Below are 46,404 nucleotides of genomic sequence, written 5' to 3'. Positions count from 1 at the left end.
TGCCGCCTGTGACTTCGAGGACGAGCTTCCCGACCTCGGCGGGCTCCCGCGCTACCGCTGAGCTCCCGTCGATCCACAAGTCTTGACTATTGCTCCATCAGTTCGGCTCGGCGGCTCCCCAAAATGGTTTTGCACCAGGGCAGTTGGGGGCCGATTTGTCCTGCCGCGGGAGCTACCGTGGTGCGCACGCCCCCAGAAAGGGGCTGCCCTGGGCGGTGGGCCAACACCACCCAGGGCGCAGGGCCAATCCAGAGAGGTTGCCACCAATGCCAGATCAGCCCTCCCGAGGGCGCGCGAAGCGTGCCCCGAGGAACCCCCAACGTAGCAGCGCGATGTCCCGGCCGGTGCGATTGCATATGCCGGTTCTGCGAGAGGTCGGCTTGGCCGCTGTGGCGGCGCTGCCGGTGCTCCTGACCGCGGCTCTCCTGCGCGGCCGTGCCGCCGTGGACCCGGAGCGGGTCTACCTCGTGGTGGCGTTGATGCACTACGTCCAGCGCATCGTGGCCAACGCCCGCCGTTCGCACCGGCGCTAGCCACCTCCATTGCCGGCCGCGCCCCCTTCGCGCCTGGCGACCGCAGCTCGCCCCGCCAGGACCACGGCGGGGCGAGCCCGTCGTCAGCCGAACCGGCAACGAGACACCTGCACGTGGGCACCTGCGAGTTGACGAGGACTTCCTTTGGCAGCCGATCAAGGGGCAGCGAGAGAACCTGCCGCAGGCCGAGGCAAGACGTACCGCAGCGGCTTCGCCGCCTTCGTTCTGATGCAGACGGACGGGTGCCACCGCTACGCGCGGGCTCGGCTGCTCGACCCCGGCCTGAGCCGCGAGGCCGTCGAGGCGACCCTGTGGTTGACCGAGCGACGCTGGGGTGTGGTGCTGCAACGGCGCAATCCCGCGGCGTACGCCTGGCGCATCCTGCGCGCCACGGTGACTGCTGCGTGCTTCGATGCGTCCAACCCGGCGTCCGACCACCTGCACCGTACTCTGCCGGCCGACAACGCCGACGCGGCGCTGCTCGACCACCTGGGCCTGCCGGTCGAGCAGGCTGCCGCCCTCATGGGGATCGAGCCGCCCCAAGCCCGGGCTGATCTGCTGATGGCCCAGCGGCTCCTGCGAGTTGACGCCCCCGAGGTCTATCGCGCCTGCCCCTAGTCCGGCTCAGCGTCTGGTCGGCCGGCGCGCCAGCCAGATCTCGCCTCCACGTTCGCCACCCGTGCGCCAGCCCGCGCCACTTCACCCGTCTGTGTAGTGGTGCGCCTTGTGCTGCACCCCTACCATGAGGTGGATCATCTGCCCTGGAGGAGCCCAGGGTCGGCCGAACACTCCAGGGGCGCCCGTGGACGAAGATCCGGTACAGGACAAGATCGATCTTTCAGTACCAAGTGCCGCCAGGATGTACGACTTTCTCCTAGGCGGCACTAACAATTTCCTCTCGGATCGGCTCGCCGTCGAGGACCTATTGCGCACCCAGGGCCTCGGCAAAGTCGGCGGCTGTCCGTTTCGTGATCACGTGAGGCTGAGGTAGGCGAGGGGCCGTTCGGGGCGGCGCGCGTTGCGTCGCAGGGCGGCGGCGATGTTCTTGACGCCGGTCAGGCGGAGGGCGCCGATGGCCAGGTTGCGGAAGCTGGCCATCGCTCGTGGTGCGTTGCCGGTCCGCAGCTGGGAGGCGTCCTCGGCGAAGGTCGTGTCTCTCACGTGATGCAAGGCTTCCACGGTCCAGTGGCCACGAACGAGTCGGGCGATCTCGGAGGGACTGGCCTGCTCGGTGGTCAGGCTGGTGACCGCGTACACGGTCTTGATCGTGGTCTTGCCGCCCTTGCGGTCGGTGCGGCGGCGCTTGATCTGGATGGCCTGGCGGGCGCCGGGGAAGAGCAGGTTGTTGACGGTGGCGACCTTGATCCGGCGGATCTCGCCGCGGCCGTGGCCCTTGTCCGTGGTGCGGCCCTGGAGTGGGATGTCCTTCCAGGGCAGGGACTTCAGCTGCGCGCGCAGTCGCTTGCGGTTGCCCTTGACGATCACGATGTAGTGGGCGTCACGCCCGAGGAGGTAGGCGGCGTGGTCGGTCTGGGTGTGGAGGGCGTCGCTGGTGACCACGACGCCGGCGAGGCCGGCGACGGTGTCCAGCAGCGGGCGGAAGGAGGTGATCTCGCCGGTCTTCTCCCCGACGTCCACTTGAGCCAGGACCAGGCCGGTGGTGTGGTCCACGGCGGCGAGCAGGTGGATCTTGCGTCCTTTCGCCCTGGCGGCTCCGCGGAGGGTCTTTCCGTCGACCGCCAGGCCGCGCGGCCGGCCGTCGGCGGGCCGCCGCCGATCGGAGAGCCAGCGGCCGAGGGCCCGGTCCAGCGCGTCGCCGTCGATCCTGGCCAGCAGCCGCCGGACCGTCGCTTCCGCAGGCAGGGACCGCCTGGGGAACAGTGGGTCGAGCCGCACGCCGACGCGTTCCAGCACGTGGGGCGGGGCGTCGGCGATCCACTCGCCGACCGCCAGTAGCGAGGTCGCGCCGGCAAGCACCGCACACGCGGCCAGGGCGAGGACGACGACCAGTGGGTGGCGGACCCCACGCGGTTTGCGTGGATCGGGCACCTGAGCGAGGCGCTCCAACAGTCCGGGCATCTCTTCCGGAGCGATCTCGGGATGCTCGCCGAGTTGGTCAAGGGCAGCTGGGATCAGCGATGATGCGTCGGCAGGCACGGTCTTCCCGGTGGATCACGGAACGTAGAGAACTCCATGATCTTGGGCAGCCGTGCCTGTCCCGTTGGCGGCCCGGCCACGAGGCGCCGGCCTGATCACGGACGGCTGACCACGACCAGGCCGGACAACACGCATTCAGCGGATAGCCCAGACACACCGTCAGAAGGCTGGCATGCTGGATGACAGCAAAACGCTGATCATGGAGAGCCGATGCCGTCAGAACCCACCCATAGCGACAAGGCTCGCTGCGCTTACGTAGGTGTCGTTGGCCCTGGCGTTGCCACAGCCGCCGAATATGAGTCCGCAATGGAGGTCGGGGCCCTCCTTGCCCAGCGCGGCGCCGTGGTCATCTGCGGCGGCCTCGGCGGAGTCATGGAAGCCGCAGCAAAAGGATCGAGAGCCCAGGGGGGAATCGTTCTAGGAATTCTCCCTGGCCGCGAGCGCGGAGCTGGCAACTCCTATTTGTCTATCGAGCTGACCACTGGCCTCGGCGAGTTGCGAAACGGCCTTCTAGTCAATCTCTGCGATGTCGTGATCGCAGTGGGGGGCAGCTGGGGGACACTTAGTGAAGTAGCTCTCGCCATGCGAATGGGGAAACCTACATTCACCCTTGACGGCTGGAGCATCAAGGCCAATCAAGATGAAGGCGAATCAACGCAAGTCGGCCGAGCTGCTACGGCGCTTGAAGCCGTGGAGATCGCACTTCAAGCACATGCCACCATGTCCACGTCAGAGGATATGTGATGTCGAGCCAGTCCGAATCCCCAAGCAACTCAGCGGAGCAATTATCGCACTTGTGGCAAGCCTACGACCTATCGCAGCGCCACTACGACTCGGATCTTCAGCTTTTTTCAAGCCGCATGAACCTCTTCCTACTGGTCCAGAGCGCACTAGTGGCCGTTGCTGCCAGCAGCAGATCTAGCCAATCCACACTAGGACGAAGCTCGCTGGCCGTCTTCGGCATTATGCTCTGCATAAGTTGGCTGTTAGTGGCAGTGAGCTCCTATCAATGGATCAAGACTTGGCGCGCGCACATGATCGGACTTGGAAGCAAGCTTGAAGAACTAATCGGAGTGCCGCTCTCTAGCGCTCTTTTCGTTCAGCCGCGACGCCGGGAAATCGCCGCCTCGAGACTCGGCCTCGACCGCGCGTTGGAATCACTCTCGTGGTATATCCGGCCAACACTGGTGATCTGCTTCCTCCCTGTCTTGTTTCTTTTTGGGTGGATCTACATCGGCTGGTGGCCTTAACTCCGGTCCGACGCCGGGACTGCAGTGGCCCGCTACACTCCCGTCACCACGTCCTGGGCGGCGGCTCCACCCTGTGTTGCGGACTGATCTAGCGGACACCACTCCAAGAAGATCGCGACCCCAGCATGTGAGAATCCGTGCTTCCCGAGCATTGAATCTCCAGAGCGCTCCAGCGCGAGGTTATCGCCGCCGACCCGCGCCCGAAAATCAAGATCCTGGAGAGCTTCACCGAATATAGTGAGCTTAATGGCCAGCACAGGATTGCTCAGAATGAGCGGCTGATCTCCAACGGCTCGATGATAAGTTATGCCCACGACCTCAGTCTCACAAAACCCGCCAGGTTCAATATTTGGCAGATTCCTGGCGCCGAAAATATTGTCGCGCAGAACAATACTGCCGTCATTTTTTCTCACCACAAACGGCGCCAGCTGTGCGGTATTCCAGCGCTCCACTTCCCTTCGACTAAGCCGGTCATCCGCCGCCGGATTGTCGACGGTAACTTCAAGCAACTGCAGTTCGCTCGGTGGCGCTCCTTCGATGGCATGGCCAAGCCATGGCGGAGAGGCGCTCCAAGAGGAGCTGGAGATGTTGTGCTTCTTGCTGTTAGTCGTACATACCGCCTTTAGCACCTTCCCCGGATCATGCCAGCTCAGCTCTATTCTCAGTTCAACACTCGAACTCATTCTGTCAATAGAGCCAATAGCATCACGCATTTGCTCTACATATTCCTGTGGAGAGTTGTGGCCCCACAGGGTCTTCATTACGAGCCCGGCAATATCTTTAACTAGAGCGGTCTTAAGGATGCCGTCGACGCAATATCCGAGAATTCCCGCAATTAGCAGAGCCTCTCCAATAGACCCCAGCAGCCGCCCATGCCACTCTTCGCCAGAATGAAGCCACACATTTACCAGTAGAATTAGAAGTAAGCCAACAATTGCAGATTCGGCCAGTAGCGCTCTCGGTGAGAGTAGATCCTTAATCCTATGATTTCCTGATTTTCTAGGCATTGCCGCCTCCCGAAAGTTCGGGCTGCTTCGCACTACTTCAAGCGTCCGCCTCAACCGAAAGTTCAGCAACTGCGAGCGAAAGGGCCAAATCCGTATGCTGAGCATCGCAACGACCTGTCGGGCCAGGCTCCGTATGGCGGGGCAGACGGGGCTTCGGCGTAGTCGGCTGGTGTCCGTTTCGTGATCATGTGAGCCGAGGAGCGCGAGGGGCGGCGTGGGTCCCGGCCGTTGCGGCGAAGGCCGGCGGCGATGTCGGTGACGCCGCCAAGTCGCAGTGCTCCGGTGGCGAGGTTGCGCCAGCTGGCCATCGCCCGGGGCGCGTTGCCGGTCCGCAGCTGGGAAGCATCCTCGGCGAACGTCGTATCTCTCACGTGGTGCAGGGCTTTGACCTTCCAGTGGTCGCGGATCAACTGCGCGAGCTGGGCGGGCGTGGCCTGTTCGGCGGGCGGCTCGTGACCACGTAGACGGTCTTGATGCGGGTCTTGCCCGTCTTGCGGTCGGTGCGGCGGCGCTTGAGCTGGACGGCTTGCCGGGCGCCGGGGGAAGAGCAGAGCAGGTGGGATCGGCGATGATGCGTCGGCAGGTACTGTCCTCCACTCGGATCACGGGGCGTCGAGAACTCCATGATCTTGGAAGCCGTGCCTGCCATATTTGCAGGGACCTCACCGAGCTGACAGACCATCACGAATCGGACGGCCTGCGACTATGCCGAAGCCTTGATTGCGCACCGCCCCGAGTTCTCGGGAGCTGGCCGTCAACAACCGCGCCTTCCTACGCCGGGTCGTCAAGCACATCGCGACTCATTACGAGATCCGCCAGTTCATTGACCACGGGTCAGGCCTGCCGACGCAGGACAACGTCCACCAAGTCGCCCAGCGGGTCGATCGCCACACCAAGGTGGTCTACGTCGACAACGACCCAGTGGTGCTGAGCCAGGGCCGGGCGTTACTGGATGAGAACGATGACGTCGCCATCGTCGCCGCCGACATGACCAACCCGGAGGCGATCCGGTCCCACCCCAAGGTGGACGGCTTCATCGACTTCACCCAGCCGGTGGCCGCCCTGTTCGTGTCGGTGCTGCATTGCGTGCCGGATCCTGAGCCGGCCCGCCTGCTGCGCGAGACGATCAAGCACCTGGCGTCCGGCAGCGTGGTTGTCATCTGCCAACTCGTGAGCGAGGACAGAGCCGTTCGCGACGGCGTGACTCGCCTCATGGCCGAGCAGACGAACAACAACTGGGGTCGAGTGCGGACCGAGGCGGAGGTCCGCACCTACTTCGACGGACTCGAGATCCAGCCACCCGGGCTCCTGGACGTCACCGATTGGCGACCTGACTCGGAGGTTCTGCCCCGCCAACGGACGCGGGAGTGGATCGAGTTCGGCGGCCTGGCCCTGGTCCCGTAACCAGACCAAGGGCCAGGCACGTGCATCAGAGCTGCTTCTAGAAGTGTTCCTTGGCTTCGAGCAGCAACTCACGGCTCTCCTGGCGCTCGGTGCCCATCGCCATGAGCTGCCACAGGAGCTCCTTGTACTCCTCCATCTCGGACACCTTGTGGGCCTCGCCCGGCGCCGGCCGCTCATCCGCGGTTGGGGTGCAGTAGTCCGCGCCCCGCAGCCGCTCGTTGTAGACGAGCTCGGGCAGCCCAGACCGACCGAAGTCGAGGTGGGTCAGCGAGGACACGGAGGAGGCGAAGGTGTGGTCGAGGGTGATGATCCGGACGCCGAAGCCGCGCGTGTCGGTCAGGTCGACCAGCCGCTGCAGCTGGTCGACCATGACCCGCGGCGAGCCAACCCGGCGGTAGAGCGTGCTGTACCCCAGGTAGAAGACTGAGCGCGGCGGCGCCACCAGGAATCGCTCCTGCCGCTCCTGGCGTAGGAGGAGGTATCGGTCCAACCGGTGGGCCTAGTGGCTCGGCAGCTCCCCTCGAAAGATCGCGCGCGCGTAGTCCTGGGTCTGGATCAGCCCCGGAACGATCTTGGCCTCGTAGGTGATCAGCTTGATGGCCGCCGACTCCAATGCCATCAGCCGCTCGACCCAACTGCTGAGCACGTCGCGGTAGGAGTGCAACCAGTTCGGCTGGGCCGCATGGCGAGCCAGCTCCTCAACCACCTCGGCAATCTGGGGCTCGGCCTTGTAGAACCGCAGCAGGGCCCGGCCGACTGAGCTTGGCCTGGCACAGCCGGTTGTCGATCCCCTCGACAACCTTCTTCAGCGTCCTGGCGCCACGGAGCGCCTTTAGCTGCAAGCCGAGGAGCAAGCCAGCGGCTGTGGGGTTCTGCTCCGGATCGGCGCCCGGCCTGCGAAATGCGATGAGATTATCGGCGTCAAACTGATCACCGCATTCTGGCGTCACACGGCCCTCCCACAGAAGACGAAACATGGCAAGTCTTCCACACCGGAGGGCCGCGTGTTGCCCATGTCAAATTATCGAACTAGACGGTCACAGTGAGATCAGATGATCGAATTCACCGGCACGGGCACCTGCCAGGAAAGCCCGCATCTCGGCGCTGGTGAAGATCAGTGCCGGACCCGTCGGGTCGGTGCTGTTGCGCATCGCAACGCCCCCGTTCACCAGCGCACCGAGCTCAACGCACTGACCGTTGAGGTTACTCGCGTTCGCCTTGACCCATGCCGTGGGAACGCTGTCCGCCGGCACGCCGTTCCTGTACTTGTTCATGCCAATCTCGCCTTCCACTCGTACGAAGAGGAGCTTTTCGGACTCACATGCCAACCCGCCTGAAGTCGCAGGTCGGTGGCCTTCTGCAATTACAGCTGCAATTGCAGGAGGCCAGGACGTGAATGGTACCTACCAAAAATCGAACAGCGCGTGCGGCCATATGGGTGATTACATAAGGCAGATTGGATTACCAGCAGCAACGTTTCTGGTCACCGGGGGCGCGCCACCCCAATCCGCTCCTCCAGGCCCCGGCGACCGAACCATGATCCGGCTGCGGCTGGCGGTCGAGCCGCCGCGAGGTCACGGTCCGGTGCGATCCACGCAAGGCGACGGGTTGACCCGCGCCGAGAGGCCCACGCGAAGCGGATCCGCGCGCCTTGAGGTTCAGGACTGCCGCTATCCTGCCCGCCCCGCCCTCCCTCGGCTCGGGTATCACTCTGAGTAGCCGTCACTCACGGTAAGCCTTGACACCGGAGTGACCGAAGCGCCTACTGAAAGAACGACAGAGCGGCATGCCGTCCAGAGGGGCGGATATGAACAGCAAAGTTCGGCTGCGGGGCCGGATCGAGGCCCTGTTGGCAGTGGTGAGTGGAATCGTCTTCGTGGTCACGCTGGCCTGGCCCGACTGGATCGAGTCGGTCTTCGGCGTCGATCCGGACCAGCACAGCGGCGCCCTCGAATGGGTCATCGTCGCGCTCGCGTTCTGCGCCACGGCCGGCTTCGCGCTGCTGGCCCGGATCGAGTGGCGCCGGCCCCGCGGCCTGCGCACCGAATAGTCTGGCAGCGAACAGTCCGGCAGCGCAGGTGATTGGGGGGCGGATGGTGGAACTCCCGCGCGGGGCGGCCGACGAGCACGGCCGCCGGGCCGTGGTGCACGACCGCGACGGCACGTTGATCGCCCTGCGCCTGACGGACGGTACGGTGCTGTGGCGCCGCGGCCGGGACCTGCGGCCCCTCGCGGTACTGGACCGGGTCGTGGTGGCCCTGCGGGTCACCGAGAGTCCGGCCCCGGCGGCCGTGGTGGTGGCGCTCGATGCCGGGGACGGCAGCGAACACTGGACCTCGCCGCCGCTCCGGCTGCCGGACTGGGCCCGGCCCGAGCTCGACGACACGTCCGCGTTCACACTGACCACCGAGGCCGCCGGCCCGGACCGGCTGGTCCTGCAATGGACCGCGCGCACGGCCTACTCCGGCGGCGCGCCGCCGGACGAACTGTGGCTGACGGAGTCCGCCCGCGCGGCGCGGGGCACGGCCCGGCTCGACCTCGGCGGCCCGGTGCCGGAACTCACCGACGACGGCCCCACCGCCGAACCGCCCACCGCCCCCGAGCCGGCCGTCCAGACCGCCTTGGCCGCCCAGACCGTCCAGGCCCCGCTCGCACCCGACGTGCTGCGGGCCACCCGGATCGGCGACCTGCGGATGGAACTCGCGCTCGGCCCCGGCACCGGTGCCATCCTGCTCCGTGCCGTGGACGTCCGCACCGGTTCGGCGAACTGGGAGGTGCAGCTGGACGCGACGAGCCCCCGCCTCCCCCCGCCGCTTCCGCCGTGAACACGGCCGCGCACGGCTCACCCCTCAGGAGCACATCATGACCATCTCGGACGAAGAGCTGGCCCAGGCCAAGGAAATCAGCGTCGAGCAGGTCCAGTACCTGTGCAGCAACCGGGGCACCACCAACGACACGCTCAGCCGGCTGCCACGTGAGGCGCTGATCCGCGCCCTGATCCGGGTCGACTACCCCGACCTGCCCGCCGCCCGCGCCGAGTTCCGGCTCCAGCAGGCGCTCGGCGACTTCGGCGCCCTGCCGCCGCCGCACGCGCTGGGCCGGGCTCAGGAGCAGCTGCGCGCCCTGATGGAGCGCGAAGCGCCGGCGGAGCAGACGGCCGGCGTCCCGACCGGCACGCGGACCGGCGAACCCGCAGAGCCCGCGGCGCCGGGCGAACCCCAACCGACCGCCGGCCTGTCCCGGGCCGGCTGGGAGTGGCTGGGCCCCGGGAACATCGGCGGCCGCACCCGTGGCATCGTCGTGCACCCCAAGCAGCCGGACCGGATGTGGGCCGTGAGCGCGGGCGGTGGCGTTTGGCACACGGAGAACGGCGGTCAGCGGTGGGATCCGGTCGACGACTTCCTCGACAACCTGTCATGCTCCTGCATCGCGATGGACCCAAGCAACTCGTCGACGATCTACGTCGGCACCGGGGAGAGCTTCGGGAACGCCGACGCCATCCGCGGCAACGGCCTGTTCCGCACCACGGACGGCGTCACCTGGGCGTCAATCCCCGCCACCCGCATCCCGGGGCTGCGCGGCGTGAACCGGATCGCGGTCTCCGCCGACGGCCACGTGGTCCTCGCGGCCGGACCGGCCGGGATCTTCCGCAGCACCGACGCGGCAAGGGCCCAGTGGGACGTGGTGCTGCCCCGCAAGGTCGGGTACGTCGGATTTAACCCCACCGACAGCGCCAAGGCGGTCGCGGGCACGCTGGACGGCGAGGCCCTGTTCAGCGGCGACGGCGGTGCCACCTGGACCGCCTCGACGCACACCACCTGGTCGGGCCGGGTGGAGCTGGCGTACGCCGCCAAGGACCCCGAGATCGTCTACGCCTCGGTGGAGATGAAGGACCAGGCCGAGCCGGGCGAGAAGCGCGGCACCGGCCGGATCTGGCGGTCACGCGACGGCGGCCGGACGTACCAGGCCCGCGAAACCCTCGCACTCGACGGCCGCCGGGCCAAGTACCTGGGCCCCCAGGGCTGGTACGGAAACACGATCTGGGCGGGCGACCCGGAGGACGAGGACCTGCTGATCCTCGGCGGCGTCAACCTGTGGCGCAGCGACAACGGCGGCGACAAGCTCAGGGAGATCAGCACCTGGCAGAGCCCGGACTCGGCGCACGCCGACCAGCACGCGATCGTCTCGCACCCCGACTACGGCGCCGACAACCGCATCCTCTTCTTCGGCAACGACGGCGGCGTGTTCCGGGGTGACCTCGATCTGGTCGGCAGCGACCCGCCGGGCGATCCCTTCGTGGCCGGCTGGACCGAACTGGACAACAACTACGGCGTCACCCAGTTCTTCGGCGGCGCCGGCAACAGCACCTCCGGCACGATCGTCGGCGGCGCCCAGGACAACGGCTCGCTCCGCTTCACCCCCGCGAACGGCACCGAGCAGTGGTCGAAGTTCTTCGGCGGTGACGGGGGCACGTGCGCTGCGGACCCGGACGACGAGAACTTCTTCTACGGCGAGTACGTCTTCCTGGCCATCCACCGCAGCACGGACGGGGCGTCCACCAACGGCGAGCTGACCGGCAGCAACTACATCCACGGCCAGTTCTTCAACCCCGCACTGGGCCCCAGGGGAGCCTGGGACTGGAAGCCGCCGCCGTTCCGCATCGAGGACGCCAAGAACGGGCCGACCGCCCGCACGGCCCTGTTCATCGCCCCGTTCGTCATCGACCCGAACGACTCCGACCGCCTCTACGCTGGCGGCCAGTCACTGTGGCGGACCGACGACGCCAAGGCGCCGAACACCCCCACCTCCGGCCCGAGATGGCTGGAGATCAAGCCCCCGGCTGACGGGAACGCCCTGATCAGCGCACTGGCGGCGACCCCGGGCGCCCCCGGCACGGCCTGGGTGGGCCACACCGACGGCAAGGTCTTCCGCAGCACCGACGCCGACGCCACCGCGGCCGCGCCCGCCTGGCAACAGGTGGGCGCCACCGAACCGGCCCTGTTGCAGCCGCAGCGCCTCTGCACCTGCATCACCGTCCACCCGGCGCACCGGGACACCGTCTACGTCTGCTTCGGCGGCTTCGAGCGCGACAACCTCTGGGTCACCGAGGACGCCGGCGCGCACTGGCGCAGCCTCGCCGGCGCGCTACCGCATGCCCCGATCCGCGCGCTCGCCGTGCACCCGGCGCACGAGCGGTTCCTGTACTGCGGCACCGAGGTCGGCCTTTTCGCCAGCGCGGACGCGGGTGCCACCTGGTCGCCCACTAACGAGGGCCCGGCCAACTGCTCGGTTGAGGACCTGTTCTGGATGAAGGACGGCGGTGCGGACGTGCTGGTCTGCGTGACGCACGGCCGGGGCATGTTCCGCATCAAGCTGTAGCCGGAGGCGAGGGCCTGGCCACGGGACGAGAGAGCTGTGCGTGGACCGACTACCCCGGCCTGATCACGGCCGTGGACAGCTGGCCCACCGGTCATGGTGCATGCCCTCCACTTAGCAACCGAAAATCCTGCGCTGGGGTTGACTCACGTGATTGGGTTAAGGATCGCTGTCGCTTCTGTATCGGCCGTGGCCCTCGGATTGTTCACCAATGCAGCATCCGAGGGAGGAGCGAATCGCTGGATTTGGATCACGGCAGCCATTTGCGCGGCGCTTGTGGCTGCTGCCATCGGAACACCTCACTTGATTAACCGACTTCGATGGCGCCAGCCTGTCGGGATATCCTCATTCCCTGCGCGCATCACCGAGAACAGTCGCATAGCCACATGGTGGGCATTAGCCTATCCAATCAGCAATGAAGATATCGTGCGCCTAAATTACACCATTTTCAATATAGAAGACTGGGGTCGCCGCTTTAAGGAATTCGATCATTGGATATATGCCCATGGTGGCGGCGATGTGGGCAGAAGCGAGCGGTACATCGTCTTCCAGGGCCTCGACACCCCGGTGACAATCATCGGTATGTGGGCACGTGTGCGCGAAAGGGCAGAAGTGCTCAGCGGAACCTTCGTTTCGGTCGGGCTGGGTGGAGGCGGGGAGCTGCTCCGCATAGAACTGGATCTGGACGAGAGACACCCGTCTGCGGCGTACTTTGGCAATCACGCCATCACGATATCTTCTGGCGAAACCGTGCCATTGGTTCTGAAGGCGACGGCGACCCAGAGCTGCGTCACCTGGGACTTGGTCATAGATGCGATTGTTGAACGAAAGAGAAAGCAGTTTATCCTGACGTCAGAGAAGGGACTACTCAGGACAACTGGCCTTCCGTGCCATAAGCCCATTTTCTGCGATTGCCTCGACCACCCCTTCGAGACGGAGGTGCAAATAAATGGCCTCCTGCTCGTACGCAAGTAAGGTCAAAGCACGAAGCAGTTGCCGCATGGTTGGCTGCGGCAGCAGGTCATCCAGGGACACCACGGCTATCAGTACGTCCAGGACGTCCCGGTACCCCGATACTCCTCCACCGGGATCGGATGGACACCATGCCGCATGCGGTCGGTGTAGAGCAGGCCGCCAAGGTGGTCGATCTCGTGGGCAATGAGGCGGGCCAGGCCGAACTCGTAGGTGACGGTGGTGACGGTGCCGTCCAGCGCAGTGGCGGTGACCTCCATCCGCAGCGGTCGGGGGACCATGCCGCGCACGTCGAAGAAGCTGAGGCAGCCCTCGTACTGCTCATCCATCTCATCGGAGACAGCCGTCACCTTGGGGTTGAGCAGGATGATCGGCTCAGCGCCGGCGGTCGGCGGCAGCACGATGGCGGCGGCTCGCGGGATGCCGATCTGCGGGGCGGCGGTACCCGTGCCCTTGGCGAAGGAGTGGACGCGGCCAATCCGGTCAATGGCGCCGAACAGCTCGTCGATCACGGCCTGAGCGGCCACAGCCTCAGCCGGCAGGTCGAACGGCTCGGCCGGCCGGTGGAGGACGGGAGTGCCCTGCTGGATGACGCCGAGGGACTGCATCTGCTGGCTGGGCCGCACCAGGGTCACCTGATCTCCTTGGTCTGCTGCGGGGTGGTGCGGGAAGGGGGTGGCGTCCGCCGGCATTGAGATCACGCGATGCTGTTCTCTCGTCCCCGCTCAGCCCCCATGTTTAGGAGCACGTCGCGGTGCTGCCACGCCAGCTGAAGGAGCGCTGCTCCAGCTGGCTGCATCGGCTCGCGGGCGGTCAAGCGCTCCACCTGTTCAGCCGTGAACGGAATCCCCACCGCGTGCCCGGTGCCGTCTTCCAGCTGCACGCGGTGGCCTTCGTCGTTGGTGGAGACGATCCGCGCGAAGGTCTCGTCGAACAGTTCGGCGTCGAACACCGCGACGGTCAGCATGTCGGTGACGAGCGTGAGCGGGTCCATGCCCAACCCCAGCCAGTACACCCGGAGCGTTCCGGCCGCTCGGGCCGCGCTCAGGGCCTGGTTGAACGGCCAGGCGTCGTAGTCAATGGGGCGGGTGTCGCTGCCGTAGTCTTCGCTGCTGCCGAGCAGTTCCTCGCTGAGCTCGCGGACGATGGCCCGCCACAGGTCGAAGTCGTTGGCCTCGTTCCACGGCGCGTCGTGGGAGGCCTGGAACATACCCACCGGCATGACCTGGAAGAGGCCGCCGCCGCTCGCGACCTTCGCTGGATCGCGCCAGTGCAGGACGAACTCCGCCGAGCCGGTCTGCCGGTCGTAGCGGATGGCGAGCGTGCTGACGGCGGCCATGACCGGCCGCCGGCCGAGGTCAGTGGGGTCGCCGATGGCGGCCCGGAACGGCGTAGTGCTCAGGTCGGTCATCGGTTGGTCAGGCGCGGCCAGGGCAGCGGCAGCGTACTCGTGAGCCGCGGCCTCGCAGACGTTGATGACGTCGAAGTAGTGGCCGCGGCCAAAGGTGAGCGTCGGCTCGGTGGCGTCCTCCGCTACCTCCAGCAGCCGGTAGCAGCCGCGGTTCTCGAACAGCCGCGGCTTGGCCAGGTCGCGGACCGCGTCGGCGTAGAAGGTGTACGGGGCGCCGTCGGCCCGCCGGGCGCGGGTGGCGTCCAGCTCGGCACCGCTGCCGTCGATGGGAGCCACTGGGGTCTGTTCCTGCCACCGCAACCGGACCTGCTCCAACGGCACGGGCGCGTCGGGAATCCAGTGCTTGCGTGCCAGCACCCGCCCGCCGGGGGCGAATTCATGGAGGGCCCGGCCAGCCATAGCCGTCTGGGTCAGCTCGAACCGGCTGCGGTTCAAGTAGTCCCGGACCTGCCGCCACTGGGCCTGGCTCGCCTCCGGCGTGGTGGCCTGCTCCGGCTGACGTGTGGTGGACACTGCGCTCCTTGAAGTTGTGGCAGCTTGCCAGCGACCAGCCTACGAGCCGAGCAACAGGTCGCGGTGCTTCCAGGCCAGAGCCAAGCATGCCGCGCCCGGAGGCGCCATGGGTTCGTTCGCGAGGAACTGGCTGATGTTCTGCTTGGTGAACGGGATGCCAGCGGTGGTGTCTTGACCATTCCAGCGGGTGACGGTCACGCCTTCGGCGTTGGTCTGCACCACCTCGCCAAACAGCTCATCGAAGACGTCGTCGGCGATGACGATGGCGCTCGGGATCGTCGCGGCCAGGGTGAGGGCGTCGCAGCCGACGCCGAAGCAGTAGGCCCGCAAGCGCCCCGCGGCGCGGGCCCGTTGCAGCGCCCGGTACAACGGCCAGCGCTCGTAGTCCAGCGGCCGGCTGCTGGAGCCGTCGTACTCCGGCGCGCCCAGCAGCTCCTCGTTGAGCTCGCGGACGATGTTGCGCCACAGGTCGAAGTCGGGGCCAGCAGGGTCACCCATGACAGTGCTGGGCTGGAACTCCCCTGCGGGGATGGTGTCGTACAGACCGCCGGCGGTCGCGACCTTGCCAGGGTCGCGCCAGTGCAGCAGGAAAGTGGCCTCGCCGGACGGCCGGAGGCGCAGGAGCAGCGTGGTGATGGCCGGCACCACGGCCCGCAGCTCCAGGTCGAACGGGTCGTTGACCAGCCGCCGCAGCGGGAGCGCGCCCCAGCTCACTCCCCGGGTGTTGCGCTCAGCGGCAGCCGCAGCCGCGAACTCGTGCCCGATGGCTTCGGAGACGTCGAGCTTGTCGAAGTAAGTCGCCAACCCGAATGACAGCTCCCCCCGGCCGTCTGCGGACCAGTTGACGCCGGTCAGCCGGTAGCTGGGGCGGTTCTCGAACAGGGACGGCGCATCGATGTAGCGCACGGCCTGGGTGTAGCGATCGAAGTGACGGCCCGGGGCGCGCAGCGGCAGGGTCTGACGAGCCTCAGGCTCGCTGCCGTCGACCAGCGAGAGTTTCGGGCTTCCCGTCCACGTCAGCCGGACGCGGTCGAGTAGCACCGGCTCGGGTGGGCACCACCGGGTGGTTGTCAGCAGCGACGCGCCCGCCAGACGAGCGTCAACCGAGTAGAGCTGGCTCGCGGCGGCGGCCAGCTGCGCGCGGTGGGTGTTGAGATACCGGCGGGTAGCTCGCCAGGCGTCTTGGCTGCTCTGGACGTCGGGCGAGTCGGGCCGCAGCTCGCCATTGGTCGGCGGCTCCTCCGACCGCGGCGGCGGCACAGCCCCCGGCAGGCTGAACCACAGCCACTCGGGTGGCATCCCAAGAACCCGGGCGTAGTGGACCAAGTTGACCAGGTCCGTCACCGGCGGCCCGGTCTCAATACGGCTGATCTGCGCCTGGGTTAGTCCCAGCCACTGACCGAGCAGGCTCTGCGGGACGCCCCGCGGACCGTGGCGGGCCGTGTGGTCTGGATGGGAGCGGTAGCTGCGGAGAACGCGCCCCATATGGCGGGCCGCGAAGGCTGCCCTGAGTGCTTCGGTCGCCCAGAACTCGGCTGTCGCTACCGGCGGTTGAGGAGCTGGGGCTGACCCGCCTAGTGACTGGCAAGGCGAGCATCGCAGCCCTGGGTGATCGGCCGCGAGCCGCGCTCCGCACCGGTCGCACTGCCGCACGGTTGCTCTGTTCGCCGTCGCCATTGTCGGCCGCCCGATCCCGCAGTCTTGATCCCAGATCGCTCCTGACCAGCAGTATATGGATCGTTGCGGACCGTGTCCGTCGATCTATACATGCCGTGTATGTGAGGCACCCCATCCCGGCATGGCTCTGGCTGGGTGCCGCGGCCACAGTGGTTGTTCCGCTCACCCCGTCTCGCCAGAAGCGAGCTCTGTCGCGATGCCGAGATGAGTCCAACCCCTCCTGCCGCCCAGGGAGGCACTTCCCGTGCCCAACGAAAACCATCCTGCTTTTAGTCAGTTGGCGCTGGCTGACACCCCCAACGCCGTGTCCTGGGCTCGGCGACACACTGTCGATGTCCTGCGCCACTGGCGAGTTCTAACCAGCTTCATCGACACAGCTCAGCTGGTGGTGTCGGAGTTGACCACCAATGCTTTGCGTCGTCTCGGGCCGGCTGAACAGGCCACGTCGTACTCGGCGCTGACGCCGGTCAGCACGATCACGTTGACGCTGCGTCTGGATGGTCACCGGCTCCTGCTGCTGGTGCACGACTACCAACCCGAGGTGCCCGTGCTCAAGGAAGTCGGCCTGGACGCTGAGAACGGCCGCGGTGTCTTCCTGATTGCCCACATGAGTGCCCGCTGGGGCTTCTACGTTCCGGCGACGGCGTCCGGCAAGGTCGTCTGGTCGGAGCTGCTGTTGGAGGCTTCGACCGCTCAGCCGCCGGCCCCCGCTGCGGGGCTCCAGCGTTCGCCGTTCGAGAAGGATCCGGCCTCGTCGCTCCTGGCGGCCAAGACGCTCGTCGGACTGCGGGGACTGTAGATGACGCTGGCATCCGCACTGACTGCGCATCACGAGTCGCTCGCACCAGCCCAGCTGGCATCACTGCTACGGGCTCCGGCCGCCAGGCGTAGCTACCTCTGCCAGTGCGAGCTCGTCCTGGTCCGTGGCGGGCAGCTGGCTCAAGGGGTGCCGCTGCGCCATCTCGCGGAGTCGCCCGGTCAGGCCATGCGCTGGCTGCGTCGAGCGGTTCGGCGGCTGGCCCCGACACTGGACGAACACACCGAGCGGCTCGCCACTGAGTGGTTGGCCGACGCGGCCAGCTACCACGCGGCCGTCCTTGGCCTGCTCCACGGCGAGGCGATCTTGCTGGCGTTGCCCTCGGACGGCCTGCGCCTCCAGATCGAGGCCCGACCGGTGATCACCCTGACCACCGTGGCGGCCCCGGCCGCTTCCTGATCTTCCCAACCACCACCTCCCGGACGGGCTCTTTCGCCCGCCAGGTGAGCCGTCATGCCCGCATCTCACACCAGAGAGAAACGAGGCTCGAATGACTACCACCACTGCGCGACCCGTACCGCAGGTCGACCGGCTGGCTGAAGCGATCCAGCTGGCGCTGCCCGAAGCCCCAGCCGCCGTGGTTGCTGGCGCTGCCCGGCTCCTCATCGCGCCGCCCCGGCTGCGGCGGCACCTCGAACACCACCTGGCCGGTCAGATCGACCGCATCCGGGTGACCGGCACCTTGGACCGACGGCTGGTGCTCATCGAGCGGCCGGACGCGAAGTGGGTGGTGGCCGACCTGTCGGGTCAGCCGCACGACGCGCGGCACTGGCCGAGCTGGACGGGCGACCACCTCGACCTTGAGACGCCGGGCTCCTGGCTGTCGCTGGCCGTCATGGACGACTACGCCGCCCACCGCTTCAGCCGGCCGCAGCTGCTGCTGGCGGCGCTGTACCACCCGGAGTACTTCCCCCTGCCGCGGTTCCCGCTCGGCATCTCCGACGTGGCCCGAGCCGGCCGCTCAACCCTCATGGGCGAGGTAACGCTGGCCGACATGCAGCTCGGCGTCACCGTGGCCGATCTGGTCAAGGCCGTCGCTCAGAACGCCCCCGACATCCTGGGCATCTCGGCCACCTTCGGTCAGCACGACCTCATGACCGAGTTACTGGACGCCGCCTACGGCTTGGCTGAGCCGCCGCTGGTGGTGGCCGGCGGCAGCCTGACCGCCCGCAACGAAGCGCTGTTGCTGGAGCAGTACCCCGATCTGCTCAACGCCCGGGGCGCTGGTGAGGCCACCATCCAAGACGTGCTAGCCCACTGGCACGGTGATATCCCGCGCCAGGCCATCCGCGGCATTGGCTACAACGGGGCGGCTCGTGGCGCCGGCACCTTGGCCATCGGCCGGCGGCGGACGGCCAAGCCGGTGTCCAGCTCCCAGGACGACATCTTCCCCGAGCTGGACCTGCTGCCCGACACCTTTGAGCACCACGGCGTCGGCCAGGTGGAAGGCTCGCGCGGCTGCACCAACTACTGCTCGTTCTGCCCGCGCGGCCACAAGGGCCAGTGGTTCGGCGGCCACCCCGAAGCCTTTCCCTGGCTGCTGGACGAGATGGGCCGGGTCTACGACCACTACCCCCAGATCTCGCGGACGCTCTACCTAGATGATCAATTCCAAGGGGTCGTTGGACGGTCGTAGGCAGTTTCGCTTCGTCGGATCGGTCTGCGAGAGTTTGGCCATGAGTGACGTTGTTATCCGTCGGGCCGAGTCCGATGACGCGACCGCGCTGGCAGCCATGCGCTGGCGGTTCAAGGTGGAGGACGGCGGAGATGAAGTCCCGCAGAACGAAGAGGAGTTCACCGCCGAGTGCGAGCAGTGGCTGCGTTCCCGGATGGTCGGGCCGTGGCGTGCCTGGGTTGCGGAAGTGGGCGGTCGGCCCTGTGGTCACGTGTTCGTGTGTCTTGTGGAGAAGGTCCCCAGTCCCTACCCGGGTTCCGACGCCCTGGGCTACGTGACGAACTTCTACGTCGCCCCTGAACAGCGCAATCGCGGTCTGGGCAGGGCCCTGCTCGACGAGGCCACCGGCTATGCGCGCGTTCGCGGCCTGGATACGTTGATCGTGTGGCCGTCCGAGCGCAGTGCGCCGCTGTACCGGCGCTGCGGATTCGACGGACCGGACGAGCTCCTCGAACAGCCTGTCGCGCCCAGCTGAGCGAAGTTCTCGCACTGACAGCGCGGACGATGCGAGGGCGCCCAAGGTCAGTCTGTGACGAACGACCTGGACACCCTCGCGACCGCACTCTATGTGAAGACCGACGACCTGCTGAAGGACTCGCCGCAATTCGCCCCGCAGCGTCCGGCCGTGGGCATCGTGCCGCAGCTCAGCGACGCCGAGCTGGTAACGCTGGCGATGATGCAGGCGATGCTCGGTTTCACCTCCGAGGCCCGCTGGCTGCGCCACGCCGGCGCCCACCTGCGCCACCTCTTTCCGTACCTGCCCCAGCAGCCCGGCTACAACAAGCGGCTGCGCAAGGCTGCCGACCTGATCCGCCGGCTCACCCGGGCACTGGCCCGCGACACCACACTGTGGAGCGACGACGTGTGGGTGGCGGACTCCACGCCCGTCGAGTGCGGCCGCTCCCGCGAGACCGTCAAACGCTCCCACCTCGCCGGATGGGCCCAGTACGGATACTGCGCCAGCCACTCGCGCTACTTCTGGGGACTGCGGCTGCACCTGGTCTGCACCCTGCACGGCCTTCCGATCGCGTTCGCACTCACCGGGGCCAAGGCAGACGAGCGCGAGACCCTCCTCGACCTGCTCGCCGTCGAACCCCGCCTCACCGCCGAACACCCGGGACAGACACTGATCGGAGACAAGAACTACTTCGGCCGAGAGTTCGAACAGCGGCTCGCCGACCTGGACATCCGCCTCCTGCGACCGGCCCGCAAGGGCGAGCCACAGCGAGCCGGATCACAGCTGTTCAAACCACTGCGCCAGGTCATCGAGTCGGTCAACGAGACCTTCAAGGGCCAGCTCGACCTCGAACGACACCGAGGCCGCACCCCCAACGGTGTAACCGTCCGAGTCCTGCAACGCATCCTCGCGCTCACCGCCGCGATCTGGCACAACGACCGCACCGGCCAGCCGACCATGCGCACGCTCACTGCCTACGACCACTAAGCCCCTTGGAATTGATCATCTAGGCGGCCAAGGCTTTCACCGATAGTTGGCCATTTGGGAGGTGGCTGGCGGAGAGCGGTTGCGATTCGTCGTTAGCTGCAGGTGGAGTGGTAGGGGAGCATGGAGAGGTGTTGCTGCCACTGTTGGCGGGTCAGGGTGTCGGTGTTCGTGCAGATTTGTTTGACGGACTGGTCCGCTCCCAGTGGCCACAGCCGCACCGTGTTGTCGTAACCGCCGGTGGCGACGGTTTGGCCGTCTGGGGTGAACGCCAGTGAGGAGAGTACGGCGGTGCTGATGGCGAGGGGTTGACCGATCGCGGCAGGGTGGGCCGGGTCTGTGACGTTCCACAGGCGCACACTGGTTCCGGCTGTGGCGAGGGTGTGCCCGTCGGGGCTGAAGGCAACCGCTTGGACGGGGCTGGTGTAGCCGCTGAGTGGTTGGCCGAGGGGGGTGGGCTGGGCATGGTCGGAGACGTTCCACAGCCGGATCGTGCCGTCGGTGACGCCTGTGGAGGTGGTGGTGACAAGGGTCCGGCCGTCCGGGCTGAACAACAGCGAACCGGAGCCCCCGTTGAGGGGCGGTCCGGATCGGGTCGGACGGTCCGGATCGGTCACGTCCCACAACTGCGTCGTGTCGTTGACGTAGCGGCCGGAGACAGCGAGGGTCCGCCCGTCGGGGCTGAACGCGATCGTGCCGCCCACACTCACGGCGCCGGTCGGCAGCTGGCCGCGCAGGCGGACACCGGTCAGGTCCGACACGTCCCACAGCCTCACACTGTTGTCGCCGCCGCTGATGCCGGTTGAGGTGGAGGTGGCGAGAATGCGTCCGTCGGGGCTGAACGCCACCGTGCTGACGCCGGCGGAGAAGTTCGTGATCCGGGCGGCAACGGCGGGACGGGCGGGTTCTGCCAGATTCCAGAGGGTCACGCGCTTGTCGCCGTAGGCACTGGTGGCGAGAGCGCGTCCGTCGGTGCTGAGGGCCATGGATGTGATGGTGCTGTCGGAGTCCTGGATCCGGCCGAGAGGGGTGGGGCGGGCCGGGTCCGTGGTGTTCCACAGCCGTACGGTGAGGTCGGTGGAAGCGGTGGCGAGGAGGTGCCCGCCTGCGCCGAACAGCGTTTCTGTGACGACGTCGGTGTGGCTGGTCAGCACGGCGGTGGGCAGGTGCCACAGTCGTATGGTGTGGTCGTCGGAGGCGGTGGCGATGGTGTGCCCGTCGGGGCCGAACGCCACGGAGCGGATGGCGGCGGTGTGGCCGGCCAGGGGAGGTGCGAGAGACGTGGAGCGTGCAGGGTTCGCGGTGTTCCACAGCCGCATGGTGTGGTCCGCGAAGGTGGTGGCGAGAATGTGTCCGTCCATGCTGAACGCCACTGTGGAGACGGCACTGGCGGAGCCCGTCAGGGGGCTGCCCTGCGCGACGACGTGGGCCGGGTCGCCCACGTTCAGCAGGCGTACGCTGCCGTGATCGGAGGCGGCGAGCGTGCGGCCGTCCGGGCCGAACGCCAGCGAGCTGACACTGGTCCAGATCTTGCCGAGCGGCACCGCGCGGGCGGGGTCCGCGACGTTCCACAGGCGTGCCCCGTCCTCCGCGGAGGAGGTGGCGAGGGTGCGGCTGTCCGGGCTGAACGCCACCGCGTTCACCGCCGAGGTGTGCCGGAGGGGCGGGCCCAGCGGCGCCGGGTGCGCGGGGTCGGTCACGTCCCACAGCTGCTCGTCCTCGACCTCCCTGCTGCCGGTGGCGAGGATGCGTCCGTCAGGGCTGAACTGCAGCGGGCCCATGGGAGTGTTGGCGAGGGGCTGGCCGAGCCCGCGGGGACGAGCCCGGTCCGTCACGTCCCACAACTGCACCGTGTCGACGGCGTTGACGCCGGCGGTCGCGAGAGTGTGTCCGTCAGGGCTGAACCTGACTGCGCTGACCCCGTTGCGGACCCGGACGGGCTCTCCGAGCAGCGCGGGATGCGCGGGGTTCGCCATGTCCCACAAGCGCAGGACGTTCTTGGCGCCGTCGGAGCCCACGGCGGCGAGGGTAAGTCCGTCGGGGCTGAACGTCACCGCATGGACGCTGCCGGGAAAGTCGCTCAGGACGGTGGACAGCGGCTTGTTCGCGTCTTCGAGCAGGCGCGTGTAGTGATCCCCGGTAGGGCTGAGGCGGTATGCCTCGATGTCGATCCTGGCTGCGAGCGAGGGGTCGGTGGCGCGGAGCTGATCCGCTCGGGCTGTCACCTGGCTGACCAGGGCGCTGTGCCGACCTACTTGTGCCAGGTCGCGCTGGTGGAGGGCGTATGCCCCGGCCGTCACGGCGGCGAGGACGAGAGCCGAGACGGCGATGCGGCCGGTACGGAACTGCCGGGCGTACCGATCGGCTTCGCGCAAGGTGGCAGCGAACCTCACATCGCCGGGACGGGGAGCTGCTGCGGAGACTTCGAGCCGGTTCGCCTCGGGCGCCACCAGGCGAAAGCCCTTGCGGCGCACGGCAAGCAGCTTGGCGTCCAGGCCGGCGACCCTGAGCAAGCGGCCGTCCGCGTCGACAGCGCCGGTCACCGCAGTGCGCGGGCGCAGGCCGTAGAAGACATCGCGGAGCCGGCCCGCTCCGGGCCGCCGCAGCAGGGCCTGGAGCCCGAGCGCGAAGGCCACGCCGAGCGAGGGGCCCTCGATCAGGTCCGGAGCCGCGGGTTCGACGGACAGAACGATCCGCCACACCACGCAGCGGCCTTCTCGTCGCGGACCGGCCAGGCGCCAGGCCGAGCCCAGCGCTGCGGCGAACTGCCCGTTCGGGCTGCGCACCCCGTCCATCGTTCGAGGGTCGGGATACAACCCTGCAGGTCCCGGGGGGAACTCGCGCAGTTCCAGAATGCCGGTGACACCCTCAGCGGTCGGGACCTCTGGGCCTGGTTGGGATGAGCGGCCGAAGACCACGGGGACCCGGACGGCGGGGCGCTTGTGAGGTGCGATGCCCGCCATCATGAGCGCGGCGATCACCAGAAGTCCCTCGGCAGCCGACGACGGCCCGCCCGGAGCGGGGGCTTGGCATAGCTGCCGGCTCCGTTGCAGGAGCGCGTCGATTCCGCCGGCGAGACGGGGCGAGAGTTCGGCGAGTCGCTTGCCGGAGGGTTGTGCGGGTCCGGGAGCGGCCACGGAGTACAGCAGTCCGCTGCCCTCCCACGCTCCGAGCAGCCGCAGGAGTGCGCTGTCGTGGTCCCCTGTACCTTCCTTCGGTGCGACGAGCGCCCTGGCCAGGAGGAGGGGGTGATCGGCGCGCACCACCGCTGCGTGTTGTTGGTCCGATGCGGTCGCCCCGAGCCAGGCTCGCAGTTCCTCGCAGCCGTGGCCGGCGAGCCACGCCGGGTCGTCACGAACCGCCTCGCTGCAACAGCTCCACCACAGCGCCGACTCGCCCAGCAGCTCGCGGACTGCGGCCTGCGGGCCGGATGCGCGCTCAAGCACGTTCTCGACCGTTGTCCGAGCCGTGGGTCCGCCACGGGTCCCCGGCCGGCGCCAGCCCGTTCGGCGTGTCGCCGCAGCCTCCGGGATGGCTGCATCCCCTGTACCCGCGCGATGCCTGGGTCCCACTGTCCCGGTCACCGCAGTTCCTGGTCGATGACACGACGCAGACCGGCGTCCGAGATCAGCGCCCGTACCTCGCGCCAGGCGCCACGGGTCGAATCATTGAGCGAGGCGCCGACCGACACCGCGACCGTTGCAGCGTCCCACGCACTGTCCGGAGCGACCGGAACCGGCACGGAGGCCGTCCAGCCCTCCCCGGCGAAGCCCGGGATCCGGACGTACGAGGCGGCGGGGCCGAAACGCCCCTGCACCACGGGCACGAGCAGCACCCGCTCCGGACCGACCAGGCTCGTGTACCTGACCTCCGTCATCAGTGGCGCGGTGCCCTCGATGCCGCGCACGACGAGTTCCAGGCTGTACCCAGGCGCGGAGTCCCCATGGCTGCGCACGAGGAACCGGGCGGTGCCGTCGGGGGACGATGCCTCCAACAGCACGCAGTCGCCTCCCGAAGCGGCCAGGCCGCCGGCCTGCGGAAGCTGTGGGAGAGGAAACCAGCCCGGAGCAAGCAGCCGGGGGCGTGACTGATCGCGCGCAGCCTTGGAAGCCGGAAACGGGTTCCCGGTTGGCTTCTCTGGGAGGACAGGCCCAGCGGTGACCGGTCCGGCGGGCAGGTCCGCGCCGATGAACGAGGCCCAGAACCGCTGTCGCAGCGTGAACCCCTTGCGGGCGCGAGCCCCTACCGGAGGGCAGTGGGTGACCGGGTCGCCGATGAACGAGCGCCAGGAGCGCCGGGCGACCGAGCCGATGGCCATCACGACGCCTCCCTGGGAACGGGAGACGTTCCCCCGTGATCCGCTGGGGTCGGAGGTATGTCCGGAACTGCTCCGCCGGGCTTGCGGAGAGCCTCGGTCGGAGTGGTCGCACGGCCGATCTGGGCCAGCAGCGCTGGGGCGGAGGCTCCCACGGTCACCGCCGCGTAGACACCGGTGACCTCGGTGTGGAGCAGCCACCCGGCCGCGCCTCCCAGCGCCACGCGCACGAGTGCGGCGAGCGAATCCGCGAGTGGATCGACGAACCTGCCGAGTGGTGGGAGCGGGGCGTCTGTCGTCCGCGCCGCATGTCGCGCCTCTTGCCAACTGCGTAGACGTCCGTAGGCGACGACCGCTTCGGCAATCAGACCACCGCCCGCACCGGATGCCACAGCTTCGAGCCACGTCAGCATCAATCCGCCCCCAGCCGACCTCAAGTCACAGTGCCTGACGGGAAGTCAGCGTACGCCTTCAGCATGCTCGCGCCGAGAGCGCAACAGACGGCGCCGGGCGCGCTGGCCTCCGGCGGCTGGACCATCCCGGCCGGCCTAGCCGCGCCGGACCTGGCGCGGCTGCTCGGCACCTACGCGCGGCGGGTCCTGACTCCGCGCGGATCCACCGCCGTCTCCGGCCTGGAGCTCGTCACCGCGCTGCGCCCGCCGACCCGGGCGGTGCGTACCGAAGCTGGCTGGACGTCGGGTGCGGTGGAGGGCTCGCGGCCGAAGGACGCCTTCGACCCGGCGCCCCCGGAGGTCCTGGACGTGCACCCGCTCGCGCAAGGCCGAGAGCCGGGCGGCGAGCTGGTCACCGAGGCGTGGGACTGGCACCGCCAGCTGACCGACGCGGAGAAGGCGGCGCCGTTCGCGGTCGGCCTGGACGTCAACATGGCGTTCCTCGCCGCCGCCGGCCGCCTGGTGCTGCCGCTGTCCGGCCCGGTGCACGAGCTCAACCCCACGTTCGACCCGAAGATCCCCGGGAGCTGGCTGGTCGACCTGTCCGGTGTCGACACCAACCTGCTGCTCCCCTCACCGTTCACGCCGGACGGCTCCCGGCCGACCGGCCCGGCCTGGTACAGCACGGTGAAGGTCGCCTACGCCAAGGAGCTCGGCGCCCGGGTCCAGCCGACGGAGGGCTGGCTGCGGCACGAGGCGGGCCCGTACCTGGACCCGTGGCACAAGCGGCTGCGCCAGGCGTACCTGGACACGATGGCCGCGCTCGGCATCTCGCTGAACATGGCGGACACCGATCCGGTGGCGTTCCTGGACGCCATGGCCAACCTTACGAGTAGCCGCACGATAGGGCTTGGGACGTGCTGGGCTGGGGGTTCGGCTAGGGGGTGGATCAGCAGGCCGGTGCGCGGACGAGGTCGAGTTCCACGCTCGGCCTGCTGCGGGTTGGGCGCTTGGCGCTGCGGTCGGATACCAGGGCGCCGATTGCGGCGATGACCTCGGGAAGGTCGTCGCGCTCGCCGGTCCAGCGTTGCAGCGACCGCCACTGCTTGACCTCTGCGTTGGCGTGCTCGACCATGATCCGCCTTTGGGATTGGCGGCGGCGCGCATGGTCGTAGAGGTTGCGCTCGGACGGCCCGGCGTCCGCCGCCGGCTTCTTCGGCGGGGCGTTAACCTGGCCGGGGAAGTCGCGGGCCAGGCCGGCATAGCCGGAATCGACTTCGGCTTTCACGTTCGGGTGCAGCCGAAGCTGCTCCTCGATGCCCTCGGTGCGTACTGCGGTGGCATCGTGCATCCGGCCTGGGCGGATCGCCCCAAGCCACAACTCCCGACCCTGCTCGTCGCTGATCATCGTGGCCTTCTCGGTGTTCTGCTTCTTCTTGCCCGACACGAACGCCTTGCGACCCGGCCGCCCCGCCTTTGGGCGGCGTACCTGTACCTCAGTACCGTCGATCCGCAGCGTGACCCCCTCGGCCTGGGCGTAGGCGAACACGTCCGCAAGGGTCCTGAGTCTGATCCCGGGCCGATCCGGCACCGCGAAGCCGCGAGCGGCCAGCAACGGGCGCACCTCGCCGACCGCCCCGGTCGATCGTGGAGGGCGAGACTCCGAACAGCGCCGCGAGCACCCTGTGCGACAGCGCCCAGCGCAGCACCACCAAGGTCACCAGCACCCGGTCCACGAAGACCAGCTGGTGATCCGGTCCAGCCCCGGCCGCCCGCAGTCGGCCATGGCCCCGCCGTTCGGCCAGATCAGAGTCTCGGGCCGCGCTCCACGGCCCGGCCAACTCGGTGATCAGCGCGCCCAGGTGTTCCTTCGAGATCCCACACAGGGCCGAATCGGAGCAGGCCGCGCGGGCCCAACGTGACTTCACACGCGAGATGATCCCGCGCGGCCTTTCGCCTTCCGGGACCAGGGCCGCTGCCGGAGTCTGACCACCGATACCCCGATCATTCAGACCCCGGGCCGGTGCGCCCATTCCTGATCGAGGATGCTGAAGACTTCGGAGTCACGCCAGCCGTCCCGGATCCGCGCGGTGTGCCGGTGTCGGCCCTCGCGGGTCATGCCGAGCTTGCCCAGCACCCGGGCCGACGCGACGTTGCGTGGATCGCAGGTCGCATGGATCCGGTGCAGTCCTGTCAGCCCGAACCCTCTGCCGAGAAGTTCCCTGCCGATGGCTGTGCCCACGCCTCGACCCCATACCCGAGGATGGACGAGATAGGAGATCTCGCCCTGACGGTGGGCCAGGCTACGAACCTTCAGCTCGCCGATACCGACGAGTTCACCGTCGAGGCAGGCCGCATACACGAATCTCGCCTGCGGGGACTGCAACCGGGCATCCACCGCGCCTTGGACGAAGTCCCGCGTCTGTTCCTCCGTGTTCGGCCCCCACGCCTGGTAGCGGCAAGCCTCCGGCAGGCTGGCGAAGGCATGGACAGCGTGGAAGTCACCGACAACGAGCTCGCGCATGGTCACCGAGGTTTCGATCACGAGCCGATCCTGTCAGGCCAGCATCGCCAAACACCAGCACACAAGTCGCGGAACTCCCACACGATCAAGATCGAGTCACTATCGTGCGGCAACTCGTTAAGCAGGGTGATCCGGCGGAGCTGGCGGTGCTGACCGCGATCAAGCAGACCGCGAAGGGCACCATCGGCAGATGCGCGAGCGTCCGCGCGGGCACGGCTACAAGCCCGGCGAGCGCTGGGCCGCGCTGGAGCGGCCGACCTGGGACCCGCTGATGCGCGCCCTGGTCATCGACACCGCCACCGTCAACCTGCACCGCAAGCTCCGCAAGATGGCCGGCGACACCGGCCTGTACGCCTTCGCGGTGCTGTCCGACTGCGCCGTCTTCGCCTCGCCCGGCCCCGGCGCCCTGGACATCCTCACCAAGCCGGACGGCACCCTCACCACCTCGCTGCGCCTCGGGGTGTCGCCGGGCCTGGTGAAGTTCGAGGGCTCCCGGCCGATGGCCGAGATCGCCGAGCTCATCGCCGACGACACGAACCCGGCCCGGCACATCAAGACCGGCGGCGTCGTCTCCGCCGACGAGTAGTCCCGTACGGTCCGCCGGCACCCGTCCGGCGGGCCGCCCACCCCTGACCACCAGCAGCGGCCGCCGACCTCGGCGGCCGGGAAGGAGACCAGCGTGAGCCGGGAGATCGACGAGGGCCTGGAGCGGGCCGAGCGCACCAAGCCGATCCCGCAGTCCGTTCCCGCCCGGATGCGGTTCCTGCTCAAGGGCGCCAAGGGCACCACGAAGAAACTCGCCCAGGACCTCGGCGTCAGCCAGCGCACCGTCCAGCGCTGGCTCAAGGGCCAGGGCACCCCGAAGCCCGCGGCCGCCAAGGCCATCGAGCAGAAGGTCCGCACCGCCTGGCAGCCGCGGGTGAAGCAGCGGGTGCGCCGCGACGCCGAGAAGAACGGCTTCATGCTCCACATCCAGGCGACCTTCGGCTACAGCGCGGCCGGCGGCTCCACCGACGACCCGCGCGAGCGCACGATCACGCAGAAGATGCCCGGCTCGGTCGCCCAGCGGCTGTACGCCGCCCGCGACGCCGGAGCCAGCCAGGCCGAGCAGGAACGGATCCTCGCCGAGGGCCTGCGCGAGCACTACTTCAAGGACAACGGCCACCGCGCCCGCAACCTCGACGTCGAGCTCAACGACGTCTCCTGGATGGACCTGGAAGGGCTGTAGACGCCCCCGAACACCCTGCCAAACCCCTCCGTGTCGCCGAAAACGAAGTCCCGGCCGCCCCCAAGCGGCCGGGACTTTCTATTTGCGCGACCCCGCACGCGAATTCACCGACGAAATCCGGAGAACAGAATGAGCGACCACTTCGACCACGCCGACGATGACGGCCTGCCGTCCCTGCCGCTGCCCGTCGTCCCCGACCTGCTGAGCGGCCAGCTGATGATCCCGGCCGCCGCCGTCACCCTCCTGCTGCGCGCCATCGCCGCCGGCTGGAGCGCCTGCCCCTGCGACGACACCGACTGCCGCCGGACCGCGGCGCTCTACGCCGCCTCCTTCACCGGCTACGCCGACCAACTGGACGTCGAGTGCATCGCGGCCACGGGCCGGGAAGCCGACCCCGCCGGCTGACCCGCCACCCAACCCGCCCACCGAGGGCCCGCCTCCCCGCACCGGGGAGCCGGGCCCTCTTCGCATGCCCCGGACCAAGGAGACCGCGATGCCGACGCTGCACTACACCCCCGCCGCCACCCGCACCCTGCACTGCCTGGAACGGGGCCGGCGGGCCGACACGGCGAAGCTGCGCCGGGTACGCCGCGCGCTGGAGCGGCTCGCCGCCGACCCGCGTCACCCCGGCCTGCGCACCCACCGCTACCGCGCCCTGCCCGGCCACGGCCACCGCCGCGTCTGGGACTCCTACATCGAGACCGGCGCCGGCGCCTGGCGGATCTACTGGGCGTGGGGCCCGGCCGACGGCGGCGACCAGGCCAACGGCTGCGAGAACGGCGCGGTGCTCACCGTGCTGCTGATCGGCCCGCACCTGTAACACAGGGAGAGCCCGTCACCGCCGACTACTACTGCTGGCGGGGCAGAGCGATCCGGTCGATCAGCTCCCGCTGGACCACCACACTGCGGCTGATGCTGTCGGCCCACGTTTGACGCCGTACCTGGGTGACCGGGCGGACGAACCCCCCAGGAGGCGGGCAGCGCGTCCAGGACGTGCAGGACGCCGCGCCAGATCGCCCGCGCCGCCCCGATCGGCGCGCCGGTGTCCTCGTCCACCGTCACGATGCCGACCAGCCGCCCGCCCAGGCCCTGCCCGGTTCGCCCGCGCTCGGCCCACTGCATCAGCAGCCACCCGCCACCGACCACCCAGTACCCGCCCGCCAGCGCGCCCCGGATGTCCACGTCCGCGAGCAGCGCGAGCACCTGCAGCGCCGCGAACGCCGGCGACAACGCCGACAACCCGGCCAGATACGCCGTCATCAACCCGCCCACGATCCCACCTCGATTCACGCCGCCGTCGCCCGCTGCGCCCGGGAGGCCAGTGCGGGGATGCCGGCCCTCCTGGCAGGCGCGGCGGCCCGGCCATCCGGGCCGGCGGGGTGTCACCAGGGCGCGGCCGGAGGCGGGGCGGGGCGCAGCATGTGATCGTCCATGACCGGTCAACGCCCCGTCGGCCGGTCGGGGCGGCGTCGGTGATCTGGACGTAGGGGTGAAGGGCTGTTGCACCACACGCCGTTGCGGCCAACGCGGTCTTGACGGTGTGGCGAGCACCCGCTGAACTGCTTGCTTGTGCCGTGGGGCCTTGGAGGCAGGACGAACGGGCGCCGTGGCTGTGCGCCCGTCCTCCGTGCTATCCCAACCCATCCATGCCTGCAGGAGGAGTCCTCTGTGAGTGCGCCAACACCGTCGGGCAATGGGGTTCCGCCGTTACCTGCAACGCCACCGCCGCCTTCAGCGCCGACAGGCCCGACGCTCGTGCCCCGGCGTATGGGAGAGGTCGCGGCTCTCGTCTCCGCGATCACGGCCGTCGCGGGTCTTCTGCTCGGCTTCTTCGGACTGCCGGCCGTGGTGGATTCCCCCACCGCCAAGACCGTGACGGTCACGGAGACCGTCCACGCGACAGCCACCGTCACCGTCACCGCCTCGCCGCCCCCTGCCGCAGCGGTCAGCACTCCGGGCCTGCCCAGTCCCGCGCCGCTGCCGAGCGGTGAGGTCGCGCTGCGAGACCTCACGACGATCGGCATCATCGGCAACAGCGGAATCCAGCTACGGTCCGCAACCATGGGCGGCAAGACCTACTCCAACGCCATGGTTTTCACGTACCCCTGCCAGATCAACTACGAGTACAGCATCAACCAGCGGTACAAGACGCTCACCCTCATTGCAGGGATCGACGACAACGGTGTGGCCCGGCACGGAAAGCTGTCGATCAGCGCCGACGGCAAGGAACGCAAGAACGTCATGCTGGAGATCAACAACCCGCAGCCCGTGACAGTGGACATGTCCGGTGTCGTCATGCTCCAAATCGTGTCCAACTTCGGAGACGAAAGCTGCGACGCCGAGGGGGCCGTGGTCGCACTCGCGGACGCGGTCCTGAGGTCCTGAGCACCCCGGCTGGCAAGGGCTCAGGCGCCCCCCTCGTCCCCCGGGACCGCGGCCGCCTGCTCCTCGTCCCTAGCCTGTCGGGCGCTCAGGATGGCTACGGATCTCTGAGGCCGCCGCGGCGGGAGCGGGCGGCCCGTTGCATCTCGGCTTCGGCAAGGTGCCGGCGGCCGGCGGCGAGGTCCCGGCCGAGGAGCTCACGCTCGACCAGGTCGGCGTGTTCCCCGTGCCCGGCCTGGCGCAGCACCCGGACCGCCTCGGGGAGCATCCAGTCGGCGCCGCCGGTCATCTGATGCACCGCGTACAGGTGGCCGCGGGCCCGCTCGGTGTACTCCAGCGCCTTCGAGAGCATCCCCAGCGCCTCGACGGTCGCGTCGTCCACCCTGACGGTGCTCCCCGTCGGGTCCGCCGACGCCCTGCTGCTCCGACCGCCGCGTCCCGGGCCTGTTCGGTCTGGCGGTGCGCTCCTGGCGCTCGCGCTCGCCCTGCCACGGGAAGCACCAGGAGCAGCAGGAGAAGGAGGCCGCCGCCGCGCTCGAGCGCGTCGGGGGCCGAGCGGCGCGCGGTCCTTCGGGGTGGGCTCCGGCCTTCTCCGCCAAGCTGCTGCACACCTCCTCGCACCTGACCGGTGCGGTCGTGGCCGCCCTGCTGCTCGGCTACTCGGCCGCCGCCCAGCTGATCTCGTCCCGCCGACCTCCGACCGCCTAGTGATCGCCCTCGGCATGACCGGCCTGGCCACCGGCCTCGCCCTGGTCGTCGCCGCCGGGTACACCGGCACGCTGGCCCTGCTGTTCATCGGCAGCGTCCTCGGCGGTGCCTGCCAGGGCGTCGCCTTCCGCTCCCTGTTCACCACCGCCGTCGCCGCGATGAACCCGGAACGCCGGGGCTCCGAACTCTCCACCCTCTGGGTGATCATCTACCTCGGCAGCTCCCTCCCCATCGTCATCGTCGGCGCGATGGTCCAGCAGTACGGCCTCCTTCCCGCCGTCAGCGGCTTCGCCACCCTCGCGGCCGTCCTCTGCGCGGCCCTCGCCGTGACCGTCGCCCGCAGGTCGGGGACCGCCCGCCCCGCCTAGACGGTGCGCCCCGCTGCGCCGCCGTACGCGGCCACCGTCACCAGGCGGCGCAGCCGGGCCGGGGCGGGCAGACCGAGCTCCGCACTCAGCCGGCGCTCGTAGCACTCGACGTCCCGCAGCGCCTCGCCGACGTTGCCCTCGGCCAGGTGGGCCCGGACCAGGCAGGTCCGGCTGCTCTCGCGCAGCGGATCGGCGCGGACGGCGGCGCCGGCGGCGGCCACCGCCTCCGGGATGCGCCCGGCTCCGACGAAGGCGCCGGCTAGGGCCTCCAGGGCGTGGATCCGCAGTCGCCGCCAGTCCTCCGCTTCCACCAGCGCCCAGTCGTCGTACCAGCCCGGCAGCAGGTCCGCCGAGAGGTCCTCGACGGCCGTCAGACCGAGGTCGGAGCGGCCGGGCGCCGCCCCGGGCGTCAGGATCGCGCGGGCGAGCGTCCGGGCGCCGCGGGCGTCCACCTCGACGCGGTCGGCCAGCCGCAGCTCGGCCGGGCCGACCTCCAGCGCCTTTTGGCCCACCGCCGGCAGCCGGGTGAGGGCCGAGCGCAGGCTGGCGTACGCGCAGCGCTCGGCGGCGTCCGGCCACAGGGCGCCGGCGACCAGGGCCCGGGGGACGGCGCCGTGGCAGCACAGCGCCGCGTACGCGAGCAGTCGCTGCGCCCCGGAGGAGACTGCGACCGTGGTGTCGTCGACCGAGAGGTGGAAACCGCCGAGCAGCGTGAGGCGCATCGACCCGGTGCCCGCCGCGCGCGCCCGTGCCGGGCCGAAGCCTCCGAGGTGCCCGGTGCCGTCATCATACCGATCGCCGCAAGCCATCGAACCACCGCTCCTTCGTGCACGGATGAGCCGTCATTCCCCACCTCACCTCCATGCTGCGACGCCCGCTCGGCGCTGTCCTGCCGGTCACACGCCGCCACCGCCCCCGGTCGGCCGGGGGCGGTGACGGCGTGCGGTCCTCGGGTGGACGGGTGGGTCACAACCTGAAGCAGTAGCCGACCGGGATCGAGGCGGTGACCCGGCCGGAAGTCAGGTCGATCGCCCGGGCGGTGGCGTTCTTGGACGCACAGGTGTACGGGTGGCCGGTGTTCAGGCCGAAGCTGCCGCCCGCGAAGCCCGCGAAGCGCTGGGCGGTGACGGTCTGCGCCCACTGCACGGTCCCGGTGGAGTTCAGCCGGATCTCGACGCGCACCGAGCCGCCGATGTTGAAGTGGTCGCCGTTGATCTCCAGGTTGCCGCCGACGTCGTCGGTCCAGATGCGGACCGCCAGCCGCCGGTCGTCGGCCTGGCTGTTGTCGAACTTCGTCTGCGCGCGGGTCTGCGGGGTCACGCAGACGGTGTCACCGACCCAGGCCTCGCGCCAGACGTAGCCCTGGACGCAGAAGCCGTTGGCCAGGGTCCGGAACGGCACCTGGCTGTTGTCGTACGCCGCCTGGGTGCGGGTCGCCGGGGTCACGCAGACGTGGTCCCCGGGCCTGGCGTCGCGCCAGACGTAGCCCTGGCGGCAGGTGTCCGGGCCGAAGTCCTGGGCGTGGGCCGAGGTCGGCATCAGCGCGGCGGTGCCGAGGGTCAGGACCGCCGCCATCGCGGTGGTCATACCGGTGCGTGCCAGCGTCGCCGCCGGCCGGCGCGGAGCACGGCGGGGCTCCCGCCGCTGAAAGGTCAGTCGGGTGGTCATCTCCGTACCTCCCCTGAAGCTGAGGAATGGCTCCGCCCAGGCTGCGACGGCTGCCGTCACCGTGGCGTGACAGCCCGGTGGCGGCACGCGAAAGCCGCCGCCCGGGACGGTGGTCCGTCCTGGGCGGCGGCGGTCGTGGACCGGTCCCGGGCTTGGGGACCGGGTCGGACGCGATGACCGGGTCTCAGACGTTGAAGCCCAGCGCCCGCAGCTGCTCGCGGCCGTCGTCGGTGATCTTGTCGGGGCCCCACGGCGGCATCCAGACCCAGTTGATCCGCAGGTCCTTCACCAGGCCGTCGGTGGCCGTCTTCGCCTGGTCCTCGATGAGGTCGGTCAGCGGGCAGGCCGCCGAGGTGAGCGTCATGTCGATGGTGGCCACGTCGGACTCGTCGATGTGGATGCCGTAGATCAGGCCCAGGTTGACGACGTCGATGCCCAGTTCGGGGTCGACGACGTCCATCAGTGTGAGTTCCTGCCGCTGTCCCGAGGCTTGAATGGCCCTTGGCTAGCGCTTTTCGTGAGTCGGGTGGGAAGTCGTCCGGTTCGTCCGTCGGGGGCGTCGAGCCGGTGTTCCCGGTCGGGTCTTCGTCGACGATGGAGGCTCGACCGGCCCTGACCTGCCGACTTCGTTGGTGTACGGGATTCGCGTGGGTGTCCCGGGAATCCCGTACACCGCCCGCTATGCCCACTCCACGCCGTGTTCGGCGAGCTGTGCGAGCTGGCCCGGGGTGAGTTTCGCCCGGCGGGCTTTCTGGTTGTTGAGCCAGGTGCCAAGCGCGAAGTGCGACACCACCACCTGCTCCTCACCGCCGGGCCCGGCCTCCACGGGCTCCTTGTGCGGGCGGGGGACCCGGGGATGCCGCTCCCGCTCCCGAACCGGGCGAGGGCGGCCAGGCCCTGCTGGAACCGGTCGGTGCGGGAGAGCACCGGCTTCGCCTCGGTCGCGGCCTTCGCGGCCACCAACTCGAGGTCGGCCTCGATGCCGATCGCCAACAGCAGGTCCCGCTGATCGGCCTCCAGACCGGGCCAGCCGGCGCGCTGCGCCTGCACCCAGCGGCCGAGCTGTTCTCCCTCGAACACCGTGTCCAGCGGCAGTACGGTCCAGTCGACGCGCCCGTCGGAGTCCAGCCACCACGACCTGGCCACCGAGTAGGTGCGCTGCCAGGTGATCGGCCACACCGGGTATGTGGCCTCAGTAGAACTGAAACGCAGCGAGTCCTCTCATGGCTTCTGTCCTGCTCTGTTTCACGAAATGAGAGAGCAGATAGGTGTGCTGCAAGAGGGCACTGATCTGGCTATTTGGGCGACGGTATGTCAGTTGGTGCCTCACGTGTGGCATCTCACCTGGAGTGTTTCAAGAGTTGCAACTACGTTCCAAGGCCAATGAGAACGCTATATGGATCTCTGGCTGTTGGGGTTACCGGTCAGCGTACTGGCGAGGGATACGGGCGTCAGAGCGGAACCAGCCCGACGGTCCTGGCCGGGTCTGTGTTGGCGCTGCCGAGAGGGCGTGGCCCTGGGGGTTGTATGCGGTCGGGGCTTGCTCGACCAGGCGGCCGTGCACTGTCGGGCGGGACGGGGCCGGCTTCGGAGCTGTGCTGGGGCCTTGACCCCGGATGTTGCACACGGGGTTATGCGGCTTGGGCGAGTGTAGTTGATGTTGTGTGGAGTGCGGTCTCGTAGGCGATGGGGCTTCGGTGTCCGAGGCGGGAGTGGCGGCGGACGGTGTTGTAGCGGTGCAGCCAGCGGAGAGTTCGAGGCGGGCTTCGCGTTCGCTGGACCAGCCTTTCCGGCCCTGGAGCGTCTCGCGTTTCATCGTCGCGTTGAAGCTCTCGGCGGCGGCGTTGTCCGCGCTGGAGCCGACCGCGCTCATCGACTGGACGGCGCCGGCTCGGCGGCAGGCCTCGGCGAAGGCCCGGCTCGTATATTGCGACCCGTGGTCGGTATGGATCACTGCGCCGGCGAGGCTGCCCCGGGTCCGTTCGGCCGCGGCCAGGGCGTCGAGGACCAGGTCCGTGCGCATGTGGTCCGCGACGGCCCAGCCTGCGAGCCGCCGGGAGGCGAGGTCGACCAAGGTCGCGAGGTAGCAGAACCGGCCGCTGCCCACCGGCAGATAGGTGATGTCGCCGACGTACTTCTGGTTCGGCTCGTCGGCGGTGAACACCCGGCCGACCAGGTCCGGTGCTTTCGTGGCGGCCGGATCGCTCATGGTCGTGCGGTGCTTGCGGCGCAGTCGCAGCCCGGCGATCCGAGCGGCCTTCATCAGCCGGGCGACCTTCTTGTGGTTGATCACCTCACCGCCGTCGCGAAGCTCGGCGGTGATCCTGGGGACGCCGTAGGTGCCGTCCGAGGCGGCATGGACTGCGCGTATCCGCCCGGTAAGTTTCGCGTCCGCGGCCTCCCTGGCCGCCCGAGCGGGAGCGGACCTGCGCCAGTGGTAGAAGCTGGACCGGGCGACGCCCAGGACCTGGCACAACCGCTTGACGCCGTAGCGGCGCTGGTGATCGGCAACGAACTGGCAGCGGTTCACCAGCGCGTCTCCCCGGCGAAATACCGGGCGGCCTTGCGCAGGATGTCCCGCTCCTCCTCCAGCTCGCGGATCCTCTTGCGCGCGGCGGCGAGCTCGGCCTGCACCGGGTCCGTGGCCGGCGCCGACACGACCGCCCCGGACGCCGAGTGAGCGCCGGGACGCCGGCCGTCAGCGGCCCGGATCCAATTGCGCAGCGTCTCGGTGTTCACCCCCAGGTCCTCGGCGACCGACTTGATCGTCGCCCCTGGACGCGACCGGTACAACGCGACCGCGTCCGCCTTGAACTGCGGCGGGTAGTGCTTCATCACCATCTGTGCAGGACTCCTGTCCACCCGGACCATCAAGATCCAAGTGTCTCTCGTGTCCAACATCCGGGGTCAAGGCCCTCTCGGTGATCACCCGGCGCTCGCACAGCAGCAGCTTGCGGTTCTGCTCCGCGCTCAGCGGCAGCGGCACCTGTCCCTCGCAGGCCACCAGCACCGCGTACATCTGGTTCGGGGTCAGCTTCATGCCCGGCAGGAAGGGGCTGCGGAGCCCGTCGTGCGGAGTCTGCTGCCAGCGCAGGGCGATCCACTCGTCCAGAAGGCCCTGCAACTCGTTGATGCTCCACAGTGGCTGCTGCGCGACCAGCTTGCCGCGCTTGGCCAGGCCGGAGCCGGTGTAGCCGGACACGTACTGGCAGAACATCTTCTTGATCGCCGAGAACGTCGACTCGATGACCGCCTTGTCGGTAGGGGTTCGGTCCCCGCCCTGCCCTGCGCGGTCGCTCCCGCCGCCCGCGCGGCAGCGTCCCGGACCCGGCCGGGGAGGCGCAGTGACCGACCCGACCCACACCGACGCCGCCGGCACCACCCCCCGGGTGGACCTGCCCATAACCTTCCGGGCCTTCCAGGAACTCCACGCCGACGCCTACTTCGACTACGCCTACGCCTGCCTCGACGACGCCGCCCTCGCCCAGAACCTCGTCACCGAAGCCTTCGTCGAACTCGGCGCCTGCTGGGACCGCGTCCTGACACACCCCCAGCCCGCCACCCACGCCTGGGCCGCACTGCGCCACCTGGTGGAAGTGGAACGCGAGCACATCGACCGCTTCCGCGCCCTGTCCGGCCGACTGATGTTCTCCATGGCGCTGCGCCTGGAGAAGGAGCCGCTCCTGGACGATCTGACCGCGAGCGTCAACAACCTGGAGGCGGGCATCGCGCTCGGCGAGGCCATCAAGGCACTGACGGGCGCCAAATTCGACGTGATCGTGCTCCGGTTCATCACCGGCCTCAGCGTGGCCCGCACGGCGGTGGCGATGGGCATCGACGAGGGAACGGTCAAATCCCTCACCACCCAGGCCCGCCACAAGCTGGAGGCCCGGCTGCAGTCACGCCGGATCATCAGCCCCGGCACCACCAAGGACGACCAGGAGTGACAGGTGACGACCATCCCCGACCTTGATCGCCTGCTGAAGGCGGCGGGCCCCCTGCCCGCCGACCGCCCGAGGTACGACCTCGAAGCCGGCCAGCGCCTCATCGCCGAGAAACTCGCCGCCCTCGCGGTCGAAGCCAGCGTCCACCGCATGGCCCTGATGAAGCGGCACGCCGATCTGAAGAACGAGTTCTACGAACGCGTCCGCAACGAGACCAGTCAGATCCCGGAGAGCGAGAAGCGCCTGCGGGAGACCGTCGTCAAGCTCAAGCAGACCGTCGCCGACAAGAACGCCGAGATCCTCGAACTCCGTCGGCAGATCACCCAGCTCACCCTCGCCAGCGCCGTACTCACCGAGTGCCTGAACGACATCGGGGATTGGTCCGGTACCCGCGACAATGTCGTGCGTTTCCCGAGCTCCTGAGCGGGGGCCAACGGCTACTGGGTCGGGCCGGGCCTGTCGGCGCTGTCTTGCTGGGCTTTCATGGGTAGCGACAGTTCACCCGACCGAGCTGATCCACTCGAACTCGTGCCCACCAAGCTGGGGACGACAACGGCTGGCCAGGTCACCAAGCCGGAGCCGCTCGGAGTCGGCCGTTGACCGTGTCCCCGGGCTCATTCCCGAAGGTCCTTCGACCAGTCACCCCGAGGGCGATAGGCACGGCTGTCACCGACCTGCTTCGTCCCGCCGGGAACGACGTCCCCGTGGTACGGATACTGCTCGGTCACCGCCGCCAGCAGGAACTCCAGGAAGCCGCCCTCGAACACGTCCCACTCCCACATCGAGTGGAACCTGGCGGCCACCGGCCATCGGTCCGGATCCGGGCCCCGCATCAGCCAGAAGAAGTGGTCGGAATTGTAGTTGTTGCCCCACTTCAGCAGGCCGCCCTCGGCCGGGAACAGCGGATACGGGCACTCCCTGTAGTCCCCGTCCCGGTAGCACTCGGCTAGCCAGGCACAGTATCCGTAGGGCTCCGTCGTGTTGTACAGGAACCCCTCGAAGCCGGACGGCACCGCGGCGTGGGGACTGGGGACTTCCGTTGGTGTGAAAATGTGCAGCTCGTTGCTGATGCTGACCGACCCATACCGGTCGGCGAACGCCCGGTAGTCCGCGGGCAGCTGGAAACCGATCGCCGCGGGTGCGAGCTCCCACGGGACCGGGGTCACGCCGTCCGCGGGCGGCGGTCCGATCACCACGCCGAGTCGATCCAGCATCTCCTCGATGTCCATGCCCACTCCCATCCGTCGCCCGTTCCCGCCGGAGGCTATCCGCCTGCGGTGACACCGCAGGCGGTAGGGCCCAGCCCCGAAGCGACCTGGCACCCGAACAGAGGATCATCCGACCGAGGCAGCAGACTCCTCACGATCACCAAGCTCGATTGAGCAACGGCTTCTGAACACATTGACTTGACAGGGAAGGCGACCTCCCCGGCCACCCGCGCCCGCCAGGCCCAGGCCACCGTCCTGCCGGTCCTGGAACCGCTACGACCGCTGCTCCCGCACGGCGGCCTGGCCAAGGGCACGGTCACCGAGGTCACCGACATGGGCTTGCTCCTGGCGCTCGCCGCCGGGCCGGCGACGGCGGACCGCTACGCCTGGACGGCAGCCATCGGACTCCCGGACCTGGGGCTGGCCGCGGCCGCCGGCTACGGCCTCGACCTACGCCGCCTCCTGGTCACCGACCACCCCGAAGAGCACTTCGCCGAAGTCGTCACCGCGCTCGCCGCCGCCTGCCCCGTCGTCCACTGCCGCCCCGGTCGGCATGCCTCCGCGCGCCCTGGACCGCCTCGCCGCCCACCTGCGCCGCACCGGCACCATCCTCCTCACCCCCGGCCCCTGGCCCGGCGCCCAGCTACGGCTTCAGGTCACCGCGAGCCGATGGTCCGGCCTCGGGGACGGCTGGGGGCAGCTGACCGGCCGGCGGGCGCGGGTGGCGGTCACGGGTCGGGGGTCGGTGGTGCGGGCGCGGTCCGCGGAGCTGTGGCTGCCGGACGCCACTGGCACGGTCGCCCCCGCTGTCTCCGAGGGGATCGCGATGGGGGAGGGGGAGACCGGGACCGCCGTCGCGGTCGGTGCGGGGGAGACCGGGACCGTCGCGGCTGTCGGGTAGGGCCGGGGCGCGGGTGCTGGGCGGGCCGGTGCCCGCGCCGGCATGCCGGATCGGGGCCGGAATCGAGTCCGGGGTTTCTCCGGGCCTGGTGCGGGGCGGATACCGGGAGCGTACGGCGGTCGGCCGCCACCTCGGGGGGTGGCGGCCGACCTGGTGTGGTGCCTCGTGTGGTGTTCCTCGGGAGGCTGGTTGTTACCGGGGGAAGGGGGGCCCGCCGAGCTGGCGGAGCCAGTCGGTGAGGCGGTTCTTCTGGGCTTCGCTGCCGAAGTGCACGACGGCTTGGTGGTACAGGTCGGCGGTGATCTTGCAGTTCGTCCTGGAGCTGCTCTTGACGTCGCAGGAGTGGTTCAGGTCCTTCCCGAAGGCGTCGTCGACGCGGTGCTTGATCTCCCGGCCCTCCTTGCTGTCGCCGAGGTCGCCGTTGACCAGGAGTTCTTCGGCGTTGCGGTAGCCGAAGTCGTGGCGGGCGCAAGGCATGCGGAAGTCGAAGATCGTGCTGCGGTCGGTGAAGGGCAGGACGTCGAGGCCGGGGCTGTTGCAGAAGTCCGAGTCGAAGGAGAACCCGAAGCGCTCCCAGGCCCCCTTGGAGAGGCGGCTGGCGTTGCGGGTGCGGTTCCAGGCGGTGCGGGAGGCGTCGCTGGGCTGGATGAGCGCGTTGTAGCGGTTGATCTTCTCCTCGAGGGTGGCGGCTTGGGTGGTGGGGGCGCCGAGGTTGGTCCAGTCTTGGCCGTGGCCGGTGTACTGGAAGACGGTGCGACGGTCGGGGGAGAGGCCGTAGACACGGTTGGCGGCTTCGGTGAACGTGGCGCCGGGCCCGCCGATCGGGTTCCACTTGCCGTTGCCGTTGTGCTTGTAGAGGTTGCCGGTGGCGAGGTCGGTGGCGAAGAGGGTGTCGCCGCTGTAGAGCTGGCCGCTCGCGCCGCGTACGGGCTTCCACTGCCAGGGGGTGCCGGTGTACTCCATGACGGCGCTCCTGTCGGGGGCGAGGCCGTAGAGGTTGCGGTCGGTGGAGGTGAAGGTGGCGCCGGGGCCGCCGATCTCCGTCCACTTGTTCTTGGAGCGGTTGTACTGGCGGATGTTGCCGGTGACGGGGTTGGTGGCGTAAAGCTCCTTGCCGCCGTAGATCTGGCCGGCCGCGTCGCCGACGCGCTTCCAGGCGGTGGGGTTCTTGGGGGTGCCGGTGTACTCCCAGACGGTGCCCTTGTCGGGGGCGAGGCCGTAGAGGTGGCCGGCGGCGACGACGAAGTTGGCGCCGGGGGTGCCGATCCTGGTCCACCCGCTGTAGTCGGCCGCTTCGTCGAGGGTGGGCCGGTACTGCCAGATGTCCCCGGTGGTGGCGTCGGTGGCGTAGAGGGTGTCGGGTCCGGCGTACAGGTTCTTGACGGGGCCGCGGATCTGCAGCCACTCCGTGCCCAGGCCGGACCACTCGTAGACGGCCGAGTGGTCGGCGGCCAGGGCGTAGACGTTGTTCTTGGTGGCGACGATGTCGGCGATGCCCACCGTCGGGGTGGTCTTCTTCTGGGCGGGCTTGCCGCGGGTGGCGGCGTTGGCGCTCACGCTGATGGTGAGGACGGCGGCGACGATCAGCGCGATCATCCTCAGCAGGCGCACGGCCCTGCCCCGCCCGGGGCGGGGCAGGGGTCCGTCGGTACTGGTCGTGGCGTCGGGGTCGGGGTCGGGGTAGGTCATGTCGTGCTCCTCGGTGCGTGGTTGCGGACGGGACGGATCAGCCGCAGGGCTGCGGCGAAGGCGTGTCGACGGCGGGTCAGGCGAGGCTCCACCAGTGGTCGTCGCCGGGCTCCGGGTGGCAGGGGTAGACGCCCAGACGAAGAGCCGGGGTGGGGTCGGCGTGTCCGGGGATGTCCAGGCACATCGGCGTGGGCGTGTCTGCGGACTTGGCGTTGACGAGCAGGAACGCGGTGCGTTCGGCGTTCCAGCGCTGGAGCCACAGGTGGTTGTCGGCGCTGCTGTAGTCGCAGGGGTAGAGGCCGACCTGCGAGTTGGCCGGGACCCCGTAGTTCGGCGGGTCCACGCACAGCGTGGAGCCGGCCGGACGGAGGGCGAACCCGCTCGCGCCGCCGGTGGCGGGCACGAGGTCGACCTGCTGCAGATGCCCGGCGCCCGCGCCGCACTGCTCCTGGACCACCGGGTGCCCCATGTTCGGCACCCCGCCCGTCGGCACGTCGACGCACAGACCGGTCGCCACGTTCCGCAGTGTCCGGCGCAGCGGCGCGGCCGGAGCCGGAGCCGGAGCCACGGTGGACACAGTGGCGGACGGGGAGGGGGAGGGGCGGGTGCTGTCGCGTGCCGCAGGGGCGGTGGACGGTGCCAGTTCGGGGGCCGGAGGCGCGGACGACTGAGTCGGGGCCGGCAGGGACGGCACCGGTTCGGCCGTCGGGGCGGAGGGCGGTGCGGGTGCGGGTGGGGAGGCCGGTTCGGGGGCCGGTGGCGCGGACGACTGAGTCGGGGCCGGCAGGGGCGGTACCGGGGCCGGCGCGGGCGTGACCGGGACCGGTACGGGCGCCGACGGCGCGGGAGGTACGGGCGGCGGGGGAGCGGGGGTGTCGGTGATCTTCCGGTACCGCAGCGGCACGTACGAACTCGTGAAGTGGTCGGCGATCTTCGCGTCGCCGCGTCGCGCGGTGGCCGCCGAGGTGGGCGTGCGGCCGTTGCTCTCCGAGAAGTACCGGAACGTGTCCTTGGCCTTGTCCGTCCACCCGGCGAACAGGATCGCGTGCCCCTCGGCGCCGCCGATGTCGAGCGCGTCGCCGGGCTTCAGCTGCTCCCAGGTGATCCTGTCGGCGACCGAGAGCAGGCCGGTGGTGTCCAAACTGGCTTTCAGCTGCCAGGCCATGGAGACGAAGCCGGAGCAGTCCTGCCGGTACGGTCCGCCGGTCGCGCTGTCGCTCCACCAGGCCTTTTGGCTGTAACTCACCCGCTGCTCGACCCAGTGCCGGGCGCGGGCCAGGACCTGATCGCGGGTGACCGGGCCGCCGAGGGAGGCGCCCTCGCCGAGGGTGCCCGTCCTGGTCGGTGGCTGGCGCTCGCCGCTGCTGTCCGCGTGGGCCGGCAGCACGTTCAGGCCGGCGGCGAGCGCCAGAGCGGCGAGCGCCGCGCCGTGCCATGGTCTGGTCATTGTGTGGGGTCCTGTCCGTCGTCGGTGAACCCGCTCCCCGGGCTTGCCGGAAGCGGTGGAACACCACGCTGGAACCTGATCTGATTGTCCGTCGGGCCGCATCGGCCGGGCCGCAGGTCAGCGCGCCGCAGGTTGCGAACACCGGCGAACATGCCGGATATCCGAGGGGGAGAGATGGGAAAGGCCGGCCGTCCGCCGGGTCCGCTGCGTGGCCGCACCGAGCAGGCCAACGCCCTTGCGCAGTTCCTGCGCGAGCTGACCGCCGAGAGCACCGTCAGCGACCTTGAGAAGCGCTACAACCTGGCCAGGAGCACCTGGAGCGAGTACCGCTCCGGCCAGAGGATCATTCCGTGGGACCGCCTCAGCAAAGTGGTCGAGCACCGCTTCGCCCAGGACCCCCGTGCCCGGCAGCTCGCCACCGACAAAGCCCGACGCCTGCACGCCGCCGCCACGTCCGCCCAGCCCGTCCCGGCCCAGCCCGTCCCCCCGTCGCCCGCCGCACCCGCCGCCACCTCGGCCCACCGACCAGCACTGGCCGAGGCGGCGGAGGCCGGACAACTGGCGGACAATCCCCTCACCAGCACGGACACCGTCTCCGAACCCAACGTCGAGCCCGACCCGCTGCCCCCCGCCGAACCGACCGCCGCGCTTCCCGACGCCGTCCGGCCCCGGCAGGACCATGCCGAAGCCCCCGAACCCGCAGCGCCGCGCAGGCGTCCCCCGACACCGCCGCCCTCCGGTACCGGCCCCGCGACCACTCCCTCCCTCCCCGCCGACGGGCCCCCCGCTCCGGCCCCCGCCGCCCGCAGGCGAACCGCCGCCGGCCGAGCGTGGTGGACCCGCTGGCGTACCCCGCTCCAGTGGGCCCTGCTGGCCGCCCTGCTCGCCGCAGTCGCCATCGCCAACCAGGACCAGCGCCGCGACGGCCGGCCCGCCGCCGCACCGTCGACGCCCAGCACCGCCGACAGCGCCGGGGCCCGGCCCATGGACGTGCCGCCCGAGTCCCCGACCACCGCCAGCACCCCGGAGCAGCCGGCCACCAGTCCGGCACCCGAGCCGCCGGCTGTCCCCACCATCTCGCCCCCGGCGGTCACCAGTCCGGCACCCGAGCCGGCGACCCCCTTCACCCCCGCCATCTCCCGCACGGCCCCGGCCAGTACCCCCGTGACCCCGAGCCCCCCTCCCGCCCGCACGACCGCCACCCCCACCCAGCCAGCCACCACACCCCCACCGCCCGCGCCCGCCCCGGTCCCGGTGGCGCCCGCCGGCCCGCCCCGCCGCTCGCTGCGCAACCTGGCGACGAATCTGTGCGTCGACGTGCCGACAGGCGGTGTGCCGAACATGGGGCACCCGGTGGTGCAGGAGCGGTGCGGCGCGGCCGGAGAGCACCTGCAGTACTTCGACCTCGTGCCCGGCGCCGGCAACGCGAGCCAGTTCGCCCTCCGCCCGGCCGGCTCCACCCTGTGCGTGGACCCGCCCGAGCACGGGGTCCCGGCTCCCTCGCAGGTCGGCCTCTACCCCTGCGACCTCACCGACGGCGACAACCACCTGTGGCGCCTGCAATGGAACGACGCCAACGGCTTCATGCTCGTCAACGTCAAGTCCGACAGCACGCCCACGCCGATGTGCCTCGACGTCCCCGGCCACGCCGACCTCACCCCCGGCCTGCGCCTGGGCGTCTACCCCTGCCACCCGGACCCCGGCGACGACCAGTGGTGGGCCTTCACCTGACGCCGACCAGCTCCACCCCGCCCCCGGCGCCCGCACTCCCGTGCCCGGTGCCCGAACTGGTCCGGGCTCGGGGAAGGCGGCTGTGGGCAGCTGACGGCCCGGCGGGCGAGGGTGTCGGTCACGGGCCGGGGGCCGGCGGTGCGGGCGCGGTCCGCGGGAGCTGTGGCTGCCGGACGCGGCCGGCGCCGTCGCCGCGGTCCGGTCAGGGCGAGCGAACCCGCGCTGGGCAGGCTCGCCTCGTGGCTGCGCGAGCAGCGCGACGAGGCGAACCTGACCTACCGCCAGCTCGCCGACCGGACGAACTACCACCCGACCACCCTGCAGAGGGCCACCAGCGGACGCTCCCTGCCGAGCTGGAACGTCGTCGAGGCCATCACCCGTGAATGCGGCGGCGACATCAAGGCAGCCCGCAAGAAATGGACCCAGGCCAACTACTGGGCCCACGTCCCCCGCCCGTCCACGGGCCAACGCCGACGCGCGCCCAGACGCCTCAACCCGGAACACGTCGACTCCATCGCCGACCTGCGCCGGGCGATGCACGAGATGCGCCGCAAAGCCGACTGGCCGTCCCTGGAAGAACTGGACCGCCGGGCCAAGGCCGCGGGCGGGCGTCTGCCCTCCAGCACCATGGCCCTGGTCCTCAAAGGCGAGGCCCCCCTCCACAAGGCCGTCTTCACCACCTACATGGCGGCCTGCGGCGTCAAGGAACACCGCCAAGCCCTGTGGGCGGACGCCTGGGAACGGGCGAACAGCGCCCGCACCCGCGTGCCGATGACCGCCAAGTCCTACCAGCGGGAGTTCACCCGCGCGATCAAGAGCTCCACCACCAGCGTCCCGACAGAGACCCTGTTCAAGGTGTGGGTGACGCTCAAGAACAGCATCGTCGCGGACAAGGTCGACGATGCCCACCACCCGGCCGCGGCGGGCCGCGACGGCACCGGAGACACCCCGGCGCTCGTCTGACGAGCCCTGCGGGCGGGACCCGACCACGGTCCCGCCCGCAGCCCGGCGCCGCCCACCCGTCCGTCCACCTCGGGAACGCCCATGCCACCACCCCGAACCCGGACCACCACCCACCCCGCAGCCCACATCGACCTGTGGGCACTCCACGACCTCCACCGCGACAACTACCTGCGCTACGCCGCTCTCCTTCTCACCCTCGCCGACGCGCGCCGAGCGGTGCACGAGGCCTTCGAAGACCTCGCCGACCGCTGGCACGACGTTCTCGCCGCCGCGAGCCCCGCGGCCTGTGCCTGGCAAGATGTCCGCCAACAGGTCTGCGACCTGGCCGGACCCCGCACGCTCGACCCGGTGGCCCACCTCACCGCGGCGCAGCAGGACGTCCTCCTGCTCCACCTGGTCCTCGACCTGCCGCAGAACGAGATCGCGACCTTGGGCTGTCCTTGTTGGGGATCGAGGGGAGGAGCCAACCGGTGGTGTCGCTCGTGGGGTGGGCGGCAGGTGTGGGGCGAGGGGTGCCGCGGTAGTTCATGTGCATCTCGGTCAGGACGCTGACCTTCGCGCACAGCATCCAGGGTTCGAACGGCTTGGTGATGAGGTCGATCGCCCCGGCGTCGTGGCCGCGCAGCAGGTTCTCGGGGTCGGCTCCGATCGTGGTGGCGAAGATGATCGGGATGTTGCGGGTCTGGGCGCGGCGCTTGATGCG

45 protein-coding genes and 4 pseudogenes are annotated in these 46,404 nt (G+C 69.5%); 28 read left to right on the top strand and 21 right to left on the bottom strand.

Annotation, left to right across the window (positions count from 1 at the left end; all coding sequences use genetic code 11):
* Window positions 1–356: 356 nt before the first annotated feature.
* The 3 genes from ACZ6NC_RS38505 to ACZ6NC_RS38495 all read left to right on the top strand — a co-directional run bounded on the left by ACZ6NC_RS38505 (window position 357) and on the right by ACZ6NC_RS38495 (window position 1,524).
* Entirely contained in the window at window positions 357–533 is a 177-nt protein-coding gene (locus ACZ6NC_RS38505; RefSeq protein WP_465738554.1) for a hypothetical protein, read from the top strand.
* A 144-nt stretch (window positions 534–677) separates the two neighbouring features.
* On the top strand, window positions 678–1,151 hold the full coding sequence (locus tag ACZ6NC_RS38500; RefSeq protein WP_465738553.1) for a hypothetical protein: 474 nt from the start codon (window positions 678–680) through the stop codon (window positions 1,149–1,151).
* A 124-nt stretch (window positions 1,152–1,275) separates the two neighbouring features.
* Window positions 1,276–1,524 (top strand): SAM-dependent methyltransferase, encoded by a 249-nt coding sequence (locus tag ACZ6NC_RS38495; protein ID WP_465738552.1) that lies wholly within the window; start codon window positions 1,276–1,278, stop codon window positions 1,522–1,524.
* A gap of 140 nt (window positions 1,525–1,664) precedes the next feature.
* Here the strand turns inward: ACZ6NC_RS38495 and ACZ6NC_RS38490 are convergent.
* Window positions 1,665–2,612 (bottom strand): annotated as a pseudogene (locus ACZ6NC_RS38490) (ISAs1 family transposase); the annotation flags it as partial.
* A 288-nt stretch (window positions 2,613–2,900) separates the two neighbouring features.
* Here ACZ6NC_RS38490 and ACZ6NC_RS38485 point away from each other — a divergent pair.
* Complete coding sequence (locus ACZ6NC_RS38485) at window positions 2,901–3,434, top strand: TIGR00725 family protein (protein ID WP_465738551.1); 534 nt, start codon at window positions 2,901–2,903, stop codon at window positions 3,432–3,434.
* Window positions 3,434–3,940 carry a RipA family octameric membrane protein gene (locus tag ACZ6NC_RS38480; protein ID WP_465738550.1) on the top strand — a complete coding sequence of 169 codons (507 nt, stop codon included), beginning with the start codon at window positions 3,434–3,436 and terminating at the stop codon, window positions 3,938–3,940. The genes ACZ6NC_RS38485 and ACZ6NC_RS38480 overlap by 1 nt, the downstream gene beginning before the upstream one ends.
* Window positions 3,941–3,972: 32 nt before the next feature.
* On the opposite strand, the gene ACZ6NC_RS38475 is transcribed toward ACZ6NC_RS38480, so the two are convergent.
* Window positions 3,973–4,980 carry a hypothetical protein gene (locus ACZ6NC_RS38475; protein ID WP_465738549.1) on the bottom strand — a complete coding sequence of 336 codons (1,008 nt, stop codon included), beginning with the start codon at window positions 4,978–4,980 and terminating at the stop codon, window positions 3,973–3,975.
* Window positions 4,981–5,667: 687 nt separating this feature from the next.
* Here ACZ6NC_RS38475 and ACZ6NC_RS38470 point away from each other — a divergent pair.
* Window positions 5,668–6,351, top strand: a complete 684-nt coding sequence (locus ACZ6NC_RS38470; RefSeq protein WP_465738548.1) for an SAM-dependent methyltransferase — start codon at window positions 5,668–5,670, stop codon at window positions 6,349–6,351.
* Between the two features lie 37 nt (window positions 6,352–6,388).
* On the opposite strand, the pseudogene ACZ6NC_RS38465 reads toward ACZ6NC_RS38470, so the two are convergent.
* Window positions 6,389–6,970: pseudogene (locus ACZ6NC_RS38465) on the bottom strand (DUF5753 domain-containing protein).
* Window positions 6,971–7,388: 418 nt separating this feature from the next.
* On the bottom strand, window positions 7,389–7,625 hold the full coding sequence (locus tag ACZ6NC_RS38460; protein ID WP_465738547.1) for a DUF397 domain-containing protein: 237 nt from the start codon (window positions 7,623–7,625) through the stop codon (window positions 7,389–7,391).
* Between the two features lie 533 nt (window positions 7,626–8,158).
* Between ACZ6NC_RS38460 and ACZ6NC_RS38455 the strand changes: the two genes are divergently transcribed.
* From ACZ6NC_RS38455 to ACZ6NC_RS38440, 4 genes are all read left to right on the top strand, one after another.
* Window positions 8,159–8,401 (top strand): ABC transporter permease, encoded by a 243-nt coding sequence (locus ACZ6NC_RS38455; protein WP_465738546.1) that lies wholly within the window; start codon window positions 8,159–8,161, stop codon window positions 8,399–8,401.
* A 43-nt stretch (window positions 8,402–8,444) separates the two neighbouring features.
* Window positions 8,445–9,176, top strand: coding sequence for an outer membrane protein assembly factor BamB family protein (locus ACZ6NC_RS38450; RefSeq protein WP_465738545.1), 732 nt, complete (start codon window positions 8,445–8,447; stop codon window positions 9,174–9,176).
* A 37-nt stretch (window positions 9,177–9,213) separates the two neighbouring features.
* The gene (locus ACZ6NC_RS38445) at window positions 9,214–11,730 is read left to right on the top strand and encodes a WD40/YVTN/BNR-like repeat-containing protein (protein WP_465738544.1); all 2,517 of its coding nucleotides are present in this window, start codon (window positions 9,214–9,216) and stop codon (window positions 11,728–11,730) included.
* Between the two features lie 93 nt (window positions 11,731–11,823).
* On the top strand, window positions 11,824–12,702 hold the full coding sequence (locus tag ACZ6NC_RS38440; RefSeq protein ID WP_465738543.1) for a hypothetical protein: 879 nt from the start codon (window positions 11,824–11,826) through the stop codon (window positions 12,700–12,702).
* Window positions 12,703–12,770: 68 nt separating this feature from the next.
* Here the strand turns inward: ACZ6NC_RS38440 and ACZ6NC_RS38435 are convergent, their stop codons facing one another.
* The 3 genes from ACZ6NC_RS38435 to ACZ6NC_RS38425 all read right to left on the bottom strand — a co-directional run bounded on the left by ACZ6NC_RS38435 (window position 12,771) and on the right by ACZ6NC_RS38425 (window position 15,967).
* Window positions 12,771–13,334, bottom strand: a complete 564-nt coding sequence (locus tag ACZ6NC_RS38435) for a peptide deformylase (RefSeq protein WP_465738542.1) — start codon at window positions 13,332–13,334, stop codon at window positions 12,771–12,773.
* Window positions 13,335–13,396: 62 nt separating this feature from the next.
* A complete protein-coding gene (locus tag ACZ6NC_RS38430; protein ID WP_465738541.1) occupies window positions 13,397–14,623 on the bottom strand; it encodes a helix-turn-helix domain-containing protein in 1,227 nt (408 codons plus the stop codon).
* A gap of 39 nt (window positions 14,624–14,662) precedes the next feature.
* Window positions 14,663–15,967, bottom strand: coding sequence for a helix-turn-helix domain-containing protein (locus tag ACZ6NC_RS38425; RefSeq protein ID WP_465738540.1), 1,305 nt, complete (start codon window positions 15,965–15,967; stop codon window positions 14,663–14,665).
* 577 nt (window positions 15,968–16,544) lie between these two features.
* Between ACZ6NC_RS38425 and ACZ6NC_RS38420 the strand changes: the two genes are divergently transcribed.
* The 5 genes from ACZ6NC_RS38420 to ACZ6NC_RS38400 all read left to right on the top strand — a co-directional run bounded on the left by ACZ6NC_RS38420 (window position 16,545) and on the right by ACZ6NC_RS38400 (window position 20,236).
* Window positions 16,545–17,099, top strand: a complete 555-nt coding sequence (locus ACZ6NC_RS38420) for an ATP-binding protein (RefSeq protein ID WP_465738539.1) — start codon at window positions 16,545–16,547, stop codon at window positions 17,097–17,099.
* Window positions 17,100–17,516, top strand: coding sequence for a hypothetical protein (locus ACZ6NC_RS38415; RefSeq protein ID WP_465738538.1), 417 nt, complete (start codon window positions 17,100–17,102; stop codon window positions 17,514–17,516).
* A gap of 91 nt (window positions 17,517–17,607) precedes the next feature.
* Entirely contained in the window at window positions 17,608–18,753 is a 1,146-nt protein-coding gene (locus ACZ6NC_RS38410; protein ID WP_465738537.1) for a cobalamin-dependent protein, read from the top strand.
* Window positions 18,754–18,793: 40 nt separating this feature from the next.
* Complete coding sequence (locus ACZ6NC_RS38405) at window positions 18,794–19,267, top strand: GNAT family N-acetyltransferase (protein ID WP_392936848.1); 474 nt, start codon at window positions 18,794–18,796, stop codon at window positions 19,265–19,267.
* 54 nt (window positions 19,268–19,321) lie between these two features.
* A complete protein-coding gene (locus ACZ6NC_RS38400; protein WP_465738536.1) occupies window positions 19,322–20,236 on the top strand; it encodes an IS982 family transposase in 915 nt (304 codons plus the stop codon).
* A gap of 92 nt (window positions 20,237–20,328) precedes the next feature.
* On the opposite strand, the gene ACZ6NC_RS38395 is transcribed toward ACZ6NC_RS38400, so the two are convergent.
* Together ACZ6NC_RS38395 and ACZ6NC_RS38390 are read right to left on the bottom strand one after the other, a co-directional pair.
* Window positions 20,329–23,679, bottom strand: a complete 3,351-nt coding sequence (locus ACZ6NC_RS38395) for a WD40 repeat domain-containing protein (RefSeq protein ID WP_465738535.1) — start codon at window positions 23,677–23,679, stop codon at window positions 20,329–20,331.
* A gap of 134 nt (window positions 23,680–23,813) precedes the next feature.
* Window positions 23,814–24,233, bottom strand: a complete 420-nt coding sequence (locus ACZ6NC_RS38390) for a hypothetical protein (protein WP_465738534.1) — start codon at window positions 24,231–24,233, stop codon at window positions 23,814–23,816.
* A gap of 791 nt (window positions 24,234–25,024) precedes the next feature.
* Here ACZ6NC_RS38390 and ACZ6NC_RS38385 point away from each other — a divergent pair.
* Window positions 25,025–25,993, top strand: coding sequence for a hypothetical protein (locus ACZ6NC_RS38385; protein WP_465738533.1), 969 nt, complete (start codon window positions 25,025–25,027; stop codon window positions 25,991–25,993).
* On the opposite strand, the pseudogene ACZ6NC_RS38380 reads toward ACZ6NC_RS38385, so the two are convergent.
* Together ACZ6NC_RS38380 and ACZ6NC_RS38375 are read right to left on the bottom strand one after the other, a co-directional pair.
* A pseudogene (locus ACZ6NC_RS38380) lies at window positions 25,890–26,868 on the bottom strand (transposase). The gene ACZ6NC_RS38385 and the pseudogene ACZ6NC_RS38380 overlap by 104 nt on opposite strands.
* An 80-nt stretch (window positions 26,869–26,948) precedes the next feature.
* Window positions 26,949–27,485 carry a GNAT family N-acetyltransferase gene (locus ACZ6NC_RS38375; protein WP_465738532.1) on the bottom strand — a complete coding sequence of 179 codons (537 nt, stop codon included), beginning with the start codon at window positions 27,483–27,485 and terminating at the stop codon, window positions 26,949–26,951.
* A gap of 169 nt (window positions 27,486–27,654) precedes the next feature.
* Here ACZ6NC_RS38375 and ACZ6NC_RS38370 point away from each other — a divergent pair, with 169 nt between their 5' ends.
* The 5 genes from ACZ6NC_RS38370 (at window position 27,655) to ACZ6NC_RS38350 (ending at window position 31,077) form a co-directional block, all read left to right on the top strand.
* Entirely contained in the window at window positions 27,655–28,050 is a 396-nt protein-coding gene (locus ACZ6NC_RS38370) for a hypothetical protein (RefSeq protein ID WP_465738531.1), read from the top strand.
* Between the two features lie 93 nt (window positions 28,051–28,143).
* The gene (gene tpg, locus ACZ6NC_RS38365; protein ID WP_465738530.1) at window positions 28,144–28,692 is read left to right on the top strand and encodes a telomere-protecting terminal protein Tpg; all 549 of its coding nucleotides are present in this window, start codon (window positions 28,144–28,146) and stop codon (window positions 28,690–28,692) included.
* 129 nt (window positions 28,693–28,821) lie between these two features.
* Window positions 28,822–29,097, top strand: a complete 276-nt coding sequence (locus ACZ6NC_RS38360) for a DUF6213 family protein (protein ID WP_465738529.1) — start codon at window positions 28,822–28,824, stop codon at window positions 29,095–29,097.
* A gap of 88 nt (window positions 29,098–29,185) precedes the next feature.
* Complete coding sequence (locus tag ACZ6NC_RS38355) at window positions 29,186–29,512, top strand: hypothetical protein (RefSeq protein WP_465738528.1); 327 nt, start codon at window positions 29,186–29,188, stop codon at window positions 29,510–29,512.
* A gap of 947 nt (window positions 29,513–30,459) precedes the next feature.
* Window positions 30,460–31,077, top strand: coding sequence for an NPCBM/NEW2 domain-containing protein (locus tag ACZ6NC_RS38350; RefSeq protein ID WP_465738527.1), 618 nt, complete (start codon window positions 30,460–30,462; stop codon window positions 31,075–31,077).
* Window positions 31,078–31,171: 94 nt separating this feature from the next.
* Here the strand turns inward: ACZ6NC_RS38350 and ACZ6NC_RS38345 are convergent, their stop codons facing one another.
* Window positions 31,172–31,426, bottom strand: coding sequence for a hypothetical protein (locus tag ACZ6NC_RS38345; protein WP_465738556.1), 255 nt, complete (start codon window positions 31,424–31,426; stop codon window positions 31,172–31,174).
* A 107-nt stretch (window positions 31,427–31,533) separates the two neighbouring features.
* Between ACZ6NC_RS38345 and ACZ6NC_RS38340 the strand changes: the two genes are divergently transcribed.
* Window positions 31,534–31,782, top strand: a complete 249-nt coding sequence (locus ACZ6NC_RS38340; RefSeq protein ID WP_465738526.1) for a hypothetical protein — start codon at window positions 31,534–31,536, stop codon at window positions 31,780–31,782.
* Between the two features lie 14 nt (window positions 31,783–31,796).
* The gene (locus tag ACZ6NC_RS38335) at window positions 31,797–32,150 is read left to right on the top strand and encodes a hypothetical protein (RefSeq protein ID WP_465738525.1); all 354 of its coding nucleotides are present in this window, start codon (window positions 31,797–31,799) and stop codon (window positions 32,148–32,150) included.
* On the opposite strand, the gene ACZ6NC_RS38330 is transcribed toward ACZ6NC_RS38335, so the two are convergent.
* From ACZ6NC_RS38330 to ACZ6NC_RS38310, 5 genes and pseudogenes are all read right to left on the bottom strand, one after another.
* Window positions 32,147–32,959 (bottom strand): AfsR/SARP family transcriptional regulator, encoded by an 813-nt coding sequence (locus ACZ6NC_RS38330; RefSeq protein ID WP_465738524.1) that lies wholly within the window; start codon window positions 32,957–32,959, stop codon window positions 32,147–32,149. The two genes, ACZ6NC_RS38335 and ACZ6NC_RS38330, sit on opposite strands and share 4 nt — an antisense overlap.
* A gap of 157 nt (window positions 32,960–33,116) precedes the next feature.
* Complete coding sequence (locus ACZ6NC_RS38325) at window positions 33,117–33,818, bottom strand: hypothetical protein (protein WP_465738523.1); 702 nt, start codon at window positions 33,816–33,818, stop codon at window positions 33,117–33,119.
* Window positions 33,819–34,002: 184 nt separating this feature from the next.
* Complete coding sequence (locus ACZ6NC_RS38320; protein ID WP_465738522.1) at window positions 34,003–34,278, bottom strand: metal-sulfur cluster assembly factor; 276 nt, start codon at window positions 34,276–34,278, stop codon at window positions 34,003–34,005.
* Window positions 34,279–35,449: 1,171 nt separating this feature from the next.
* Window positions 35,450–36,611, bottom strand: a pseudogene (locus ACZ6NC_RS38315) (IS3 family transposase).
* Window positions 36,517–37,020, bottom strand: coding sequence for a hypothetical protein (locus ACZ6NC_RS38310; protein WP_465738521.1), 504 nt, complete (start codon window positions 37,018–37,020; stop codon window positions 36,517–36,519). The pseudogene ACZ6NC_RS38315 and the gene ACZ6NC_RS38310 overlap by 95 nt, the downstream one beginning before the upstream one ends.
* A 142-nt stretch (window positions 37,021–37,162) precedes the next feature.
* Here ACZ6NC_RS38310 and ACZ6NC_RS38305 point away from each other — a divergent pair, with 142 nt between their 5' ends.
* The gene (locus ACZ6NC_RS38305; protein WP_465738520.1) at window positions 37,163–37,765 is read left to right on the top strand and encodes an RNA polymerase sigma factor; all 603 of its coding nucleotides are present in this window, start codon (window positions 37,163–37,165) and stop codon (window positions 37,763–37,765) included.
* A gap of 51 nt (window positions 37,766–37,816) precedes the next feature.
* Window positions 37,817–38,185 carry a hypothetical protein gene (locus ACZ6NC_RS38300; protein WP_465738555.1) on the top strand — a complete coding sequence of 123 codons (369 nt, stop codon included), beginning with the start codon at window positions 37,817–37,819 and terminating at the stop codon, window positions 38,183–38,185.
* Between the two features lie 191 nt (window positions 38,186–38,376).
* On the opposite strand, the gene ACZ6NC_RS38295 is transcribed toward ACZ6NC_RS38300, so the two are convergent.
* Window positions 38,377–38,991, bottom strand: coding sequence for a hypothetical protein (locus ACZ6NC_RS38295; RefSeq protein ID WP_465738519.1), 615 nt, complete (start codon window positions 38,989–38,991; stop codon window positions 38,377–38,379).
* Window positions 38,992–39,523: 532 nt separating this feature from the next.
* Here ACZ6NC_RS38295 and ACZ6NC_RS38290 point away from each other — a divergent pair.
* Window positions 39,524–39,871 (top strand): hypothetical protein, encoded by a 348-nt coding sequence (locus ACZ6NC_RS38290; RefSeq protein WP_465738518.1) that lies wholly within the window; start codon window positions 39,524–39,526, stop codon window positions 39,869–39,871.
* Window positions 39,872–40,063: 192 nt separating this feature from the next.
* Here ACZ6NC_RS38290 and ACZ6NC_RS38285 read toward each other — a convergent pair whose 3' ends face one another.
* Both ACZ6NC_RS38285 and ACZ6NC_RS38280 read right to left on the bottom strand, forming a co-directional pair.
* Window positions 40,064–41,560: a phospholipase A2 gene (locus tag ACZ6NC_RS38285; RefSeq protein WP_465738517.1), complete on the bottom strand. Its 1,497-nt coding sequence runs from the start codon at window positions 41,558–41,560 to the stop codon at window positions 40,064–40,066.
* A 76-nt stretch (window positions 41,561–41,636) separates the two neighbouring features.
* Window positions 41,637–43,007: a hypothetical protein gene (locus ACZ6NC_RS38280; RefSeq protein WP_465738516.1), complete on the bottom strand. Its 1,371-nt coding sequence runs from the start codon at window positions 43,005–43,007 to the stop codon at window positions 41,637–41,639.
* A gap of 174 nt (window positions 43,008–43,181) precedes the next feature.
* Between ACZ6NC_RS38280 and ACZ6NC_RS38275 the strand changes: the two genes are divergently transcribed.
* Window positions 43,182–44,738 carry an RICIN domain-containing protein gene (locus ACZ6NC_RS38275; protein ID WP_465738515.1) on the top strand — a complete coding sequence of 519 codons (1,557 nt, stop codon included), beginning with the start codon at window positions 43,182–43,184 and terminating at the stop codon, window positions 44,736–44,738.
* Window positions 44,739–44,900: 162 nt separating this feature from the next.
* Complete coding sequence (locus ACZ6NC_RS38270) at window positions 44,901–45,701, top strand: helix-turn-helix domain-containing protein (protein ID WP_465738514.1); 801 nt, start codon at window positions 44,901–44,903, stop codon at window positions 45,699–45,701.
* A gap of 358 nt (window positions 45,702–46,059) precedes the next feature.
* On the opposite strand, the gene ACZ6NC_RS38265 is transcribed toward ACZ6NC_RS38270, so the two are convergent.
* Window positions 46,060–46,404, bottom strand: a 345-nt coding sequence (locus tag ACZ6NC_RS38265) for a response regulator (RefSeq protein WP_465738513.1), incomplete at its 5' end; no start/stop codon positions are given.

The sequence above is a fragment of the Kitasatospora sp. NPDC041988 genome, from assembly GCF_055588525.1.
Note: the sequence above shows the minus strand (reverse complement) of the source record. Positions and strands in the feature narration are given on the sequence as shown.

Coding starts and splice junctions, on each gene's coding strand:
- ACZ6NC_RS38505 (WP_465738554.1), top strand. CDS start 357: ATGCCGGTTCTGCGAGAGGTCGGCTTGGCCGCTGTGGCGGCGCTGCCG.
- ACZ6NC_RS38495 (WP_465738552.1), top strand. CDS start 1,276: ATGAGGTGGATCATCTGCCCTGGAGGAGCCCAGGGTCGGCCGAACACT.
- ACZ6NC_RS38485 (WP_465738551.1), top strand. CDS start 2,901: ATGCCGTCAGAACCCACCCATAGCGACAAGGCTCGCTGCGCTTACGTA.
- ACZ6NC_RS38480 (WP_465738550.1), top strand. CDS start 3,434: ATGTCGAGCCAGTCCGAATCCCCAAGCAACTCAGCGGAGCAATTATCG.
- ACZ6NC_RS38460 (WP_465738547.1), bottom strand. CDS start 7,625: ATGAACAAGTACAGGAACGGCGTGCCGGCGGACAGCGTTCCCACGGCA.
- ACZ6NC_RS38455 (WP_465738546.1), top strand. CDS start 8,159: ATGAACAGCAAAGTTCGGCTGCGGGGCCGGATCGAGGCCCTGTTGGCA.
- ACZ6NC_RS38450 (WP_465738545.1), top strand. CDS start 8,445: ATGGTGGAACTCCCGCGCGGGGCGGCCGACGAGCACGGCCGCCGGGCC.
- ACZ6NC_RS38445 (WP_465738544.1), top strand. CDS start 9,214: ATGACCATCTCGGACGAAGAGCTGGCCCAGGCCAAGGAAATCAGCGTC.
- ACZ6NC_RS38440 (WP_465738543.1), top strand. CDS start 11,824: ATGGTGCATGCCCTCCACTTAGCAACCGAAAATCCTGCGCTGGGGTTG.
- ACZ6NC_RS38415 (WP_465738538.1), top strand. CDS start 17,100: ATGACGCTGGCATCCGCACTGACTGCGCATCACGAGTCGCTCGCACCA.
- ACZ6NC_RS38410 (WP_465738537.1), top strand. CDS start 17,608: ATGACTACCACCACTGCGCGACCCGTACCGCAGGTCGACCGGCTGGCT.
- ACZ6NC_RS38405 (WP_392936848.1), top strand. CDS start 18,794: ATGAGTGACGTTGTTATCCGTCGGGCCGAGTCCGATGACGCGACCGCG.
- ACZ6NC_RS38385 (WP_465738533.1), top strand. CDS start 25,025: ATGCTCGCGCCGAGAGCGCAACAGACGGCGCCGGGCGCGCTGGCCTCC.
- ACZ6NC_RS38370 (WP_465738531.1), top strand. CDS start 27,655: ATGCGCGAGCGTCCGCGCGGGCACGGCTACAAGCCCGGCGAGCGCTGG.
- ACZ6NC_RS38360 (WP_465738529.1), top strand. CDS start 28,822: ATGAGCGACCACTTCGACCACGCCGACGATGACGGCCTGCCGTCCCTG.
- ACZ6NC_RS38355 (WP_465738528.1), top strand. CDS start 29,186: ATGCCGACGCTGCACTACACCCCCGCCGCCACCCGCACCCTGCACTGC.
- ACZ6NC_RS38350 (WP_465738527.1), top strand. CDS start 30,460: ATGGGAGAGGTCGCGGCTCTCGTCTCCGCGATCACGGCCGTCGCGGGT.
- ACZ6NC_RS38345 (WP_465738556.1), bottom strand. CDS start 31,426: ATGCTCTCGAAGGCGCTGGAGTACACCGAGCGGGCCCGCGGCCACCTG.
- ACZ6NC_RS38335 (WP_465738525.1), top strand. CDS start 31,797: ATGACCGGCCTGGCCACCGGCCTCGCCCTGGTCGTCGCCGCCGGGTAC.
- ACZ6NC_RS38330 (WP_465738524.1), bottom strand. CDS start 32,959: ATGGCTTGCGGCGATCGGTATGATGACGGCACCGGGCACCTCGGAGGC.
- ACZ6NC_RS38325 (WP_465738523.1), bottom strand. CDS start 33,818: ATGACCACCCGACTGACCTTTCAGCGGCGGGAGCCCCGCCGTGCTCCG.
- ACZ6NC_RS38320 (WP_465738522.1), bottom strand. CDS start 34,278: ATGGACGTCGTCGACCCCGAACTGGGCATCGACGTCGTCAACCTGGGC.
- ACZ6NC_RS38295 (WP_465738519.1), bottom strand. CDS start 38,991: ATGGACATCGAGGAGATGCTGGATCGACTCGGCGTGGTGATCGGACCG.
- ACZ6NC_RS38290 (WP_465738518.1), top strand. CDS start 39,524: ATGCCTCCGCGCGCCCTGGACCGCCTCGCCGCCCACCTGCGCCGCACC.
- ACZ6NC_RS38285 (WP_465738517.1), bottom strand. CDS start 41,560: ATGACCTACCCCGACCCCGACCCCGACGCCACGACCAGTACCGACGGA.
- ACZ6NC_RS38280 (WP_465738516.1), bottom strand. CDS start 43,007: ATGACCAGACCATGGCACGGCGCGGCGCTCGCCGCTCTGGCGCTCGCC.
- ACZ6NC_RS38275 (WP_465738515.1), top strand. CDS start 43,182: ATGGGAAAGGCCGGCCGTCCGCCGGGTCCGCTGCGTGGCCGCACCGAG.